The following is a 55,580-nucleotide window of genomic DNA, read 5'->3' as shown; positions in this document are numbered from 1 at the left end:
TAGTGCCGGCGGCACGGCAGCCGGCGTGAAGGCGGCAAGGTCCACCCCCCTGCCCCAGGGCCGCACCTGTGCGACCCCATGCGCACGCAACTGCTGCCGCACCGATCCGGTCGACACCAGCACGGCTTGGGCCGGCCCGTGAAACCAGCGTATATAGCTCCAGAACCAGGCGGCGGGCAGGCCGGTGCGCTGCGCCACATAATCCGGAAAATGCGTGTGGTACGCGGTGGTGAACGGCACCCCCATCCGCAGACACCAGCGCCGTGCGGCAAGGCACAGCGGGCCTTCCGTTGCAAGATGCACGGCGTCGGGGCGGAAGGCAGAGATCGCCTGACCCACAACGCTCGATCGAACCAGCGCCAGCCGGATCTCCGGATAGGTCGGGCATGGAATGGAGCCATAGAGATCGGGAGAGATCACCCGCACCTCATGACCCATGCGCTCCAGCTCGGCCCGGATGGTTTGCAGCGTACGGACCACGCCGTTCACCTGGGGCGACCAGGCGTCGGTGACGATGGCGACCCGCATCGGTTCCACGCTCCCGTCAGGCGGCCAGGCGACCAGCCTCGGCCCGCTCCCGCGCGGCGATCTCGTCGGCCCAGTGCAATATTTCCATGCGGCCGTCGAAATGCTCGACCAGCGCGGTGCAGCCTTCGACCCAATCGCCGTCATTATAATATTGCACCCCGGCGATCTCGCGGATTTCCGCATTGTGGATATGGCCGCATACCACGCCGTCGACGCCCCGAGTCCCGGCTTCGTGCGCGACGACATGCTCGAACTTGGAGATGAACTCGACCGCGTTCTTGACCTTGTGCTTGGCCATCTTGCTGAGCGACCAGTACGGTAGCCCCATGCGCTGCCGCACCGCATTCACCAGCACATTGAGGCGCATCATCATGGTGTAGGCGGCGTCCCCCACGAAGGCGAGCCAGCGATGCGCCAGCATGATCGTGTCGAACTCGTCGCCGTGCAGCACCAGCAGCTTGCGGCCGTCGGCGGTCGCGTGGATCGCCTTGCGCCGGATTTCCACCCCGCCGAAGCTCATGCCGGTGAACTGACGGAAAATCTCGTCATGGTTGCCCGGGATATAGACGACCCGTGCGCCGCGCTTGGCGCGCTTCATGATGCGCCACAGGACATCGTTGTGTGCGGCCGGCCAGTAAAAGCGCTTCTTCAGCCGCCAGCCGTCAATGATGTCGCCGACCAGGTACATGGTGTCGCTGTCGACGCTGTCGAGGAAATCGATCAGCATCGTAGCATTGCAGCCGCGCGTGCCCAAGTGGATGTCAGAGATCCAGATCGTGCGGAAACGGCGGCGCTTCCTTTCCTGCTCGGGAATATGGAAGCTTGCTTCCGCGCCATCATCCAGGTCACCCAGGAAGGGCAGGCGCGTCACGCTATTCATGATACGATCCCCAAGGTCCGTTGTCCTTGAGGGAGAATCTATAAAGGCGCTATGTTACAACTCCGCACCGAATATGACGGATATGCTACGGTTTCCGCTCTTTCCACTTATTCGACGGTCAGCACGATCTTGCCGAAATGATCGCCCGCATCCATCCGTTCATGGGCCTTCGCGGCATCGGCCAGAGGAAAGCGCATGTCCATCGCCGGGCGCAGCCGCCCCTGCTCCACGAAAGGCCAGACGACGCGCACCAGCTCGTCAGCGACCAAGCTCTTGAAAGCAGGAGAGCGTGGCCGCAGCGTCGATCCGGTCAAGGTCAGCCGCCGGCTCATCAGCGCGGGCAGGAAGATTTCCGCCTTCGCTCCGCCCTGCACCGCGATCGAGACATGACGACCGTCCTCCGCCAGACAGTCGAGGTTGCGCGGTACATAAGCGCCACCGACCATGTCGAGCACGGCCTGCACCCCCTGCCCGCCCGTGACCCGCCTGACTTCGTCGACGAAATCCTGTGTGCGGTAGTTGATAGCATGGTCCGCGCCCCAGTTCCGCGCCTGGTCGCACTTTCCATCACTGCCGCAAGTGACGATGATCCGGATGTCGAACAACTTGCACAGGCTGATCGCCATGGTACCGATACCACTGGTGCCGCCGTGCACCAGAACGGTGTCGCCTCCCACCGCGTAGGCGCGTTCGAACAGGTTGGTCCACACGGTAAACAGCGTCTCCGGCAGCGCCGCCGCCTCGACAATGTCATAGCTGTCGGGCACCGGCAGACACTGGCCCGCGGGCACTACGGCATATTCGGCATAGCCGCCTCCCGCCAGCAGGGCACAGACCCGCTGGCCCACCAGCATATCCGACCCGTCGCCCGCAGCCACGATAGTTCCAGCGACCTCCAGCCCCGGGATGTCGGACGCGCCGGGCGGCGGCGGATATTTGCCCTGGCGCTGGAGCACGTCGGGCCGGTTGACGCCTGCCGCCGCGATACGGATCAGCACCTCGCCCGGACCGGGAACCGGGACCGGCCGTTTTTCGGGCACCAGCGCATCAGGCCCGCCGGGCACCGGAATGGCGACCGCCGTCATCTCATTGGGTATCGTTGAAGTGTCCGCCATCGTCGCTGCCCCCCGGCCGCAGGAAAGTCTCGCGGCCTGAAATCGGCCGGCTGCGCGCGCCCTTATTGACAGACTGCCCCGCCCGGTCAACATTAGGCTTCATGGACATGGATGACGATCTGCCGCGCAAGGCCGACGATCCCCTGGCCCGGCTTCTGCGCCAGGATCTCGGTCCCTTGTCCGTGGCCGAACTCGAAGCGCGCATCGTCGCGCTGGAGGGGGAAATCGCCCGCATCCGATCGACAATTGAAAGCGCCGTTAACCACAAGGCAAGCGCCGAGGCGTTATTCAAGCGATGAACCGGCGCCTTGCTCCCTGCGGCCCTTCACAAGGGTTCACCGGGTGCGGGCAGTCAGGCAATTCCGGCGACCGGGGGCTGCCCCTTGTGCCGCTGTCGAGCAATGCCGACATAGGGTTCAAGACAGCCCCTATCTGGGGGCCAGGAGTAGTATAGACATGCCATCTTTCGCATCCGCCCTGGAAACCACCCTGCACAATGCGCTGACCCATGCGTCCGAGCGCCGCCACGAATATGCGACACTGGAGCACCTGCTGCTTGCCCTGGTCGATGACGAGCATGCGTCGAAGGTGATGCAGGCCTGTGGCGTGGAACTGGGCGAGTTGGCCGACGCGGTCACCACCTATCTCGATAACGAGCTCGACAGCCTGAAGGTGGAAGGCCAGCCGGACCCCTCCCCGACGAGCGGCTTCCAGCGCGTGGTCCAGCGCGCCATCCTGCACGTCCAGTCCTCGGGTAAGGACGAGGTGACGGGCGCCAACGTCCTCGTCGCCCTGTTCTCCGAACGGGAAAGCTATGCCGTCTATTTCCTGCAGCAGCAGGACATGAGCCGCCTGGATGCCGTGAGCTACATCAGCCACGGCGTCGGCAAGGGCACCCCCGCGCCCGAGCCGCGCGAGACCAAGGGCGCCCAGGAAGAGGAAAAGAAGGCTCAGGACAGCAAGGGCAAGAAGGACAGTGCCTTGGAGCAGTTCACGGTCAACCTCAATGAGAAGGCGATGCGGGGCAAGGTTGACCCGCTGATCGGCCGCGCGGCCGAAGTCGACCGGACGATCCAGATCCTCTGCCGGCGGTCCAAGAACAACCCGCTTTATGTCGGCGATCCGGGCGTGGGCAAGACGGCCATCGCTGAAGGGCTCGCGCGCAAGATCGTGGAAGGCGAGGTGCCCGACGTCCTCAAGGAGGCCGTGATCTACTCGCTCGACATGGGCGCTCTGCTCGCCGGTACCCGCTATCGCGGCGATTTCGAGGAGCGGCTGAAGGCGGTTGTCACCGAACTGGAGAAGATGCCGCACGCGGTGCTCTTCATCGACGAGATCCACACCGTCATCGGCGCCGGCGCGACGAGCGGCGGTGCGATGGACGCGTCGAACCTCCTGAAGCCCGCCCTGTCGGGTGGCACGATCCGCTGCATCGGTTCCACCACCTACAAGGAGTTCCGCAACCATTTCGAGAAGGACCGGGCGCTGCTCCGGCGCTTCCAGAAGATCGATGTGAATGAACCCTCCGTCGAGGACACGATCAAGATCCTGGCTGGCCTGCGCTCGGCCTTCGAGGATCATCACCACGTCAAGTACACGCCGGACGCGATCAAGGCGGCGGTGGAGCTTTCCGCCCGCTACATCAACGACCGCAAGCTCCCCGACAAGGCGATCGACGTGATCGACGAGGTCGGCGCGATGCAGATGCTGGTGGTGCCCTCGAAGCGAAAGAAGACGATCACGCCCAAGGAGATCGAGGCGGTCATCGCCACCATGGCGCGCATCCCGCCCAAGACCGTGTCCGCCGACGACAAGTCGGTGCTGGGATCGCTCGACACCGATCTGAAGCGCGTCGTGTTCGGCCAGGACAAGGCAATCGAGGTGCTCTCCAGCGCGATCAAGCTGTCGCGCGCGGGGCTGCGCGATCCGGACAAGCCGATCGGCAACTATCTCTTCTCCGGCCCCACCGGCGTCGGCAAGACGGAGGTCGCGCGTCAGCTCGCCAACCTGCTCGGTATCCCGCTTCAGCGCTTCGACATGTCGGAATATATGGAACGGCACTCGGTCAGCCGCCTGATCGGCGCGCCTCCGGGCTATGTCGGCTATGACCAGGGCGGGCTGCTGACCGATGCGGTCGACCAGAACCCGCATAGCGTGCTGCTGCTGGACGAAATCGAGAAGGCCCATCCGGACCTGTTCAACATCCTGCTGCAGGTGATGGACAATGGCCGCCTGACCGACCACCACGGCAAGACGGTCGATTTCCGCAACACCATCCTCATCATGACCACCAATGCCGGTGCGTCGGACATGGCAAAGGAAAGCATCGGCTTTGGCGAACTGACCCGCGAGGACGTGCAGGAGGACGCGGTGAAGAAGCTCTTCACCCCCGAGTTCCGCAACCGCCTCGATGCGGTGGTGCCCTTCGGCTATCTGCCGCCGGAGATCGTCGCGCGCGTCATCGACAAGTTCGTGCTGCAGCTGGAGCTGCAGCTCGCCGACCGCGACGTCCATATCACGCTGGACGACGAGGCGAAGGCCTGGCTCACCAAGCGCGGTTACGACAAGCTGTATGGCGCGCGCCCGATGGGACGCCTGATGCAGGAGAAGATCAAGCAGCCGCTGGCCGAAGAACTGCTGTTCGGCAAGCTGGTCCACGGCGGCGAGGTCCATGTCCACCTGAAGGACGATGCCCTTGCCTTCGAGATCACGCCCGCCGCGCCCAAGAAGGGCAAGAAGGGCGGCAAGGCCAAGACCGCCGAAAGCACGAAATAAGCGCCTTTATCAGGACAAAGAAAGGGCGGCCTGCGAAGGTCGCCCTTTCTGCATGAAAACCCTTCTCCCAGGGAGAAGGACATGAAGCCTTAGACCGCAGGGCTCAGGCGAAGTCCGATGAGGGGCTACGAGGGACGCTATTGCCTCAGTCGCAACCGCCGCTAATGTCACTTGTCATGCGTCTCACGGGTCGCCTCCATAATCTCCGCCGCCGCTTCATCGGCTCATGGTCAATCGACGATCCGCGCCCAATTCAAGCCAAAGCACCCTACACTTTTTTCCTGCCGTCCGAGGGTCGGATTGAAGCGCTACGGCCCGGTGACCTCGTAAAGCTGGTGATCCGCAGTCACCCGCCGGGCCTCGAATGGGACGCCGAACGCATGTGGGTGGAGGTGAAGAGCATCGCGCCGGAAGGATGGACCGGCACATTGGCGAATACGCCTTCAGACATGCCCCAGTTGCATAAAGGCGCTCTGCTCGAATTCCAGCCTTTTCACATTATTGACCTTATCTATGAAGGCCACAGAGACGTATCGCCCGATCCTCCCAACCGCGAATATTGGGATCGGTGCATGGCCGACAGCTGCGTACTCAATGACGGCGTACCGGTCTATTTCGTCTATCGCGAACAGCCGGACATGGCTGACGAACACGACGAGCATCCCGACAGCGGATGGCGGATCCGGGGCGATTATCGTGATCTGAGCGACGATGAGATCAAAGGCCGTACCGCGGAATATATAGCCATCGGTAAAGTGTTGAACGCCGATGACAGCTGGTTGCATTTGATCGACAGGCCGATCGGATCGGCGTGGCTTCGCAACTTCGACACAGGGGAATATGAGCCGCTGGACGACGATGGCGGCAATGCCCGGTCCTGAATCCGTCATCCTTCTTCACGGCTTCGGCGGCCACCCGCTTCAAACCGCCCTACTCGCCCGCCGCCTGCGCGAGTCCGGCTATGATGTCGCCAACATCGGCTATCCCAGCTGGCGCTGGCCGATCACCCGCGTCCTCGATCATCTCCATCACCGCATCGCAGTCAGCGCGGTGCAGGAAGCATCCGCCGTTCATTTCGTCGGCCACTCGATGGGCGGCCTGCTGTTGCGCGCCTATCTCACCCGCCACAGCCCCGGCCATCTCGGCCGCGTCGTCATGCTCGGTACGCCCCATGGCGGCAGCGAACTGGCAGACCTTTGCTATCGGCTGCGCCTCGACCGCCCGATCCTGAACCAGGCCAGCGCCCTACTTCGCACGCATCGCGACCCCGCCACGCAGGCGTTGTTCGGCACAGTCGACTATCCACTCGGCATCATCGCCGGTGACCGTCCGATGGTCGGGGCGATCCCTGCCTTTCTCTTCCGCGCACCCAATGACGGCAAGGTCAGTGTCGCCGCGACCCACTGCCCCGGTGAAAGCGATCATCTGGTGATGCCCGTCGCGCACACGGCAATGATCTACAGTCGCACCGTCGCGGACCAGATCGCGCATTTCCTATGCTACGGTTCCTTTCGCCGCGCCTGAGCTTTCCCCTCCCCCGCCACGGCAATCTCTGCTACATGCCGTCTTCCAGAAAAAAGGTCGCATCTCTTCCGCAACGATCAAGGAACAGATGTCGTGCGTCATTTTCTTTCTCCGCGCTTCGCTCGCGGCGTTCTTTGCCTTTCTCCTCTCGCTTTCCTCGCCACACCGGGTTCGAGCCAGCAAAATGGTGGTCCCATCGCCCGCTATTCCATGGATGTCGGCACCATGTCCGGCATGGCGGCGATGGCCGGCGGCGGTGGCGGCATGGGCGGCGCGATGGGCATGATGTTCGGCGGCCGCGGCAACCAGGCCATGCATGAGCTGGTGCTGCGCCTCGGTTCAACCCAGGCGCCTGCCGGAGGCGCCCCCAAGGCCGACCATTTCATGCCCGCCATCGCCGGGCTGGGCGCTTCCGTCCCGCTCGTCACCCCGCGCGTCACGCCCAGCGAGGGCGAGACCATCCCCGGTGAGCGTCCGAAGGGCCGTCTGCTTATCTACTGGGGCTGCGGCGCGAAGGCGGCTGCCGGCCAGCCAGTGGTCGTCGACTTCGCCAAGGTCGCGAAGGGGCAGATTCCGCCCGGCCTTTACATGAACGCGGGCAGCGTGCCGCAGGAATGGCAGGTGCGTTTCAACAACAGCAAGACCTATGGCGAATGGCCCAATGGACAGACCCGCAAGGTTGTGGGCCCGGATGCTTCGCTGATCGGCGACCACCGCATCGCCGGCAACTACGCGCCGGAGATCAAGTTCGCACTCAATCAGGACTTCATGCCGCCGATCACCGGCCGTTCGCGCGCTGCGGCGGGCGGTGCAACCGAATTGACCTGGAACGCAGTGCCGAAGGCGACAGGCTATTATGCCTGGGTGTTCAGCGCCAAAGAGGGCGGCGACATGGTCTGGTGGGCGTCGTCGGCCAGCCAGGCCTTCGGCGGCCCCGTCTGGGACTGGCTGTCGCCCGCCGCGGTCCAGTCGCTGATCGGCAAGAAGATCGTGATGCCGCCGACGCAGACCAGCTGCACCGTCCCGGCCGAGGTCCAGCAATCGGGCGGCGAGTTCATGATGGGGACGCTTTATGCCTATGGGCCCGAGGCGAACTTCGTCTACCCGCCTCGCCCAGCCGATCCCAAGATCATCTGGAAACCCGAATGGATCGCCCGCGTCCGCTATCGCGCCAACACCATGTGGATGCTGAACGGCCCCGACATGGGCGCGATGATGAGCCAGCGCGGCGGCGACGAGGATGAGCCAGAGGGGGCTCAGCAGCAGCGCCCTGCCCCGAAGAAGAAGAAATGCGGCAGCGGCCTGGGCGGAATGCTGGCGGGCGCCATGGGCTCGGGCTGCTGACCTCCTGTCCTCAGGGAGAGAACTGTCGAAGGCCCCTTCCTTTAAGAAAGGAAGGGGCCTTCGACTGTTTCGGCGCGAGCAGGGCGGGATGGGACAAACCGTTCCGCTTGAAAACGGGGCAGAAACAGGCAAGTCTGGCCGCATTGAAACCGCTTGAGGTCCATCCATGCTGCACAAGACTCTGCCCGCGCTGCTTCTCGGCGCGGCGCTGCTGCCCATGTCCGTCTCTGCCCAGACCGCCCCGGCCTCCCGTTTCGAGGGCCGCGATATCTTCGCGCTTCAGGTTGCGGCAGACCCTCAGATCAGCCCGGACGGCAAGACGGTCGCCTATGTGCGCCGCCAGGGCGACATCATGACGGATCGGCAGAAGGGCGCGATCTGGCTGGTCGATACCGCGACGGGGGCGCAGCGCCCACTCGTCCCCGACGCGAGCCAGCCCCGCTGGTCGCCCGACGGCAAGCGGCTCGCTTATATTGCCCAGGATCCGAAAGGGAATGCTCAGCTCTTCGTGCGCTGGATGGACAGCGACGCTGTGGTTCGCATCACCACCCTGCCCGACAGCCCGCAATCGGTTACTTGGTCGCCCGACGGCCGCAGCATCGCCTATATCATGCGTGTCCCAGGCGAGCCGATGAAGCTCGGCAAAGCGCCCGACAAGCCCGAGGGCGCCGAGTGGGCCAAGCCGCTCGAAGTCATCGACCGCGTCGATTATCGCAATGATGGTGGCGGCTATGTCCAGCCGGGCTACGACCATATCTTCCTGGTTTCGGCGGACGGCGGACCGCCCCGTCAACTGAGCTTCGGCGATTATCAGGACGGCGGGCCGCTGAGCTGGACGCCCGACGGCCGTACCCTGCTTTTCAGCGCAGTGCGCAAGCCCGATTGGCAGCATAATGTCTTCGACCCGGAAATCTATGCGCTGGACGTGGCTTCGGGCGCGATCGCACCGCTTACCAGCCGCGAAGGCCCCGATGGCGCGCCGGTGGTCTCTCCCGACGGATCGAAGATCGCCTATCTCGGCTTCGACGACAAGCGCCTGTCCTATCAGAACACGCTGCTCTACGTCATGAACCGCGACGGCAGTGCGCCTCGCGCGATCACCGCCGGTTTCGATGGCAGCATCGATCGCGCCGTCTGGGCGGCCGACAGCCGCTCGCTCTATGCCCAATATGACGAACGCGGGGTCAACCGGGTTGCGCGCATCACCCTCGATGGCAAGGTCACGGAGCTTGCGAGCGGCCTTACCGGCACCGCATTCGATCGTCCCTATAGCGGTGGCGAATTCACCGTGTCGAAGGGCGGCGCAATTGCTTTTACCAGCGGCTCCGCTCTTCAGCCGGCCGAACTGTCCGTGCTGACCGGCAGCAAGGCCCGCCAGCTCACCCATCTCAACGAAGGCTTCCTGGCGTCCAAGACGCTGGGTCAGGTTCGCGAGCTGGCGGTCAAGGCGCCGGACGGGCGCGAGGTGCCTGCGTGGCTCATCACCCCGCCAGGATACCAGCCGGGCACGCGCGTTCCACTGGTGCTGGAGATCCATGGCGGCCCGCACACTGCCTATGGCCCCCATTTCTCGACCGATGACCAGCTCTATGCGGCCGCCGGCTATGCCGTGCTCTACACCAACCCACGGGGCTCGACGTCCTATGGCGAGGCATTCGCCCAACTCATCCATCATAAATATCCCGGCGACGATTATGGCGACCTGATGGCAGCGGTCGATGCAGCGATCGCGTCGGGCGTCGCCGATCCGGGCAATCTGTTCGTGACAGGCGGATCGGGCGGTGGCGTGCTGACGAGCTGGATCGTCGGAAAGACCGATCGCTTCAAAGGCGCAGCCACGCAGAAGCCGGTCATCAACTGGATCAGCGAGGCGCTGACCATGGACAATACCCTTTTCACCTCGCGCTACTGGTTCCCCAAGAAACCTTGGGAAGATCCGATGGGTTACTGGAGCCGATCGCCGCTCAGCCTGGTCGGGAACGTCAAGACACCCACGCTTGTCGTAGTCGGCAGCGAGGACTATCGGACCCCGGTCAGCGAGGCGGAGCAATATTATGCAGCGCTGCAGATCCAGGGGGTGCCGACTGCGCTGGTGAAGGTGCCCGGCGCCAGCCATGGCGGCATCGCCGCCCGCCCGTCGCAGTCCGCCGCCAAGGCGGCGGCCATCATAGCCTGGTTCGATCGCTATCGCGGGAAAGCCGCCCCTCAATAGCGGCTCGCCGCCTGGCCGTCATTTCGCGAACCGCTTGAAGAAGCTGTCGTCGTTCCAGGCCGGACGCCGGGGGCTGTTCGCGACCCGCAGGGCGACGGCGGTGACATAGGCATTCAGCTTGGCTGTCTCTGCAGGCATGACCGACTGCTTCGGATCGTCGGATGGCGAATGGTAGATGTTGGCCCGCCAGGCCTTCTCCACTTCCGCCTCCGGCGTGCCGGCCTTGAACCCATATTTGAAAAATAGCGCGGGGATGCCTTCGCGAATGAAGGCATATTGATCAGAACGGATGAAGACGTTGCGATCCGGGAACGGGTCCGGCCAGATCGGCAGGCCCATCTGCGCGCTCACCGCCTCTGCATCCTTGCCCAGCGAGCTCTGGTCATAGCCGATGGGTGTGACCGCCTTCAGAGGGAAGATCGGCAGTGCCATGTCGAAATTGAGGTCGGCGACGATTGCCTGCTGCGGCACCGTTGGCCGCTTCGCGAAATAGCGCGCACCGAGCAGGCCCTTTTCTTCCGCCGTGACGATGGCGAAGAGGATGGAGCGCTTCGGCTTCTCCTTGCCCGCCTTCAGTGCCTTGGCGATCTCGATCAGGCTGGCGACGCCCGATGCGTTGTCGAGCGCCCCGTTGTAGATGCCGTCGCCGTTCACGGACGTGCCGATGCCGTAGCCGTCGAGGTGGGCGGACAGGACGACATACTCGCTTTTCAGCCTGGGATCGCTGCCCGGCAGGACGGCGACGATGTTGGACGAGGCGACATCGCGCCGCTGGGCCGCGACCTGCGCCTTGAACCGCTGGGTCAGGGCAAAGCCCTTGATGGGCGCCGACGCATCGGCCGCGTCGGCGATCTTCGCGAAGTCCTGGCCCGATCCGGCGAAGAGCAGCGCCGACTTGGCGGGATCCAGCTGGGCGCCGAGGAAGGGCTCCTGAGTTTCGCGCAACACCGCATCGGCGAAATAAAGCGCGGGCGCCCCGGCCAGGTTCACACGGCGGTTCCAGGGAATTTCCACCTGCTTGGGCGTCACCAGGCTGATCAGCCCTAGCGCCCCCTGCGAGGCGAGCCAGGTCGCCCGTTCCGACCGGGCGTGGGACTTCAGCGCGCCCGACAGGGCTGAAGGACCGCCCGATATCACGACGACGATCTTGCCGCGCACGTCCAGCCCCGCGAAATCGTCATAGCCCGCGTCCGGCAGATGGAGGCCGTAGCCCGCAAAGACCATGGGGGCATCGATGCTTTCCGGCACCGGGCCGCCGCCGCCCGAAAAGATGAGGTCACCCGGCACCGCTAGCGGCGTTTCTCCCTGCGCGCCGATCAACGACGCGCTGCTCCGGTCCGACTGGACGATCTGCTCCACGAAAGCGACTGGTTGCTTGAAGCCGTCGATCCCGCCAGGCTTCAGGCCGATCCGCCGAAACTGGGCGATCACATAGTCGGCCGCGCGGTCGTAGCCCGGCGTGCCGGTTCCCCGGCCCTCCATGTCGTCAGCTGCCAGGATCTCCACATGGCGCCTCCAGGCGGCGCCTGCATCGCCCTGGGCAGACGCCGCGCCTCCCTGCGCGGTCGCCGTAGTAGCCAGCAGGACGGGAAGCAGGGAAAGACCAAGAGAAGCACGGAGCATATCGGTGAGATCCTGTTGTGGAAGGCTGCCATATTTGCCTGCTCTCGTCCGACGAACAAGGGGGTTGGAACCGCCATCGAGATGGCGTATTACATGAACAACACAGTATGGAGATGCAGATGCCTCGCCTCACTTTCCTGCCCGCCTTGATGCTTGTCGGCCTCGCGCTGGTTCCGGCCGGATGTTCGCAAGGTGCAGAACGACATGGCACCGAATCGGACAGCACCGCGCCGCAGGACTGGGGCAGCCTGAAAAACTTCACCGGCATCGATGCCACCGGCCCGGACGACGTCATCATCACCATCGGTAGCGGTTTCTCGGTGAAGGCCGAGGGTGATCCCAAGGTACTGCAGCGGCTCGACATCCGTGTGGATGGCGACACGCTGGAAATCGGTCGGAAGAAGCGGTTCGGCCTCGGCTGGAGCGAGGGCAATGGTGCGACCATCCGCGTCACCCTGCCGCGTCTGGACGACATCTCTCTCACAGGATCAGGCGACGTGGAGGTCGACAAGGCGGAAGGCGCGTCGCTGGAGGCGGAGCTGACCGGCTCAGGAAATCTTAAGGTCGGCGCGGCAAAGGTCGGGACGCTGGACGCGGAGATCACCGGATCGGGCGATCTGTCGATGGGCGGCACTGCCGAAACGGCCGAGGTCTCCGTCACCGGATCGGGCAATTTTGCCGGCAAGGGATTGCACGTCCGTCGGGCCAAGGTATCCATCCTTGGATCGGGCAACAGCGATTTCGCGTCGGATGGGCCGGTCGACATCAGCATCATGGGCTCGGGCAACGTCACGGTGAAAGGCAGGGCACAGTGCAAGAGCAGCGTCATGGGATCCGGCGAGGCGCGTTGCGCGCCCTGACGCTCTGCGCGACCTTGGGGCTTGTCGCGCCGGCGCAGGCGGCGACACGCGGTTATACGATCACGAGCTTTGACGCGGTTCGGGTAGATGCGCCGGTGACGGTGGTCATCACGACAGGCGGCGGTGTGTCCGCCCGGGCGGAAGGAGATCAAGCGGCGCTCGACCGGCTGCGGGTCGATGTGTCGGGACGGTTGCTGACCATATCGATGGAACGAGGACAAGCCGGGGCGAAGGCCCCGGGCGGAGCGACGCTGCGCATGTCGACGGGAGAGATCGGCCGGATCATCCTGTCTGGGGGCGGATCGGTGTCGGTTGATCGGATGAAGGGGCAGCGGGGCCAGATCGCGATCGGCGGCAACGGCGATCTGACGGTCGGTGCCGTGCAGCTCGACCAGTTGTTCCTGAACCTGGCGGGGGGCGGCAAGGCCGTGCTCAATGGACAGGCTGGCGTGGCGGAAATCCATGTATCCGGACCGGGTGCCGTGCTGGCGGAGGGGCTGCGCACGCGGCAGGCGATTGTGGGCAATGAAGGCGCCGGCAGCATCGCGCTGACAGCCGACGTCGCAGCCAAGGTGATCGCCGCTGGCTCCGGCGATGTGATGGTGGCAGGAAAGGCGGCGTGCACGGTCGACAATCGGGGGACCGGACGCGTCTCGTGCGGGGGTGAGGATTACTAGGCCCGCCTGCCAACGGTCGGCATAGGTCGTCCAGGGCATTGTTCGTAACGCCGCGAAAGCCGCCACCGCGAAGACATCTCTGCGCTCCCTGCGGCTTATCGAAGTCTTTACCCACGCCGGTTTAGAAAAGGCGCCGATAACCTTAGCGGACCTCACCATGCGCCCTGCTGCCGCCCTGCCCATTTTTGTCGCCTCGGTTCTGCCCTCCCCTGCCTTGGCCCAGGTCGCAGCTGCCGACAGTGGCGACACCGGCTGGATGATCCTGTGCGCTATGCTGGTGCTGCTGGCGGCACTTCCTGGCCTGCTGCTGCGCCATGCGGGCATAGTGAACGTACGCAACGCGCTGTCCGTCGCGGCACAGGGCCTGGTAGCCATAGCCGGCATTTCGCTCGCCTGGGGAATTGCGGGATATAGTCTGGCTTACGCGCCGGGAAGCGCTTGGCTGGGAGGCGGCGGCAACCTCCTGCTTACCGGGCTGGGAGTGCTGCGCGACGGGCTGACGGTGCCTGAATCCGCCTTCGTGCTGTTCCAGATGACGCTTGCGCTCTTCAGCGGAACGCTCCTCATCGGCGCAGTGGCGGAACGTGCGCGCTTCGGCTGGATAATCGGCTTCGCCCCCTTGTGGCTGCTGATCGTCTATGCGCCGATCGCACATTGGGCCTGGGGCGGCGGCTGGCTCGCGGACGCAGGAGTGATGGATTTCGCGGGCGGACTTGTGGTGCAGGGCACGGCCGGCTTCTCCGCCCTTGCCCTGGCGCTGATTGCGGGGCGACGGCGCGAGCCATCCGATCCCGGCCATGCGCCGGTGCTGAGCCTGGCGGGCGGCGCGCTGCTGTGGGTCGGCTGGGCCGGCATCATCGGCGGCTGGGCGCTGGGCGCGACCGACGATGCGGCGGCGGCGATCCTGAACATGCATTTCGCCGCCTGCACGGCGGCGCTGGCCTGGGCATTTCTTGACCGGTTGCTGGCGGGTCGGACGAGCGCAACCGGTGTGACGGCGGGTGCGATGGCAGGGCTAGCCGGGATTTCCGCTTCAGCTGCACTGGTGGGCACTGGTGGGGCGATGTTGATTGGTGCGGTCACAGCCTGCGTCTGCCGCATCGGCTGGGGTGCGCTACGCCACCGGGTCGATGATCCCGCAGGCGTGTTCGTCCTGCACGGGCTGGGCGGTATTACCGGGATGCTGCTGCTGCCGATCTTCGTGCTGCCGCTGCTGGGCGGCGTGGGTTTCGATACGGGGATCACCTTGACGGGCTCCCTAATCAGCCAGCTGGTCGGCATCGCGATCGTCGGGCTGTGGGCCATGGTCGGCTCAGCCATCGCCGCGCTGATCGTCTCCATGGTCATTCCCATGCGCGTGGATGCGCAGCAGGAAACCGACGGGCTCGACATTGCGCAGCATGGCGAGCAGGGCTGGGATTTCCGCTGAGCCGCCATGAAAGTCGCGGTCGCCATCTTCGCACATCAGGAGGAACGGCGGATCGGCGCGTGCCTCTCTTCCTTACCGCTCGACCGGGCGGAGACGATCTTTCACATCCTGGTGAACGGATCGACCGATGCCACCGCCGACCGCGCGCGGACACGTGCGGGCGGGCGGTCGAACGTCATCGTTCATGACATCGCCGCGGGCGGCAAGTCGCGCACCTGGAATCATTTCATCCACGCCCTGTTGACGGGGGACGAGGACGCCGTCGTCCTACTGGATGGCGATGCGGAGATCGTTGCGGGATCGATCGATGCGCTGGTGGAGACGCTGAAGACCTGTCCACAAGCCAATGCTGTTGCCGGCATGCCGGTCAACGGCCGACAGGTCGAACTGTACCGGCGCAATCTGAAGATCGAAGGCGGGCTGTTTGGCGATCTCTATGCGCTGTCGGGGCGGTTCGTCGGTATGATCCGTGCGCGCGGACTGCGCCTGCCCGATGATCTGATCGGCGACGACGGGCTGGTGGCGGCCTGGGCGCATACCGACCTGCAGACCGACCATGGCTGGGTGATGGAGCGGGTCGCCGCCTGCGAGGCTGCCGGTTTCGCCTGCGAGCCTGTCCGACTGACCCAGCCGTCCACATGGCGGATGCAGTATAAGCGGATGATCAACTATTCGGTGCGCTTCTACCAGAACCGCATCATATCCGACATCATGGCGCGGGAGGGGCCGGACGGGCTGCCGCCGAGGCTGGGCGCCCTATACGGCGAATGGCTGCCGCGCTTTCGCCCCCGCCCGCTGCCGACGGGCTGGTTCGACCGCAAGGCGCTGGCACGGATGCGCGCGGCCGCCTGATCAGCGGTCCTTGCCCGCCAGCTCTTTGTTGATGAAGAGCGCCACGGCAGTCACGATCGCGCCCGAAAGCAGATAGACGCCGGAGGCCGCCAGTCCGAAGGTGACGGACAGCGCGAGCGCGACAAGCGGCGCGAAGCCGGCGCCCACCAGCCAGGCAAGATCGGACGTCAGCGCCGATCCGGTATAGCGGGTCGAGGTCGAGAAGTTCGATGCCACCACGCCAGACGACTGGCCGAAGCTGAGGCCCAGCAGCATGAAGCCCAGCACCATGAAGGCGACTTCGGACAGGTCGCCACCGTTCAGCAGCAGGGGCGCAGCGACCGAGAAGATCGCGATGCCGGCGGCCGACCAGCCGAGCAAGGTACGGCGGCCGACCTGGTCCGCGACGAATCCAGAGACGATGACGGCGAGGATACCGACGCAGGCGCCGATCATCTCGATACCGAGAAAGCGTTCGAGCGGCTGGCGGGTGTAAAGCGCAATCCAGGAAAGCGGGAATACCGTCACCATATGGAACAGCGCGAAGCTGGCGAGCGGAGCGAAGGCGCCGATCACGATGTTCCGGCCGTCGCTGCGGATGGTCTCCATGACCGGAGAGGGCTGGAGCTCGCGGGCATGAAACAGTCGCTCGAACTCGTGCGTCACCACGATGCGCAGGCGGGCGAACAGTGCCACCACGTTGATCGCGAAGGCGACGAAGAAGGGATAGCGCCAACCCCAGTCGAGGAAATCCGCGCGCGACAGAGTGGAGAGGAAGAAGGAGAAGAGGCCGCTCGCCACCAGCAGCGCGATCGGCGCACCCAGCTGCGGCATCATCGCATACCAGCCGCGCTTGTTACGCGGCGCGTTCAATGAAAGCAGGGAGGCGAGGCCGTCCCACGTCCCGCCCAGCGCCACGCCCTGTCCCCCGCGGAACAGCGCCAGCAGCACGGCCGACCAGTGTCCGATAGTGTCATAGCCCGGCAGAAATGCGATCGCCGCGGTCGATCCGCCCAGCAGGAACAGCGCAATGGTGAGCTTTACACCGCGGCCATAGGCGCGGTCGATCGCCATGAAGAGGAAGGAGCCGATGGGGCGTGTCATGAAGGCCAGCGCGAAGATCGCAAACGACCAGAGCGTGCCGGCAAGCGGGGTCAGATAGGGAAAGACGTGCGCCGGAAAGACGATGCAGGATGCGATCGCATAGACAAAGAAGTCGAAGAATTCGGAGGTGCGGCCGATGATGACGCCGATCGCGATCTCGCCCGGCGCGATCTTCTTTTCGCGGGCATTGATCACGCGAGCGTCGCGTTCCATCGCTGTGGAATGGGGCGTGGTGGTCGCGGACGTCATCGGCTATTCCTGGCGTTGATTGAGTGGGAACGACTCATCGCTGCACATGTTGCAGCATAGCGAATCGTTCCAGTGGTCGAAACGGCAATGCCCCATTTTGCAGTTGCGAGGGGATAGGACAAAAGGTCCAATGTCGATGCGCTACCCATCTCCCTATGCGGGCGACATGACCGCTCCGTTTACCCGGCCCAAATCCGCCATTCTGCGGCGATTCGCTCCCGTCCTGCTACTCCCTCTCGGGGGGTGCAACTGGGTGTTGATGAACCCTGCCGGCGATGTCGCACTGCAACAGCGCGATCTGATCCTTATATCCACCGTGCTGATGCTGCTCATCATCCTTCCGGTGATGGCGATGACGGTGTGGTTCGCCTGGCGTTACCGGGAAAAGGCGCAGGCTTCGGATTATGATCCCGACTGGGACCATTCGACCAGCCTTGAACTGCTGATCTGGTCTGCCCCGCTGCTGATCATCATCGCGCTGGGCGCCATCACCTGGACCAGCACGCACCTGCTCGATCCCTATCGGCCGATCGAGCGCCTCGACGCTACGCGTAAGGTCGATCCGGCGGCAAAGCGGCTGCAGGTCCAGGTGGTCGCCATGGACTGGAAATGGCTGTTCATTTACCCCGAGCTCGGCATTGCGACGGTCAATGAGCTTGCGGCTCCCGTCGATCAGCCGATCGAGTTCAAGATCACCTCCAGCTCGATCATGAACAGCTTCTTCGTGCCGGCGCTGGCAGGACAAATCTACGCCATGCCCGGGATGCAGACGGTCCTGCACGCCGTCGCCAACAAGCCTGGCGATTTCGAGGGCTTTTCCGCCAACTATTCCGGCGCGGGCTTCTCCCACATGCGCTTCCGCTTCCATGCGACGGACCGCGCCGGGTTCGACCGCTGGGTCGCGCAGGTTCGCGCTAGCAAGGCGCCGCTGGACCGCGCGACCTATGTGAAACTGGAACAGCCGAGCGAGAAGGTGCCGCCGATGTATTTCGGCGCTGTCGAGCCCCACCTGTTCCACGCCGCGCTCAACATGTGCGCGCAGCCCGGCAAACGCTGCATGGACGAGGTGATGATGACCGACATGAAAGGCGGCGCGGGCAAGGAATCGGCGCATGACGTCGAAGGGCTGCGCCATGACGGCACCATCGATGTCGGCGGATATCATCCCCTTCCGCCCGGCAAGCGCGGCGAGATCGCGCAGCCGGCCGGAATGACCCCGGCGGCAGAGCGCACGCCCGCCGAACAGGGGCACCAAGCCCCAGGGCAGAAGGATGCCGACGGCCATGCTGGCCATATGAGCCTCAAGGGCATGTGATGCGCCAGTCCGCCCTCCCCCGCCCCACCCCTTTCCCTTTCGCCTGAAGGCCCGCCCATGTCCCCCCATCCCGCATCCGAGAACAGCGGTATCTGGAAACTGATATTCGGCCGTCTCGACTGGAGCGCGATCCCGATCCACGAGCCGATTCTGATCGGCACCTTTGCCGTCGTGGTGCTCGGCGGCATCGCGTTGGTCGCGGCCGTCACGAAATACCGGCTCTGGGGCTGGCTGTGGCGCGACTGGTTCACCACCGTCGATCACAAGCGCATCGGCATCATGTACATGATCCTGGGCCTCATCATGTTCGTGCGCGGCTTTTCCGACGCGGTCATGATGCGCCTGCAGCAGGCCTGGGCGTTCAACGGGTCGGAAGGCTATCTGACCGCCCATCACTACGACCAGGTGTTCACGGCGCACGGCGTCATCATGATCTTCTTCGTGGCGATGCCGATGATCACCGGGATCATGAACTATATCGTCCCGATCCAGATCGGCGCGCGCGACGTCAGCTTTCCCTTCCTCAACAATTTCAGTTTCTGGATGACGACGGGCGGCGCCGTCATCGTCATGATGTCGCTGTTCGTGGGCGAATTCGCGCGCACCGGCTGGCTGGCCTACCCCCCCTTATCCGGAATAGCCTATAGTCCTGGCGTAGGCGTCGATTACTATATCTGGGGGCTGCAGGTGGCCGGTGTCGGCACGCTGCTGTCCGGCGTCAACCTGATCGCGACTATCGTGAAGATGCGCGCGCCAGGCATGACGATGATGAAGCTGCCGATCTTCGTGTGGACGTCTCTGCTGGCCAACGTGTTGATCGTCGCCGCCTTCCCGGTGCTGACGGCGGTGCTCGCCCTGCTCAGCCTCGACCGCTATGTCGGCACCGCCTTCTTCACGAACGACATGGGCGGCAATCCGATGATGTACGTCAACCTCATCTGGATCTGGGGCCATCCGGAGGTCTACATCCTCATCCTCCCCCTGTTCGGCGTCTTCTCGGAGGTTACATCGACCTTCTCGAACAAGCGGCTCTTCGGCTACTCCTCGATGGTCTATGCGACGGTCGTGATCGCGATCCTCAGCTACCTCGTCTGGCTGCACCACTTCTTCACCATGGGGTCCGGCGCCAGCGTCAACAGCTTCTTTGGCATCACGACTATGGTCATCTCGATCCCGACCGGCGCCAAGCTGTTCAACTGGCTGTTCACCATGTATCGCGGCCGCATCCGCTTCGAGCTGCCGATGATGTGGACGGTCGCCTTCATGCTGACCTTCGTCGTGGGCGGAATGACCGGTGTGCTGCTTGCAGTGCCGCCCGCCGACTTCGTGCTGCACAACTCGCTGTTCCTGATCGCGCATTTCCACAATGTCATCATCGGCGGCGTACTGTTCGGCCTGTTCGCGGCGATCAACTACTGGTGGCCCAAGGCCTTCGGCTTCAAGCTCGACAAGACCTGGGGTCTCCGCAGCTTCTGGCTGTGGGTGGTCGGCTTCTGGGTCGCCTTCATGCCGCTCTACATCCTCGGCCTGATGGGTGTGACCCGGCGCATGCGGGTGTTCGACGACCCCGGGCTGCAGATCTGGTTCGTGATCGCGGGCATCGGCGTGCTGCTGATCGCGCTCGGCATCGCCTGCATGTTCATCCAGTTTGGCGTCAGCATCATGAAGCGCGACCAGTTGCGTGACACGACCGGCGACCCCTGGAACGGGCGCACGCTCGAATGGTCGACCAGCTCGCCGCCGCCCGACTATAATTTCGCCTTCACGCCCGTCATCCATGACGGCGACGCCTGGGCGGACATGAAGAAGCGCGGCTATCAGCGTCCGCTGACCGGCTATGAGGCGATCCACATGCCCAGCAACACGGGCACCGGCATCATCCTCGCTGGCCTGTCGGTCGCCTTTTCGGTCGGCATGATCTGGTACATGTGGTGGCTCGCGGGACTGAGCTTCATCGGTATCCTGGCGGTCGCGATCGGCCACACCTTCAACTACAAGCGCGATTTCTACATCCCCAAGGATGTTGTCGAGCGCACCGAGGGCGAGCGCACACGGCTGCTCGCGGCACAGGGCTGATCCATCATGGCAAGCGCATCCACCGTCGATCCCGCCTTCCTGGACCAGGACGGCAATCCGCTCTTCCATCTAGCGCACGAGCCGCATCATCCGGAAGGCTCCAGCACGGGGCTGGGCTTCTGGCTCTACCTGATGAGCGACTGCCTGATCTTCGCCTGTCTGTTCGCCACCTATGCGGTGCTGGGCGGCAGCTATGCAGCAGGACCGGGGCCGAAGGACCTGTTCGAGCTGCCGCTGGTTGCGCTGAACACCGCCATGCTGCTCTTCTCCTCCATCACCTACGGCTTCGCCATGCTGGCGATGGAGAAGAACCGGCCGGGCGCCACCCAGGCCTGGCTGGCGGTCGCCGGCCTGTTCGGCCTCGCCTTCCTGTCGATCGAGCTCTACGAGTTCTCCAACCTGATCCATGAAGGCGCGACCCCGATGCGGTCGGGCTTCCTGTCCGCCTTTTTCACCCTGGTGGGTACGCACGGTCTGCACGTCACCTTTGGCATCGTCTGGCTGGTCACGCTGATGGTGCAGGTGGGCATGAAGGGCCTGATCCCCGCCAATCGGCGGCGGCTGATGTGCCTCAGCATATTCTGGCACTTCCTCGACGTCGTCTGGATCGGCGTCTTCACCTTCGTTTACCTGATGGGGATGCTGCGATGAGCGCCCACGAACAGCACGACGCCCATGGCCATCATGACGATGGCCACGCCCATGGCAGCTTCGGCAGCTACATGATCGGTTTCGGCCTGTCGGTAATCCTGACGGCCATCCCCTTCTGGCTGGTCATGACGGGTTATTTCACCAATCCACAGACCACCGCGATCGTGATCCTCGGCTTTGCAGTCGTGCAGATCGTCGTGCACATGATCTACTTCCTGCACATGAACACGCGTTCCGAAGGCGGGTGGACGATGATGGCGCTGATCTTCACGCTGGTGCTGGTGGTGATCACCCTGTCCGGCTCGATGTGGGTCATGTACCATCTGAACCACAATATGATGCCGATGAGCGCCCAAGACATGAGCCAGATGCCGTGACAGCCGACATGCCCCGCCGACGGTCGGCGGGGTTCCTGGCTGGCCTGTCGCTGGTCGCGATGCTGCTGGTCACCGGCTTCGCCGCGCTGGGCGTGTGGCAGGTGCACCGTCTTGCCTGGAAACGCGACCTGATCGCGCGGGTCGCGCAGCGGGTACACGCGGCGCCGATCGATGCGCCGCGGGTCGCCACACAGGCGGACGAATATCGCCGCGTGGTCGCCACCGGCCGGTTCCTGCACGACAAGGCGACGCTGGTGCAAGCATCGACGGTGCGCGGCCCGGGATATTGGGTAATGACGCCGATGGAGACCGATCGGGGCTTCATTCTGCTGGTGAACCGCGGCTTCGTGCCCGCGCAGGATCGCCAGTATTATCTGCGTCCAGCGGGGGCCGTCCGCGTGACCGGACTGGTACGGCTCAGCGAACCCAAAGGCGGCTTCCTGCGCAGCAACGATCCCACCGCCGGGCGCTGGTATTCCCGCGACGTCGCGGCCATCGCCGGAACCCGGCGGCTATCGCCCATCGCCGGCTATTTCGTCGACGCGGAGGGCGACCCGGCCACCCATAGCTATCCTGTGCCCGGCCTTACCGTGCTTCGCTTTCCGAACAATCACTTCGCTTATGCGATTACCTGGTTCACGCTGGCGGCGATGACGATGTGCGCCTACATCTTCGTGATGCATCAGGAGTGGAAGGGCGCACGGAAATGAAGCGCCGCTGGTTGCCGAGCCAGTGGCCGGCGGACGCCGCCGGGCGCAAGAACATGGCGCTGCTCGTCCAGCTTCGCTGGATCGCAATCGCCGGCCAGGTCGCGACCATCCTGTTCGCGCATTTCGTCATGGACATCCGCCTGCCCATTGCGCCGATGCTGGTGGTGGCGGGCGTGGCAGCGGCCGTGAACATCGCGAGCTTCGCCGTCCTGCGCCGCCGCACCGACGTCGCCCACCAGGAAACATTCCTGTCGCTGCTTTTCGACGTGCTGACGCTGACCGCGCTGCTGTACCTCAGCGGCGGAGCTACCAATCCGTTCCTCTCGCTCTACCTGCTGCAGGTAGGGCTCGGTGCGCTCCTGCTAGGCCAATGGGCTGTTTGGGGCATCGTCTTGCTGTCGGGGACCTGTGCCGGGCTGCTCTCCTTCTTCTACCGACCTCTTGACCTCAGCGAGGCACTGGAAGGGCATCTGTTCGACCTGCACATCATCGGCACCTGGATCTGCCTCACCATGATCGCGGTGCTGCTGGTGCTGTTCATGGGCCGGGTGACGCGCAATCTCCAGGCGCGCGAAGCCTATCTGGCCGAACTGCGCCAGCGTGCGGCAGAGGAGGAGCATATCGTCCGCATGGGGCTGCTGGCGTCAGGCGCGGCGCACGAACTGGGGACGCCCCTGTCGCAGATCGCCGTCGTGCTCGGCGACTGGCGACACATGCCCGAGATCACCGGCCATCCGGCGCTGGTCGAAGAGGTCGGCGAGATGCAGGCAGCCGTCCAGCGCTGTAAGGCGATCGTCACCGGCATCCTGCTTTCCTCGGGCGAGGCGCGCGGCGAGGCGCCGACGGTGACCGGGGTGCGTGATTTCGTCGAGGGGATCGCGCGCGACTGGCGGGCCGCCAATCCCGGCAATCCGCTGCGCTGCGATTTCGGCCCGCACGACTATCCCCGCATCGTAGCAGACCCGGTCATCCGGCAGGCGATCTTCAACCTGCTCGACAATGCACGCGAGGCGGGCGCCACCTATATCGACATGCTGGTGGGTCGTGACAGCGCGTCGCTGAATATCGCGGTGCGTGACAATGGCGGCGGCTTCAGCCAGGAAATGCTGGCCGATTTCGGCAAGCCCTACCGGTCAAGCAAGGGCAAGCAGGGCGGCGGCCTCGGCCTGTTCCTGGTTGTGAACGTCGTGCGCAAGCTGGGCGGCAGCGTCAGCGCCAGCAACGGCGCGCATGGCGGGGCGATGGTGGTGCTGCGCCTGCCCTTTGCCGCGGTGGGGATGGAGGAGACGAGCAATGGAGAATGACCGCCTGCTCGTGATCGTCGAGGATGATCAGGATTTCGCGCGGACGCTGAAGCGCTCCTTCGAACGGCGCGGCTATGCCGTGCTGCAGGCGGACAGCCATGCCGCGCTGGTCGATCTGCTATCGGTGCGGAAGCCGTCTTATGCAGTAGTCGATCTGAAGCTGGGCACCGAATCCGGACTGCTCTGCGTCCAGACCCTGCATGCGCATGATCCGGCAATGACGATCGTCGTGCTGACCGGCTTCGCCAGCATCGCAACCGCGGTGGAGGCGATCAAGCTGGGCGCGTCCCACTATCTCGCCAAGCCGTCCAATACCGACGACATCGAGGCCGCGTTCGCCCGAACGGCGGGCGATCCCTCGACCCCGCTGGCGCCGCGCGCCACATCGATCAAGACGCTGGAATGGGAACATATACACGAAGTGCTGAAGGACAGTGACTTCAACATTTCGGAAGCCGCGCGGCGGCTGGGGATGCACCGCCGCACGCTGGCCCGTAAGCTGGCCAAGCGCCAGGTCAGTTGACCTGCCTCGCGCACCATGCCATGGCGAATGGCACGCGGGTGTAGCTCAATGGTAGAGCAGAAGCTTCCCAAGCTTACGACGAGGGTTCGATTCCCTTCACCCACTCCAGGCGCTCAGCGAGACACGGCGATGTTGTCGAAATAGACCGTCTGCGTACCGGTCTTGTCTGCCGAGCGATAGGCCCCCAGTTCCAGTCCAAGATCGCGCCAGGCGCCATAGGCGGTGGGAGAAAAGCCCCATGCTCCGCGATAGTCGACTATCTGGCGGCCGTTCATGAAGGCACGGATGCGTCCCCCCGTCTCAGATCCTTTTTCGACGGACAGAAGCTCGAAATTGAAGCGAGTCCATACGCCCTTGCGCATGGTGCCTCGATAGAGAACTCCAGGGTCGCGCGTTCCGTAATAATAGAGCTTCGTCGCAGCGGGATTTCGCACGACAATAATGAATTCCTGCACCTGATCGGATTCGGTGCTTCGGCGAGATTGCGGCACGATGCGCAGCGAAAGGATCGGGCCTCCTGGCTCGATGCCGGGGACTTTTCGTCCTTTGCCGGTGCTGGCGGCTTGAAACACCTGAAAGTGGATCATCTGATGCGGCGGAGTATCGTAGTTCGGGTCAAGTTTCATGGCGAACTGGAACTGCAAAGGTTTGTCATCGCCAATTCTAAAACGGTTCGCTGCCCCACCCGGTAGCGCTCTATAGTGCGACCAGAAGGAATACATGATCTTGTTCTTGGCTGCGCCCGGCTGCGTCGGCGCCATTGAGACGCGCAGGCAGTTGGGCGGCGAAAGACAGCCGGATGACACGATGCCGCTGGACAGCGCGGGCCGCGTGCCTTTGTCGATGGTCGGGCGAATGTTCGCGCCATCCGGGCCGGGAATGGTTGCAATAGGTGCAATAGGTGCAATAGGTGCCTTTGCAGACGGCGCCTGCCCGCCCTTGTCGAAATTCATCGTCAGCAAGGGGCGCGGCGCAGCCATGGCGGCACTGGCGAGCCCAGCGGCGGGGATGAGCAACCAGGGGGTCGGTTTCACCATCTGCTCCTTCGGTCCAGCAATGGAGACGAAGCGGAAGCTGCTCCCCGCAAGATGAACGCGGGTGGAACGGCTGTGGTCCGCCCCGATCGGGTCAGTAAGGCGCCTCTTCGTCACGCGCAGGAATCGCACCACGGCGTCCGATGTTCCAGCCCGCGAGCCGATGACCTGCCAAGGCAGCCTCTACCGGGGGAACGCCCCTCAGTCGGGCGTCGAGAAAGCCGCCGTTGAAGGCATCCCCCGCCCCGCTTGAGTCGATCACGTCGATACGCCGAGGCGGTGGAACCGCCCGGCCGCCGATCAGGCAGCCTTCGCCACCGAGCTTCACCACGATCTGCCTCCCCTGCTCCGCCCCCCAGCGCCCGGCGGCATCTGCGGGATCATTCGCTTCCCCCATCTCCACCTCGTCCGCCAGCGTGGGCAGGCCGATGTCGCAACGCGCGATCGCGCGATCGCGCCACAAGCGGGCCGTTTCGGCGTCGGGCCACAGGCGGGGACGGTAGTTGCCGTCGAACGCCACCATGCCGCCGCGCGCATGCACTGCATCGCACAGCGACAGGAGCCGCTCACGCCCCTCATCGGGCAGGATGGCGAGCGTGATAAGCGAGAAATAGAGGAGGTCGGTTTCCACCGCCTGCGCTGCCATGGCGTCACTGCCCGGCAGAGCGAACATCTGTCGCGCGGCGCTTTCGCTACGCCAGTAATGAAAGCTGCGCTCCCCCATCGCATCGGTCTCGATCGCGTACAGGCCGGGGAGCCGGTGGGCGGCGCTCTGGACCAGGCTGGTGTCGATCCCTTCGACCTCCCAGGCGCGACGCAGGTCTTCGCTCATCGGGTCGGTGCCGATCGCGCTGGCGAACCGGACCCTGTGACCGAACCGTGCCAGATGAACGGCCGTATTGATCACATCGCCGCCATAGCGGAGATTCCAGCTCTCACCGTCGCTTCGGCTGAGTTCCAGCATTGCCTCGCCAATGACCGTGATCGTCGCACCCGCGCTCATTCCGTTCAATTCCCCTAGCAAGCGAAGGGCGCTCTGGTGCTGTCGCCCCGCTACGAAGTCAACCATAGGAGATCATCGGGCGGGAACGTTTTTCCCCCCGCGCCGTTTTTTCCATTCAGCAAAAGTATAACCTGATTGCGAGGCGGGGTTTCATGACAGTGTCGGCGGCGCCGAACTTTGTAGGCAACCGCTTTGAACTGCTGGTCCAGAGCGTGACCGACTATGCGATCTTCATGCTCGACCCAGATGGAACGGTCATGAGCTGGAACCCTGGCGCCAGGCGGTTTAAGGGGTATGAGGCCGAAGAAATCGTGGGCCTGCATTTCTCTCGCTTCTACACCGAAGAGGATCAGGCAGCCGGCATTCCCCAGCGCGCACTGAAGACCGCAGAACAGGAAGGGCGGTTCGAAGCGGAAGGCTGGCGGGTGCGCAAGGATGGCAGCCGATTCTGGGCCAATGTCGTGATCGACCCGATCCGCGCGCCCGATGGCACATTGATGGGTTTCGCCAAGGTGACGCGGGATCTGACAGAGCGCCGCGCGATCCAGGAAGAGCTGCGCCGAAGCGAGGAACGCTTCAGCCTACTGATACAGAGCGTCACCGACTACGCGATCTACATGCTCGACCCGGTCGGCACCGTCACCAGCTGGAACAGCGGCGCGGAACGTATCAAGGGGTATCGTGCCGACGAGATTCTAGGCCAGAACTTTTCCCGATTCTATTCGGAAGAGGACCGCATGGCGGGAATGCCGTCCCGCGCCCTCCACACGGCCAGCATGGAAGGGCGGTTCGAGGCGGAAGGCTGGCGTATCCGCAAGGACGGGACGCCTCTCTGGGCCCACGTTGTGATCGATGCCATCCGAGATTCGCAGGGGACACTGATCGGGTTCGCCAAGATTACCCGCGACCTGACGGAGCGCCGCGAGGCACAGCGGGCGCTCGACGAAGCGCGCGAGGCGATCTTCCAGACGCAGAAGATGGACGCGATCGGCAAGCTCACGGGCGGGGTTGCCCATGACTTCAACAATCTGCTGGCGGTGATCGTCGGCAGCCTGGACCTGGCACGCCAGCGCCTGGCGGTGGGCGCAGACATATCCCGCTATATCGACAATGCCATCACTGCCGCGGAACGGGGCGCGACGCTGACCCAGCGCATGCTGGCCTTTGCCCGCAAGCAAGAACTGCGGTTGCAGAAGGTCGATGCGCTGGCGCTTGTGCGGGATATGGCGGAACTGCTGAAGACCACGCTCGGCGCTGGCGTAACGATCGAAACCCGCTTTCCCCTGACATTGCCCGATGCGCATGCCGATCCCGCGCAGCTGGAGCTGGCACTGCTCAACCTGGCGGTCAATGCGCGCGACGCCATGGGCGGAAACGGGCATCTGGTCATGGAAGGTGGCGAAGTCTTCATCACCGAAGGAGAACGCCCGGACCTCGCCGCGGGCCGATATGTGCGCCTGTCGGTCCGTGACGAAGGCGAAGGGATGGACGAGGAGACCCTTGCTCGTGCCCGGGAGCCCTTCTTCACGACGAAGGGCGTAGGCAAGGGTACGGGCCTAGGCCTGTCGATGGTGCACGGCTTCGCGCAGCAATGTGGCGGATCGCTGACCATCAAGAGCGCTCCGGGCGCGGGAACGACCGTGACGCTGTGGCTGCCCGTCGCACCTGAAGACGCCGCGCGCGAAGCGGTGACGGCGCTGACCGCGTTCGAACTCGCCAACAGCGACCCGCTCGTCATCCTGGCGGTGGACGACGATGATCTGGTGCTGACGAACACGGCAGGCATGCTGGAGGAGCTGGGCCATACCGTATTCCAGGCAACATCGGCGGCCGAGGCGCTGCACATGCTGGAAAATGGCAGGGTCGACCTGGTCATCACCGATCATGCCATGCCGACCATGACCGGAGCGCAGCTGGCCGACGAGATAGAGGCCAGGATGCCGGACCTGCCCGTGATCATCGTCACGGGCTTCGCCGAACTGCCGCCCCATGCAAGCCTTCGGCCGCGGCTCGACAAGCCGTTCCGCCAAGCGGAACTCGCCCGCATTGTCGCGGCCGTGCGACCTGGAGGCACGGCTGGCCCTACGCCAAATTGGGAGGCGCCTGACACGCGCAGCTGATTCCTCTCCACACTATTCCGCAAGAACAGCGCGCAGGACGCGCGGTGGGAGGGAAATATCGGAGAAGGGCCAGCTTCGCTCTTGCATGCGCGGTGCAGTTCGCCAATGGGGAAGCGTATCCCCTTCCCCATCGCCGACAGGACTGCATGGACACGCCCACCGCGCCCACCCCGACGTCGCATTATTTCACCTCGCTGGGAACGCGGCTGCATTATCTGGACTGGGGCAACAGCGCCGCGCCGGTGCTGGTCCTGGTGCATGGCGGATTCGACCATGCGCGCAGCTGGGACTGGACCGCGCGCGCGCTCGCCCGCGACTACCACGTCATCGTGCCCGACCTGCGCGGCCACGGCGACAGCGCCTGGTCGTCGGAAGGCAGCTATGCCATGCACAATTATGTCTATGATCTGGCGCAGCTGGTGGAGCTGGCCGGGCGGGACAGGGTTTCGATCGTCGGCCATTCGCTGGGGGGATCGATCACCTTGCGCTATGCCGGGCTGTTTCCCGAGAAAGTGGGGAAGATCGTCGCGGTCGAGGGACTCGGCCTTGCGCCGCGGCGACTCGCCGACCGGCTGGAGAAGCCGCAGCCGGACATCTGGCGAGACTGGATACTGACCCGTCGCGCCGCCGCGTCGCGCATTCCCCGTCGCTACCCGACCATCGAGGCGGCGGTCGCGCGCATGCGCGAACGGAACGACCATCTGTCGGTCGAGCAGGCGCTGCATTTGACCATCCACGGCGTCAACCGCAACGAGGACGGCAGCTACAGCTGGAAGTTTGACAACGCGCTGCACGCCCAGATCATCGAGGGGATGGCCGAACAGGCTCTCCCCGCCTTCTGGCAGAGGATCGCCTGCCCCGTTCTGCTGTGCCTCGGCCTCGACAGCTGGGCTTCCAACCCGGCGCAGGATGGGCGAATGGCGCATTTCCGCGACGCGCGTCTGGCCGAGTTCGCCGATGCCGGGCACTGGCTGCACCACGACCAGTTCGACCGCTTCGTCGAAACGCTACGCGCCTTCCTGTGACGGGAAAGCGGCGATCGCGGCCTGGTAGCCCGCCTTCAGCCCAGCGATGAAATCGGCGGCCGGCTGAACCGCGCTGACCGCGCCGATCCCCTGCCCCGCACCCCATATGTCGCGCCACGCCTTCTTGTCGCCGCCGGTCATGGACGCGAAGTCCATCGCCGAGGCTTCGGGCAGATGGTCGGGATCAAGCCCCGCCGCCACGATGCTGGGCCGCAGATAGTTGCCGTGAACGCCGGTGAACACGTCCGAATAGACGATGTCGCCCGCGCCGCTGTCCACGATCATCTGCTTGTAGGCGGCGTCCGCATTCGCCTCCGTCGTGGCGATGAAGGGCGAGCCCATATAGGCGAGGTCCGCCCCCATCATCTGCGCCGCCGCGATCGATCGGCCGGTGGCGATCGCGCCGGACAGCGCCAGCGGGCCGTCGAACCACGCCCTGATTTCCTCCACCAGCGCGAAGGGGGAGAGCGTGCCGGCATGGCCGCCCGCCCCCGCCGCGACGGCGATCAGGCCATCGGCCCCCTTCTCCACCGCCTTGCGGGCGAAGGCGTTGTTGATGACGTCGTGCAGGACGAGGCCGCCATAGCTATGGATCGCCTGATTCACGTCCTCGCGCGCACCGAGCGAGGTAATGACGATCGGCACCCGATATTTGACGCAGAGGGCAAGATCCTCCTCCAGGCGGGCGTTGGTGCGATGAACGATGAGATTGACGGCGAAGGGCGCGTCCTTTTCCGTCAGTTCGGCACCGAGCTGCTGCAACCATGCCTCAAAGGTACCGCTGGGCCGCGCGTTGAGCGACGGGAAGGCGCCGACGATGCCGGCCCGGCACTGTGCCAGGACCAGCGCGGGCTGCGATATGATGAACATCGGCGAACCGATGAGCGGCAGCGACAGGCGGCCTTGCAGCTGGGCCGGCAGGGTCATGGCAGGGCTCTCCTTGTTTATCAGCGTCGGCGCTAGCATCGCAAACCGCCGCCCACAAAGGCGAATTTTATGTGTGTTGATGCAGTAATACAGTAGTGCTACAAGATCGTGTGGAGGGGATGGAAGGACAGGATCATGTACAGCGAGAGCGATCTACAGGATGCCGTAGCGGCGGGGGCCATCACCCCGCAGGCGGCGGAGGCCCTGCGTGCGCATGTCGCGGCGCTGCGGGCCAGCCCGGTGGTGGACGAAGAACATTTCCGGTTGCTGAGCGGGTTCAACGATATTTTCGTGGCCATCGCCTGCGCCATCCTGCTGGTGGCGGTCGGCTGGCTGGGCGACGGCTTGCGATTCGGGGCGGCGGAGCACCACCCGACCCCCGCATCCGGCCTGCTGATCACCGCGGCGAGCTGGGGACTGGCCGAATATTTCACCCGGAAGCGGCGGATGGCGCTGCCGTCGATCCTGCTGCTGGTCGGCTTTGCGGGCGGCCTCGCCTTCGCGCTGGTTGCCCTGATGATGCAGATCGTCCCCGATGCCGATGAAAGCACCGGCGCGCTGATCCTGTCCGCCATCGCGGCCGTGGTCGCAGTGGGCGCCTGGGCGCACTGGCGGCGCTTCATGGTGCCGATCACGGTCGCGGCAGGCGCTGCCGCCGGCGCGGCGGTGCTGGGCGGGCTGATCCTGTCGATCGCCCCGGAGAGCGAGACGCTGCGCTTCGGCCTGCTGCTGGCGGCGGGCATCGCGATCTTTGCACTGGCGATGCGCTGGGACATGAGCGACCGCGCGCGCACCACGCGCCGGTCCGACGTCGCCTTCTGGCTGCACCTGACGGCCGCGCCGATGATCGCCCATTCGCTGTTCCACCTGCTCGGCATCTTCAGCGCGCAGACGATGGATGCGGGCACGGCGCTGATGGTGGTCGCGCTCTACATCGCGTTCGGGCTGGTGGCGCTGGCCATCGACCGCCGGGCACTGCTGGTTTCCAGCCTCGCCTATGTGCTCTTCGCCCTCTACGCCCTGTTCCAGAAGGCCGGGGCGGTCGAGATGTCGGCCGGGTTCACGGCGCTGGTGATCGGATCGGCGCTGCTGCTGCTCTCCGCCTTCTGGCACCAGGCCCGCGCGCTGATCGTCGGCGGACTGCCGGATGGATTGAGCGAGCGCCTGCCCTATCTCGACCGGGTGGCGGCATAGGAGGGCGCGCTTCCCCGCCCGGACGCGACAGCAGCGAAGTTCACACCGTTGTCGGCCTCCGGGCGGTGGAAAAGGGCCAATAGTCACGCCAAAGCTACAGCGAAGCCACACCGACGCGCCACAAAAGTCACAGCGACGCGACACCGACGCGACAGTGATGCGCCACATAGGCCTCACCCACGCGCCTGTTGCGCGGCGGGCCTGGCGGGGTCGGCGGCGAAGGGATCGGCGAGAGTCTGGGCATGAAGCGCCAGCGCGCGATCCCATGTCCGGTCGAACGGCGTGCCCGCCAGACGCCGGCGGAGGCGATGCGCGCTGGACCGCGACATGCCCGCGGCATGGGCCGAGTGCGAGACATTGCCGGTGGCGAGCAGGGCCGCGAGGAAGAGGCGCTGCTTGTCGGCGGTCCAGTGGGCGCGGCTGGTTGGGACTTGCGCCGAGGGCGCAGGCGAGGTGGGGATGGGCTGCTGTTCCATCCACAAGGATAGATCAGAGGAAATCCTATTTTGGAAGGGGAATTCAGGCGGAGGCCTTGGTTCGTCCGGAGGATCACCACCGGCGAAGATCAATCGGGGCGATACCAGTAGATCCCTTCACCCGCGGGTTCATACCGGCCCCTTGGCTCCGGCGATGAGCTATCATCAAAGGGGATGAAATATCCCCAACCACCGTCAAAATAAGGCGACATCAGGATATCGACGCCATCCGCGGAAATGCTGACGCTTTCCGGCCTCAGGCTTGCAATACCCGGAGGCCAACGGGTCTTGGGCAATGAGGTCCAGGACTGCAGGCGCGGCCCTTCCAAAGCCAGGGCTTCTGCATGGATATCCCGAAGCATCTGCCGGTCTCGGGTCGGGCCGGCGCACCCTGCGATCAGCATCAGCATCATGAAAGCGAGTTTACCGGACTTGGGCATGGCGGCCTCTCCATTGGCGGAGAATGCCGATGTTGATCCATGTGCGCAATCGAGCGCCGGCTTTCCTTCCCTCGCGCGCTCCATAATCCCCTAACCTTTTCGCGCTAGGATCGCGCGGTTGCTTTCGGCAAGGATGGATCATGGCAAAATTTCTGGCATCGCTGGCGCGGCTGGCCGGCCCCAAGCTGGCGGTTGGGGGTGCGCTGGGTGGTGCTGCACTGCTGGTCAGCGCTTATCTGGACGGGGGGCGGGACCTGGAGGCGCAGGGGCAGGAGGTGCCGGCGAAGGAGACCGTCGCGCCGGCCGCATCCCCTTCCCCCAAGCCGGCCGAGCGCCGTCGCGACCAGCCGGTCGCCGTCGATCCGGACGCGCTGGTGGTGCGGCGGGTGCTGCCGATCAACGGGCCTTTCCGCCATGGCGACTATGTCTGGAACGAGCAGGGCGCGCCGGCGACAGGTCGGATCATCGTGACCGTGGACCTGAAGGCGCAGACGCTGTCGGTGTTCCGCGCGGGCTATGAGATCGGGTCGGCGGTCATCCTCTACGGCGCCGACGACAAGCCGAGTCCGCTGGGCGCCTTCCCGATCACGGAGAAGGACGCCGACCATGTTTCCAACCTCTACGACGCGCCGATGCCCTATATGCTGCGGCTGACCAGCGACGGGGTCGCGATCCATGGCAGCAACGTGCAATGGGGCTATGCCACCCATGGCTGCATCGGCGTGCCGACGCCCTTTGCAAAAAAGCTGTTCGGGGTGGCGAAGCTGGGCGACCTGGTGGTGATCACCAACGGCCGGATGCTGGATACCACCCATGCCGAGGCGGAGAGCTGAGCGGGACCGGTTTGGAACCTTCCAGCAAAGCCGCGGTCCTGAAGGTAGAGCCCAGCACTGATGGGCGCGGCCTGCACCCTGGTCTCCTGCTTTCGCAGGAGCACGGCTTCCCATGGAAGGTAGAAACGAAAAGGGCCGGCGCGCGATGGCGCGCCGGCCCTTTTCGGTTTTCAGGAGAACGGGTCAGGCGACCGGGCCGAGCCCCTTGATCGCCTGATCGACGAGCGCCTTGTCGGCATTGGCGTCATGGCCCTGCGCGATCAGCGTGGCCGCAGCGCTGGTGGCAGCACTCACCGCCTTCGCGCGGATTTCCGCGATGGCGGCACGCTCGGCAGCGCCGATCTTGTCCTCCGCCATCTTGCGGCGGCGGACGACCAGGGCCTCCGCATTGACCTTGGCGTCGGCGATCAGCGTTTCCGCCTCATGCTCGGCGGACTGGCGCATCGCCTCCGCCTCGCCGGCCGCGGCGGCCAGCTTCGCTTCATATTCGGCCTTCAGCGCCTCGGCCTCGGCACGCAGCTTCGTGGCTTCCTCAAGCTGCGCCTTGATCTGGGCGATGCGGCCGTCGAGCGCCTTGCCGATGAGCCCCGGCACGCCCTTGACCAGCAGGATGATGATGAACACACCCATGGCCAGGCTGACCCAGGCGGTCGCGTCCATGCCGACGGCCTTGGGATCGGTATGCGGCGTCACGCCTTCATGCGCGACGGTGCCCACCGGTTCCAGCCCTTCGGAATGGATCGCTTCGTTCAGATTGGGCGCTTCCGCCTGATGTACCGCTGCCTCAGCCATGGGCCAGTGCTGCCTTTACTGCATTGCGGGCCGCTTCGTCCGACGCTTCCACGCCGGCGATGCGGGCCACCATGTCGCGCGCCGCATCGACGGCGACGGTTTCGATCTGCGCCATCGCGGCATTGCTCGCCGCCGCGATGCGGGCTTCCGCCGCACCGATGACTTGAGCGATGTCCGCATCGGCGGCAGCGAGCCGCGTCTCGGAGGCCTTGGCGGCATCCGCCTTGGCCCTGGCGATCAGCGCCTGCGCGGCGGAACGGTTCTGGGCATCGCGGGTGCGATAGTCCGCCTCGGCTTCGTCGGCGCGGGCGAAAGCCGCCTTGGCCGCGTCCAGATCGCCGCTGATCTTCGCGTCGCGCGCGTCCGCCGTGCCCTGCACCTTGGGCACCATGCCAAGGCCGATGACGAAGAAGACGAAGCCGAACGTCAGCAGCAGCCAGAAAATCTGGCTGGAATAGGTATCGGCGATTTGCGCGATTTGAGGCATTTCAGGTCCGTCCGATCAGGGGGCCGGTCATTTCACGGGACCGGGCGAAGCGGCCGCAGCCGCCCGCCCGCGTCCAAGCGGCGTCAGGCCACGAACACCAGGATCATGGCGATGACGAACGCCAGCAGACCCAGAAGCTCGGCCGCGGCGAAACCGATGAACAGGCGGCCCTGCTGGCCGTCGGCGGCACCCGGGTTGCGCAGCGCGCCTTCCAGGAACGCGCTGAAGACATTGCCCACACCGAGGGCGGCGATGCCCGCACCGATCGCGGCCAGGCCAGCACCGAGCAGCTTTGCGGCTTCTGCGTCCATGTCGTAAACTCCTTTTCTAAACTCTTTTAAGCGTTGAACAAATTTCGGAAAATCAGTGCAGGTTCTCGGCATCGTTGATGTACACCGAAGTCAGCAGCGCGAACACATAGGCCTGGATGACCGCGACCAGCACTTCCAGCGCGCTGATGCCGATCATCAGGACGAAGCTGGCGAAGCCGACGGTCAGGCCGAGCGCCGGGCTGGCATTCGCGCTGTTGATGACGAAGCCCGCCAGCACCTTCAGCAGCACGTGGCCGGCGGTCATCGCGACGAACAGTCGCAGGCCGAGGCTGAACGGGCGCACCATGAAGGAGACGAGTTCGATGAAGAAGAGCGGCACCACCATCAGCGCGGGCGTGCCGTGCGGCACGAACAGCGAGAAGAAGTGCAGGCCATGCTTCCAGAAGCCGACGATCAGCACGATCGAGAAGCTCATGATCGCGAGCACGCCGGTCGCCGTGAAATGGCTGGTGAAGGTGAAGGGGTGCATGCCGATCAGGCCCAGCGGCAACAGGCCGAGCAGGTTCGCCAGCAGGATGAACATGAACAGCGAGAAGACGTAGGGAATATATTTCCGGCCGCCCTCGCCCACATTGGAGATCAGCAGGTTCTTGATGAAGCCGGTCATATATTCGACCGCCATCTGCCAGCGGCCGGGGACCAGTTCCCGCTTCATGCCGCCGACAACGAAGATCCACAGCACCAGCGCAGCGGCGACCATGTAAAGCGCGCTGTTGGTGAAGGCGATGTTGAAGCCGCCGATCGACAGATGATCCGTACCGAACAGCGGTTCGATCGCAAACTGGTGCATCGGATCGATTTTGCCGGATTCTGCCACTGTAACCCCTGCCGTCCCGTTAGCCTTCGGACTAGGACGATGCGATCCCTATCGGTCGGAGCGCTTCGTCGTCGTCAATCTGATGATGTTCCTGAACGCCGCCACGATCCCGAGACCGAGGAACACGAGCAGGAGCCATGGGGATGTGCCGAACAGCCGGTCCAGGACCCAGCCGATCAACGCACCGCCGACAAGACCGCCGATCAGTTCCGCAAGAACCCTGTTGCCGAGGCGCGACCCATCGTCCGCCTGCTGCTCCCTGGCCCCCTGCCTGACCTTTTCGGCATGTTCGGCCCGTGCGATGCGCTCCTCAAGGGAAGCGATCCGCGCGTCCTCATCTGCCGGGTCCTGTCCGGGTTCCTCCGCCGCCATCTGTCATCCTCCTCCGGGTAATAACCCGATGGAAGGCGGCATGGCGCTTGCGGCTGCACCCGTCAAGGCGCGGCCCGTTTAGGTAGGCATTTCGGGATAGTCAACCACAGAGAACACAGGAAAATCGGGCATGTGCGCGGGCGGTGGCCCAAGCCTTGCAAAACCGTATTTTCCTATTTAGCTAAATATCTATGCAAAAACTCTTCAAGGCGCTGGCGTCGGAGCCACGACGGCGCATCCTGAGCTACCTCGCCGCGGAGCCGCTGACCGTGGGGGAGATCGCCGACAATTTCGAGATGACCCTGCCCTCCATCTCGCGCCATCTGGCGCTGCTGAAGGAGGCGGGGCTGGTGCGCGAACAGAAGCGCGGGCAGTATGTGCTCTATTCGCTGGCGAAGGAGAGGCTTGCCGACCAGCTCTATGAATTTCTGGCGCCCTTCTGCCCGGACGCGCAGAGGATCACCGACGAACGCGGCCGAAAGGGCGGGCGTTCGAAGGCAAGGGCGCTGAACTAGCAATGCGCATCGGGCAGGCGACGGGGCCGAGGCCCCGCAGCCCTGCGTTCAACCCGCGGTCGAGCAATAGGATGGCAGCGCGATCGGGCCGTCGCCCTTGGTCTGCCATGGACCGGAGCCGATGCGATAGACCTGGCCCGTCTTCACCCGGCTGGCCAGCGTCTGGCAGCCGATCGAGGCGGCGACATCCTGCACGGTGACGCCGCGCTTGCCCGCCAGGTCGGTATAGGCGGCGCGCCGCTTGATGTTGATCGATTCCACCTCGGAACGCACGTCGGGCCCCACCGTGCCGGCGATGCCGAGATAGCCGTCGGCCTGCTCACCCACGGTGCCGGCAGCCATTGCCGCCGTCACCGCGCCCGACTGCGCGCGAGCGGGCATGGTCACCAGCCCGCCTGCCGCCAGAGCGACCGCGCCCCCCAGGGCGATCATCAGGAACTTGCGTGTCATTGCGGGAACAACTCCGGGTTATTCTGGATGAGGTCCTGCGCGTCGCGTTGCAGCTTCACGACGACCTCCTGCTGCACCTTCACATTCAGGTTGATCTCGATCGGCTTGTCGGGGGCCTTCACCTGGATGCATCCCCCCAGTGCCAAACCGGCGAAACCCGCCGTCATGATCGCTCTTGTGTTCATCTTGGCTCCCTGTCTCGCATAGTCTCGCTTTCCGCAGGCTGAACTGCAACCCCCTGACGCATTCTATCCTGCGCCTGCTTGCCGATTTCCGTCTGAACGAGGTCGCTCGGATTGATGAAGGACTGCGCGGTGCCGAGCAGCCCGCGGAAGGGCGCGGAGATGCGGACGTTGAAGATGAAGGGCAGGCCGACGAAATTGCGCGCGATCCCGCCGGGCGCATCGCCCAGCTTGCCGCGATTGACGCCGTTGAAGACGACGTTCGTCACCATTTCCCCGTCCAGCGCGCCGTCCATCAGGATGGTGAGGCATTTATACTGGAGATCCTTGAGCGCGTCGAAGGCCATCTTGCCCATCATGCCGATCTGTTCGTTGGAGACCGGGCCGACATAGGACAGCGTGCCCGACTGGAGTGCGGGATCGCAGGGGATGGTGGGCAGCACGCCTTCCGGCATGATCAGCGGCGGCATCCCCTGCTGCCGGGCGACCAGCACGCCGCCGGAGACGCGCCCGCCCTGCGCGTTGAAGATCAGCGGCATGATACCGTCAAAGGTGCCGGTGGCGGAGACATTGTCCAGTTCCATCGCCTGGACGAAGGCTCCCGCATCGACCCCGATCACGCGGAAGGTGAGGTAGCGGTCGACATCGGCGCCAAAGTCCATGGTGGTGGGCAGCAGCACCAACTGCCCGCCGGAGAAGGGCCAGCCGCCGCCTTCCACACGCACCTTCTGATTGGCTTCCAGGCGGTAGCGGACCAGCCCGTCATGAACCTCGACACCGGGATTCACCGAGCGGATGCGGATTTCCTGCCCCGGCGCGCTGACCATGCCGAGCAGGTCGGTGAAGCGGATCTCCCCCGACAGTCCGTCGGCCGGACCGAAGGCGGCGGCGAGGCTGGTGTTGTCGGTGCGGAAGACGCCGTCGCTGGTGACGTCGGAGCCGGTCCAACGGATATGTCCCTCGCCGGTGACGGTTCCCCTGACATTCTCGATCACGCCGCGGGTAAGGAGGGTCAGCGCGTCGGGCTGGAGGCCCGGGCCGAACGTCAGCCCAGGAACGGCGAGATCGGCGCGGCCGCGCGCGCTGCCAAGGTCGTGGGCGATATCCGCGCGCGCGACCAGCGCATCCTTGCCAGGCACGCGGAGCGTTCCCGTCGCGGCGATGCGGCCGTCCTTCATGGTCAGTGCGAAATCGGGCACGCGGAGCGGATTGAAGCGGCTCGGCGCCTGCGCGTCCCGCACCGTCATCGCCGCCTTGAAGCCGAGCGCGCCATCAGCGAATCGCCAGTCGCCGGTGGCATCCCCCACGACCAGCGGCACCGTGCCGATCACGCCGCCCGCCCCCGCTACGGTCCCGCCCAGGCCCCGCGGGGACATCCTGCCGTCCAGCGTGGCGGCGGTCAGGCGAACCGGCGCGTCCTCCGGGCCGATGGCCAGAACCATGTTGGACAGGGTGAAGCCCCCCTGCCCCAGCGATGCCCGTGCCGTGTCGGCACTGAGGCGCATCGGGCTGTCGCCATTGCGGCCCGCGAGAGCCAGCCCGCGAATTTCCGCCCCGCCGCGCACGCCGCCGGGGCCGGTCGCGAACAGCGCCTCGCCCGGCAGCGGGCAGAGCGTCTGGCGTGTCTGGCCCAACGCGAAGGTGCCATAGCGCGCTTCGGCGAGCGTGACGGGCACGCAGCGCCGGTTGACCGCGATCGCGCCATTGGCGGCGATCTGTCCTTCGACCGGTACGCTGAGGCCGCGCAGCACGCCGTCGGGCAGCGGGCCATCCAGCCGAAGCGCGGTCGAGAAGCGGGTGGCGCCGTTCTGCTCGGCGGAGAAGCGCACGGGCTCCAGCGCAAGGCGGGCGTCGCCCGCGGCATAGGGATCGACGAACAGCTGCCCGCCAAGACCGCCGCCGGCCCGGCGAGCGAGGCGCAGCGCCGCCCTCGGCAGCCCGCCGCCTTCGGTCGTGATCGCGCCGTCGAGCGCCCAGTCCACCGCACCGGCCTTGCCGGGCCAGGAGAGGCTCAGCTGGCCATCCGGCGCGACACGAACGCGAGCCCCGCTTTGCGCGGCAAGCTGCGTGCCGGAGAGGACGAGGCTGCCGCCCGCCCCCTTCTGCGCGAAGGCGACATCGGACTGGAGCGCATTGCCGTCGCCCGCGCGGCGCAGCGCGATGGAGAGACGTTCGGCCAAAGGCGCGATGGGCGTGCCCACCGTCGATTGCCGCATCGCCGCCAGCGGATCGCGACCGGTGAGCCGGACATTCTGCGCCGAAAGACGGCCCTGAAGCGAGGCGTCGCTGCCGGCGAAGCGCCATGCACCGCTGAAATCGGCCCGCTCCGCAAGGCCGCCGAAGCCCGCCAGCGCCTGCGCGCCGACCTTGATCCGTCCGCTGGTACCCTGCGCCGTCCCGTCGAAGGTGACCCTGCCGTCGGGCCGGGCCATGACCAGGCCGTTGGACCGCAGCGCGTCGCCGGTCAGCCGCACCGTACCGGTCCAGCGATCCAGCGCCTTGCCCAGGCGAAGGTCGACCTGCGCCACCGGCCGGGCGATCGCGGTGGCGGCGCTCCGGCAGCCGAAGGCGCCGCCGCGCACCGGGCCGGTGAAACGTGGCGCGCCGCCGCTCATGGCGATGTCGAGCCAGGCCGTGGCGTCCGTCATGCCGCAGCCCGCCAGCCGCGCGCGCGGCATCACTGCGGCGAGCTTGCCGCGAAAACCCGAATTCAGATTGCCGCTGCCGTCGATGCGCATGCCGACGGGGCCGGCGTCGGTGTCCAGCCGCAGCCGGGCATCGCGCAGCGACAGGAGAATGTCAGGCAGGCTGAAAGGTGCAGTGGATTCAGGATCGCGGAACTTGTCGATCTCGCCGAGGCGCAGGACACCCTCGCGCATCGAGGCGCGCATCCGCACACCGCCGGCGCGTACCGCCGCGACCTGCGGCGTCAGGCCGGCAAAGGCGATGTCCACCTCCACCCATTGCGCCGTCAGGTCGGGATCGGCCGGGTCGCCGAGCACGATATTCTCGATCCGCTGGGTGCGCAGGCCGATTTCGCTGAGTTCGTAATTCGCCTGAACGCCGCGCCGGTTGAGCTCCCGGCCGATAAAATTCTCCGCGATCGGCGCGCGCTGGGTCCAGAGCGCCACGAGGACGAGCGCTAGCGAGCCCGTGCCGACGCCGAGCCAGCGGACCCATCCACGGCGAATCGCCTTTTCGCCGTCTTCTTCTTCCATCCCTTGCGCCAACCCCGGCTCTTCCCGCGTCACTTTCCGTAACGCCTGCACAACGTCCGTCCCGCCCTAAATATCCTTGCCCCGCGATTCCGCAACGCATAGCGTCAAAACGAACCGGGGGAGCGGCAGGCTTGGCAGAAGGCGTTGGAAAGGCGAGCCACGACGGCGCGGGCCATCGCGCGCGCCTGCGCCAGAAGCTCGCGATCAGCGGCGGGGAGGCTTTGCACGACCATGAGCTGATCGAATATCTGCTGGCGCTCGCCATCCCGCGTCGCGACACCAAGCCGCTCGCCAAGGCGCTGCTGCGCGAGTTCGGCGGCATTGGCGGGCTGGTTACTGCGGAGTGGGACGCGATCGGCCGGGTACCCGGCATGGGCGACACCAGCATCGCGGCGATCAAGATCGTACAGGCGACGATGCTGCGGATGCTGCGGAACACCGTGGCGGAACGGCCGGTGCTGGGAAGCTGGCAGGCGCTGCTCGACTATCTGCGCGTCGACATGGCGTGGCTCGGCATCGAGCGCGTGCGGGTGCTCCATCTCAACAGCCGCAACATGCTGATCCGCGACGAGACGATGAGCGAGGGATCGGTCGACGAAGCGGCGATCTACACGCGGGAGGTCATCCGCCGGGCGATGGACCTGGGATCGGCGGCGTTGATCCTGGTCCATAACCATCCCAGCGGATCGGTCGATCCCAGCCGGCAGGACATCGACATCACCCGCCAGATCGCCGAGGCCGGCAAGCGGCTGGGCATCACCGTACACGACCATGTCATCATCGGCGCGCAGGGGCACAGCAGCATGCGGGCGCTGGGGCTGCTGTAGGATCGCCGACGGTTCGCCTTTGGCCCAGCCCGCGCGAGCGAAAGTGGGATCCCGGCTTTCGCCGGGATGACGGAGGCAGGCTTCGACCGTCCGGCTCCTCGACAAGGTAGCAGCCGGCCCGCCCGAGCGCCCTGCTCAGGAAAAGCCGACCGAGAGGAATTCCGGCACCGGGCCGTTCCAGCCATCGTCGGGGCCATCGTCCTGGGGTTCATGGCGACGCGGGCGCGGCGCGGGCGCGGCGGAACGCGGCGGGGTAGCGCGCGGCTCCGGACGGTCCTCGCGGCGCTTTTCCTCGCGACGATCCTTCTTCGGCTTCTCGGGCCGGGGGCGCTCTTCGCGCGGCTCCTCCGGCGCGGCGGCGGGTGCCCCGATCACCTCGATGGTCTGGCCGATCAGCTTCTGGATATTGTCGATCGCCTCCGCATCCTCGGCGGTGACGAAGGTATAGGCGACACCCTTCGCCCCCGCGCGACCGGTGCGGCCGATGCGGTGGACATAGTCGTCCGGATGCCAGGGCGCGTCGAAATTGAAGACGTGGCTGACGCCCTTGATGTCCAGTCCGCGCGCGGCGACGTCGGATGCGACCAGGATGTTGACCGTGCCCTCGCGGAAACGCTCCAGTTCCGCGATGCGCGAGGACTGGTCGATATCGCCATGGATCTCGCCCGAACGATAGCCGTAGCGTTGCAGGCTCTTGTTCAGTTCGCGGACGGTGGTCTTGCGGTTGCAGAAGATGACAGCGCTGGTGACATCCTCCGCATCCAGCATCGCGCGCAGCGCATCGCGCTTCTTGCGCGAATCGACGCGCACCAGCCGCTGGGTGATGTTGGTGGAGGCGGTGGCGGGCCGCGCGACCTCGATCGACTTGGGATTGGAGAGGAAGCGGTCGGCCAGCTTCTTGATCGGCGCCGGCATCGTCGCGGAGAAGAGCAGCGTCTGCCGCTGCGACGGCAGCTTGGTGCAGATTTCCTCGATGTCGGGGATGAAGCCCATGTCGAGCATCCGGTCCGCCTCGTCGATCACCAGCATGCTGCAGCCGTTGAGCAGGATCTTGCCGCGCTGGAACAGATCCATCAGGCGGCCGGGGGTGGCGATCAGCACATCGACGCCCCTTTCCAGCGCCTTCACCTGATCGCCCATCTGCACGCCGCCGATCAGCAGCGCCATGGAGAGCTTGTGATATTTGCCGTATTTCTCGAAATTCTCGGCGACCTGGGCGGCAAGCTCGCGCGTCGGCTCCAGGATCAGGCTGCGCGGCATCAGCGCTCGGGCGCGGCCGTGGGCGAGGATGTCGATCATCGGCAGCACGAAGCTCGCCGTCTTGCCGGTGCCCGTCTGGGCGATGCCGATGATGTCCTTCATCATCAGCACGGGCGGGATCGCCTGCGCCTGAATGGGCGTGGGCGTGTCATATCCGGCCTCCGATACGGCCTTCAATAATTCGTCGGATAGGCCGAGATCGGCGAAATGCATTCAATTGTCCGGAACAGATGGGCTCTCGCACCATGCGGAAGCACAGCGGAAATCGGCCGCGACTTGCGGAAATATCGCCATCTTGTCAAGAAAATCGCGCACAAGCGCCCGATTTGGCACGGATCAATCGTCCGGCTCGGCCTCGACCAGGCGGCGGAAGCTGTCGATCTCGCAGCTGAAGCCGCTTCGTGCCTGCAACTCGTCCCTGCCCGAACAGAGCGACCCGTCCTCGTCCGGCTCGACATAGAAGCCCGAATAGAAGCCGGCCGAGTTGCATCCCCGTTCCAGCCGGGCGCGATAGCGATGGTTGTCGGCCAGGATCAGGTCGACGCCATTGTCCACGACGATGCTGGCGCCGCGAATCGAGCGTAGCGCCACGCAGCGCGGCCCCTTCTTCTCCTTCCACGCCTCCTGCGCCTCGGGCGCGATCCGGGTGGGCGCGCGCCCCTTGCGCGCCATCGGCACGCGGATGATGACCCGGCGCTGGATCGTCAGCTGCGCCCATTGCACCGGCTCGACGGCCGGCGTGGACAGCAGCAGCAGAATGGCATGAACCAAGCGGAACCCCTTTTGGGAATGGCACGCTATCGGCCGGTGGTTGAACCGTCGATGAATTCCGGGGCATAGCAGGTCCCATGATAGGACAGGATGTGATCGCCCGCTTCGTCGCGCTTCTGGGTCCCAAGGGCGTCGTCACCGATGCGGGCGACGTAGAGCCATGGACCCATGACTGGCGCGGACGCTATCATGGCGCAGCCGCAGCGATACTGGCACCCGCCTCCACGCAGGAGGTCGCCGATACGGTGCGGCTCGCCGCGGAACTGGGCATCCCGCTGGTTCCGCAGGGCGGCAACACCTCCATGGTGGGCGGTGCGACCCCGCCCGCGGACGGATCGGCGCTGATCCTCTCCCTGCGCCGCATGAACCGCATCCGTTCGCTCTCGCCGCAGGACAATCTGGCGGTATGCGAGGCCGGCGTGATCCTTTCCACGCTGCACGAGGCAGCGGAGAGCGCCGGGCGGCGCTTCCCGCTGAGCCTCGGCGCCAAGGGATCGGCGACGATCGGCGGGCTGGTGTCCACCAACGCCGGCGGGACGCAGGTGCTGCGCCACGGGACCATGAGGGCGCTGGTGGAAGGGATCGAAGCGGTGCTGCCCGACGGCAGCATCTTCGACGGCCTCGACGCGCTGAAGAAGGATAATCGCGGCTACGACATCCGCCAGCTGCTGATCGGGGCGGAAGGGACGCTGGGCGTCGTGACCGCCGCCGCGCTGCGCCTGGTCCCCGCGATCGCGGCGCGGGCGGTCGGCTGGGTCGGCGTCGCCACGCCCGCCGAAGCGCTGGCGCTGCTGCGCCTGGCCGAATCGCGACTGGGAGACAGCGTGGAAGGCTTCGAGGTGATCGCGGACGACAGCCTGGGCCATGTCCTCTCCCACATTCCCGGCACGCGCTGTCCGATCGGGACGCGCACGCCTTGGCATGTGCTGATCGAGGTCGATGATGCCGATTCCGGAGAGCCCGGTCCCGCCGAACGGCTGGAAGGCGCGCTGGCCGACGCACTGGAGCAGGGCATCGCGATCGATGCCGCCATCGCCGCCAGCGAGGCGCAGGCCGACGCCTTCTGGAGGCTGCGTGAATCGCTGTCGGAGGCCGAGCGGGCGCAGGGACCTGCGCTGCAATATGACATCAGCGTGCCGGTGGCGCGCATGCCGGCCTTCATGCTGGAGGCGGCGGCCGCAGCGGAACGGGCCTTTCCCGGCACCACGGCATCCTCCTTCGGCCATCTGGGCGATGGCAATGTCCATTTCCATGTCCGGGCACCAAGGGGCACGACCGACGGTCCTGCCTGGATCACCGCGCAGGGACCGGCGATCAACGCCTTCGTCCATGACGCCGTGGTCGCGGCGGGCGGCTCCATTTCGGCGGAGCACGGCATCGGCCAGATGAAGCGCGCCGAGCTCGGCCGGCTTGCCAGTCCGGCACGGCTTCATGCGCTGCGCGCGATCAAGGCGGCGATCGACCCGCAGGGCCTGTTCAACCCCGGCAAGTTGATCCCCGAGCCCGGCGAGGGCTGATCGCGCCCGGGACGCGTCGGGCGACAAAGCGATTGCCTACGGCTCCCGGGGGCTTTATCGCCCTGCGCCAATCGACACGCGGCGCTGCGCGACAGGCAGCGCCCTCAAACAGGACGGACTTCCACCATGGCCAGCGCGCCCGCCAACGCCCTTCCCGTGTTCTACAACGACCTGCTGCCGCTCAGCAGCCTGGACCATGCCGATTTCAAGGTGCGTCCCGCCGATACCGCGCCGTTCCTGACCAGCCAGCATGCCGTGCCGCTGACGGTGGACGAGTTCGCCGCGGCGCAGCGCTTCCTGCCGATCATCTTCTCGGCCGGCGACGATTCCGTGCCGCTGGCGCTGATGGGCCTGAACGAGGGTGTCAATGTCGTGCTCGACGAGCAGGGCAAGCTGCGCGGCCCCGCCTATGTGCCGGCCTATGTCCGCCGCTATCCCTGGCTGCTGGCGCGGCTGCGCCCCGACAGCGAAGAGCTGTCGCTGTGCTTCGACCCGACCAACGAGACCGTCGGCGCCTTCGAGGAAGGGCAGCCGCTGTTCGAGGACGGCAAGCCCACCGAGCTGGTCCAGGGCGTGCTGAAGTTCTGCGAGGATTTCGAGCAGGCCGCCGCCCGCACCGGCCAGTTCATGAAGGACCTGGCCGAGCTCGACCTGCTGATGGACGGAGAGGTCTCCATCCAGGTGCCCGGCAGCGAGCAGCCCTTCCTCTATCGCGGTTTCCGCATGGTGAACGAAGAGAAGCTGCGCGACCTGCGCGGTGACCAGCTGCGCAAGATCAACCAGAACGGCATGCTGCCCCTGATTTACGCCCATCTCTTTTCCCTGCAGCTGATGCGCGACATTTTCGACGCGCAGGTTGCGCAGGGCAAGGGCCCCGTCGCTCCCCCGCCGGCGGTTGCCGCCCTGCAGGGCTGAGCCGCGGCCGAAGTCGGTCTGCCGCAAATAATCGATAGGGTGCGCGCATCCCCTTGAAAGAAGGGAGCACCTCCCTTATCTTCCGAACATACGGCGCACCTGCCCCCCTTTCGGGTGTGTCGTATGGGCGCCTCCCCCCTTTGGAGGCGTCTCCTCCCTGAACCTTGGCCACCCCGTGCGAATCGCATGGGGTGGTTTTTTATTTGGCGAACAAGCGAATGGTTTCGCTTGACGGCCGCTCGAGCGCTTCGTAAAGGCCGCGCCTGCCCGCCGCTCATGCGGCAGCAAGGCCCCTTCGTCTAGCGGTCAGGACGCGGCCCTCTCACGGCTGAAACACGGGTTCGATTCCCGTAGGGGTCACCAGTCAAGCGGTTTATCGCGTTGGTTTTGCGTGATAAGTTCAAGAGTATGCAAATCCGCTACCACAGAGGTTCCCCCATTTTTCGCGGGTTCTCATGGTATGCTTCGGAACATAGGGACGAACTCCGTCCCTCTCTCCGGTAAGCCTTACTCCAAACTCCTGAGAGGCACCTATTTGTTGTCCATCAGTGGGGTATGACAAGGTCTGAGACTTGGACGAACCTGCGCGGGGGTGGCGTTTGGGCGAGATTGCGCCGTAATGGCGCGGTGTTGGGGGACGTGGAGTCGCGTTGAGATTGCGAGATCCCTTGAACGCAAAGGAACTCACCATGATACTACAATTCCCACTGCGCCAAACAGTGCGCCGCTCGAGCGGGTGTTGCAGGATATGAAGCTTCGGAGCTTAGGGGCGCATACTCAGCAGGACGACATTCGCCACGTCCGATCCTTCGTCGCTTTTCTTGGCCGTCTTCCCGATAAAACCGGCGCAGAAGACCTCCGGCAATATCAATTCGACCAGCATCGACGCGCCGTTGGGCCTGCAACAATCAACGCCACATTATCGGCTCTACGCTTCCTCTTCACTATGACGCTCAAGCGACTGGAGATTGCGCCGGGTCTTTCCGGTATACGGTGAACCCGGGCTTCGAGATGTCCTGAGCGTCCAAGAGGCCGCGCGCGCCAGGCATCAAGTACAAGGCCGCCTTCAACGTGCTTACGGCGCGGGCCTGCGCGTTTCAGAGGTCACCCACCCTAAGGTTGGAGACATTGACAGCGAGTGCATGTTCATCCGTGTCGGCATGGAGCAGCGTGTTGCGCATGAAGTGGCCGTGACGTGACCCCCTGATTTTCCTCCAAGTGTGATTAGAGTCCGGCCTGATAGAAGGACGGACGATGAAGCGTACAAGGTTCACGGAAGAGCAGATCATTGCGGTGCTGAAGGAGGCCGAGGCTGGCGCCAAGACCGGCGATCTGGCGAGGCGGCACGGTGTGTCTGAAGCGACGATCTATAACTGGAAGGCCAGGTATGGCGGCCTGGAGGTTTCCGAGGCGAAGCGGCTGCGGGCGCTCGAGGACGAGAACGCCAAGCTCAAGCGGCTCCTGGCCGAGGCGATGCTCGACAATGCTGGCCTGAAGGACCTTCTCGCAAAAAATTGGTGACGCCCGCTGCCAAGCGAGAGGCGGTCGCTCGTCTCCAGGCGGTCCTGGGGATGAGCGAGCGGCGGGCGTGCCGTGTCATCGGCGCTGACCGGAAGAGCATGCGTTACCGGTCGCAGCGGGATGATGATTCCGACCTTCGGTCGAAGCTGCGCGAGCTGGCGCAGCAGCGCCGCCGTTTCGGCTATCGCCGGCTGCACATCCTGCTGCGGCGGGAGGGCGTGGTGATCAACCGCAAGAAGACCCAGCGGCTCTACCGCGAGGAGAACCTGGCGGTCCGACGAAGACGCAACCGCCGCCGTGCCATCGGCGCGCGGGCGCCAGCGCCCGTGCTGGCGTTGCCCAACCAGCGCTGGAGCCTTGACTTCGTGCACGATCAGATGGCGTCGGGACGCCGGTTCCGGGTGCTCAACATCGTCGATGACGTGACCCGCGAGTGCCTGCGCGCGGTACCGGACACCTCGATCTCGGGGCGCAGGGTCGTGCGCGAGCTAACCGATCTTATCGCCGAGCGCGGCAAGCCAGGCATGATCGTCAGCGATAACGGCACCGAGCTGACGTCGAACGCGGTCCTGGCCTGGTGCGCGGAGATCGGCGTGGAGTGGCATTACATCGCCCCCGGCAAGCCGATGCAGAATGGCTACGTCGAGAGCTTCAACGGCCGCATGAGGGACGAACTGCTAAACGAGACGCTGTTCCTCAGCCTAGACCATGCCCGTGTGGTGATCGCCGCATGGGCGGAGGACTACAACCAGGAGCGCCCGCACTCAGCCCTTGGATACGAGACCCCAGCGGCCTTCGCCGCTGAACTGCATAAGCAATGGCCTGCTTCGCTACGCCCTACGGGCTCCGCTGCGCAGGCCATTGCTCAACCCGCGCTCATGCGCAACAAAGCCGCCGGGCTCTAATTGCTGCTGGTGGAAACCAAGGGGTCACGTCAGCCGCGGCAGCAGTGCCAAGTGGCCCCAACAGCTTGGACAACGCCGCCCTGACGCCTTCTTGAGCGTCGGAGATGACCAGCTTCACCCCGCACAGGCTCCGTCGAGTCAGCTTGCGCAGAAATGCCATGGGTGGCTCACAAGTCGGACAAACCGGTGGGCAGCCCGAACGAGCTGGGGCAAAAATAGGAAAACTGCTGAATTCAGCAGCAATTCATCCTAGAAGAAGAACGATGCCTGACACGGGCCTGTGGAGGACAGCATGCGTGCTCTCATCGCAATATTATTACTTCTTAGCCCGTGTGCTGCCGCATACGCTCAAATCGCTCCTCGGTCACCGTCGGAACCCGAAAGAATACCCGGCGCCATTGTCGATGTAGATGTTCGATCTGGGCAGCAAGATGCTGGGCGCGAACTCCGTGAAACCCGCGACCGCATTAAAAGCGGCAGGAAAAGTGGTGATCTCTCGAACGAGGAGGCCCGCGCCTTGCGCAGGGAAGTGGATCAAATAGGCACGTTGGCAGAACGCTATGGCCGAGACGGACTTTCCGAGTCCGAGCGTCGCGAGCTGGATATGCGCTCTAGGGCGTTGGGTAGCTTGACTGATGCGCGGCGTGCGCAGGGGCGCACAAGGAGACCTTAATCCAGCAAGCGCTTCGCACCTAGGGTCAGGACCCATTGATGTGAGAGGCGCGATCTGATTCAGGCTCCGCAAGGAGACTGAATGTGAGCGACCTGTACTGGCTGACCGATGAGCAGATGGCGCGGCTCGAGCCGTATTTCCCGAAGAGTCATGGCAGGCCGCGTGTTGACGCAGGAAGTGACGCGCGCATGGCGGGTTAGGCGGCGCTTCGGTAACAGCTTCTTCCATTGAACATAGGTGGCGATTCCGCTGCCTTTGGTGCTGCGTCGCAGGAGCCCGGCAATGAAGTCGGTCGTGGCGTGAGCAAACACGCGAAGGCTTATGACGTGCTCCCCGAGTGTGACCGATTTTGAATAGAGTCCGACTCCTTCATGACCTGCCCCCCGATCCTGGACCAACTGACCGGAACCGGTCCAGCGCCCCGAGTTTCTCCAGCGGATCGCCCGCCCCCGACAGCGCCGCATACCGCTCGTCCAGATCGATAAAGCCACGCTGCACAGACACATACGCCTCGATCGCTCAAAACAATGGAATCACATTCACGCCATCACCACCAGCGGTAAATCAGAGTGTCCAGGTGGGGATGGCGCCAGAGTAGTCCTAGACTCGCAGCATCATGGCGACAGATGGCAACTTACACGCTCAAATCCCAGGCTCAAATACGGGCGTGGCAGCCGCAACCGGATGCTCAACTGTTGTAAAATCCAGCTTCCTGTCGAAGAATTTCTGCCAATGCATGCGGACGCGTATGCATGACTTGGTGCCCAGCATCGATGCGTATCAACCGAGACGCGTGAAATCGCTTGGCGCTCAGTTCCTGCCAAGCCGGTGAGACAGCTTGGTCGGCTAGGCAGAGAACGTACGTGCCCGTGCATTCCGTCAGATGATCATATCGCCAATCGCTTACCGTCAATGCATCCGGCGGCCAGTGATCTTGGCCCAGCTTGGCGACAAAAGCGTCGGCTTGCGCCGGGGCCATATCGTTGCAGAACATGAGCCGGCTGGCAGCCTCGAACGACATGCTGTCCTCCAGGAAAGCCTTGACGCCGGCCGGCACGCATCCCAACCGAACAGAAAGCCGATCGAGCGGCGGAGGGTGAAACCTGCGAGCCGAGGGCGTACTACCCATCCTGAGCATAGGATTGGGGCATCACCGTCAGCCCCAGCCCTGCAGCAACCATCTGCAACACCCGTTCGTCGTTGGTGGCGCGTAGCGCGAATGGCGGACCTCGGCCGCCACCACCGGAAGCAGCCCGGCAGAGTTCGTCTCAAGCAAAAAGGCCCGGCGGAACGCTCCGCCGGGCCTTCGCCATTCTCGCACCGACGACCTGATCAGTCGCGGTTGCCGCCCATGAAGCGCAGCAGGAACAGGAACATGTTGATGAAATCGAGATAGAGGTTCAGCGCCCCCATTACCACCGACTTGCCCATCATGTCCGTTCCGGCGACATAGGCGTAGATGCTCTTGATCTTCTGCGTGTCATAGGCGGTCAGGCCCGCGAACAGCAGCACGCCGACGAAGCTGATGACCAGGTTCATCGTGCTCGACTGGAAGAACAGGTTGATCAGGCTGGCGACCAGCAGGCCGACCACGCCCATGATCAGGAAGGTGCCGAAGCCCGACAGGTCCTTCTTCGTCGTATAGCCCCAGAGGCTGAGGCCAGCGAAAGCCGCCGCCGTCGCGAAGAAGGTCTGCGCGATCGACGTCTGGGTATAGACCAGGAAGATCGACGAGAGCGACAGGCCCATCACCGCCGCATAGGCCCAGTAAAGCGCCTGCGCCGCGACGGTCGACAGCCGCTGGATGCCGAAGCTCAGCACCATGACGAACACCAGCGGCGCGAACATGATGACATATTTCAGGATGCCGGGGCCGGCGAGCACCTGATAGGCGAACCCGCTCGACGCGAACAGCATGGCGACCACGCCGGTCAGCAGCACGCCGCTCGCCATATAGTTATAGACCGACAGCATGTAGGAACGCAGGCCGGCATCGAACGCCTCCCCGCGCGAGGCGGCGACGCCGCCGAAGCCCGCAATGCCGGGACGAGGATCGGACCAGTTGGCCATGTTCAAATCTCCTTCACCGGCACGATGACGCCGGTACTTCCTATTATCGGCTCTTCGGTCCGCCGTTTCAAGCGAAACGCGCCACGCCGGCAATCGGTCCTCAGGCCGTGGCCGGCTTCAACGGCCAATAGGTCGCATAGCGTTCGTGCGCGATGCGGTAATAGGGGATCAGTCGCACGGGCTGCTGCTCCGCCGACGCGATCGTGAACTCCAGCGGCTTGCCCGTCGGCCGGATCGACCGGGCCAGCGTCTCGCCGTCGCCCGCCAGCGTGGGCGCGGCGAAGGGCGCATCGTTGTAGCTGCCATATTTGCGCTCGTTCACGACGATGTCGGCGCCGGGCGACAACCCCTCGCGCCCCAGCGCCCCGGCCAGCACCAGCGGACCATAGGTGAAGGCGACGATCCCGGGCGCGGCGGGCGCATACTCGGCGGCGGGCTCCATGGCCAGGCGCAGTTCCACCGTGTCCCCATTCTGCCAGAGGCGGGCGATCTCGATATAGCTTCCCGCGTCGACCGACTGCGTGACTTCGGTGCCATTCACCAGCACGCTCGCCGTCCGGCTCCAGCCCGGATGGCGCAGCTTCAGCACCATCTCGGTCGGCCGCTTCAGCGTCCAGCGCAGGCTGGTGGACGGCGCCTCCGGGAAGCTGGTGGCCTGCGTCAGCACCGCGTCCTTCGCCGCCCAGCGCACCGTGGACGGGATGAACAGGTTGACGACGATGGCGCGGTCGTCGTGGAAATAGATGGAATCGCGATATTTGACGTGATTTTCCATGCCGGTGCCGGTGCAGCACCAGAAGCTATCCTCGGGCGTGTGGTACAGCTTCATATAGCCGGGCCGCGCCCCCTGGAAATAGGTCGCCATGCCGCTGTCGGGGTCCTGCGAGGCGAGGATGCCGTTATAGAGCGTGCGCTCATAATAATCGGCATAATGCGCCTGCGGGTTCTGCAGGAACAGCGCGCGGGTCAGCCGCAGCATATTGTGCTGGCAGCAGGTCTCCGATCCCTTGGCCGAAAGGACATGCTTGTCGAACTCGGCCATCGGGAAGAAATGCTCATTGTCGCCATGGCCCCCGGTCGCGAACGACCGGGTCAGCGCGACGGTCTTCCAGAAGAAGGCGGCGGCGCTGCCATAGGCGGCGTCGCCGGTCGCCTCATAAACCCGCTCGAACCCGACGATCTTGGGGATCTGCGTGTTCGCGTGCAGCCCGTCGAGATGATCGCGCTCCTTGGCGAGCGGGGTCAGGATCGCCTTGTGCGAAAAGCGCTTGGCCAGCGCCAGATAGTCGGGGTTGCCGGTCATGAAATACAGGTCGGCCATGACCTCGTTCATGCCGCCATGCTCGGTGTCGAGCATCGTTTCGAACTGCGCGTCGGACAGCGGCCCCGTCGCGACCACGGCCCAGTCGGCCAGGCGCACCAGCACCTCGCGCGACAGTTCGCTGTCGGCCAGCAGCGCACCGTCGCGCAGGCCGGCATAGACCTTGTGCAGCGTGTACCAGGGGACGCCCGTGATCTTCTCGCCGCGCAGATGCGCCGCCACCAGCGCCGGTCCCTTGGGGAAGGCGCAGACCAGGCCCGTGCCCGACGCCTTCTGGCACTCGGCCAGCTCGGCGGCGATATAGTCGACCCGTTGCTTGAAGCGGCGATCGCGCGTCGATCGCCAGGCGAGCGCGCAGGCGGTCAGATAATGGCCCAGCGTGTGGCCGTGGCAGTTGATGTCCTCCCAGGTCGGCTCGGATTCCCAGCCGCCATAGACCGGTGCCTTGGGCTTCAGGCCGGCATTCACCCGGAAATTGTGCAGCATCCGGTCGGGCTGCAGCTTCAGCAGATAGGCCTCGGTCATCCGCTGCGCATGAAGGAACGGGCTCTCGCCCAGGTCGACGTCCGCCAGATCGAACGGCCGGAGCGCCGCCGATGTCGCCGGCTTGGGCGCCTCGGCCGCCATTGCCGGGTTCAGGACCACCGGTGCGGCGCCCGCGGCAAGCGCCGCCGTTCCCGCCGAAGCCAGGAAATTCCGTCGGGACTGGCCGGCACAGCAAGCGTCGGTTTTCATGCTCTCTCCATCATCCTGCGCCCGGCACGCGATGCCCTGGCCGGAGCAGGCAATCCTGACGTGCGGCATCGCTTCGTTCAAATGTCGGAGTAATAGGAGGAGGAAGGAACCGCAAGCGAACATTCGCCCCCGCCGGCGAAAGGGCCGATCCCACCGCCTGCCCTTCACCCTTCCCCCGGCGCGCCCTTTGCGCCTATGCAGGGCCCATGCACCGCCTGTTCGCTGCCATTCGTCCGCCCGCCGACATCCGCGCCCGCCTGCTCTTGCTGATGGGCGGCGTGCCCGGCGCGCGCTGGCAGGAGGACGACCAGCTTCACCTGACGCTGCGCTTCATCGGAGAGGTCGACCGTCACCGCGCGAACGACATCGCGGACGGGCTTGCCGCCGTCCGCTTCGCGCCCTTCACCATCGCGCTGCGGGGCGTCGGCACCTTCGATCGCCGGGGAATGGTGGATACGATCTGGGCCGGGGTGGAGCCGCACGATCCCCTCGCCCATCTCCATCGGAAGATCGACCGGGCCTGCGTGCAGGCCGGCCTTCCCGCCGAAAGCCGCGCCTTCCTGCCGCACATCACCCTCGCCCGGCTCAGCCGTCCGGCGCCGGGAATCGACGTGTTCCTCGCGCTACAAGCGGGCCTCTTCAGCCCGCCCTTCGTCGTGGAGGGCTTCACGCTGTTCGAAAGCACGCTCGGCCGGTCCGGGGCGCGCTACGCCCCGGTGGCCGACTACCCCGCCTCAGGCGGTTAGGGCCTGTTCCGCTCGGATGGAATCGTTCCCCGGCGAAGACCGGGGTCCAGTTCAGGGCGCGGGACCGGGCCCCGGCCTTCGCCGGGGAACTGCAGGATCAAGCCGCCTGAAACATGCTCCAGGCGCGCCAGGCGCTCTCAGCCCGCCGACAGCACGCCGCAGGCCACGCGCCCGCCGGCATTGCCCGCCGGGTCCGTCATATTGTCGTCGGCCTGGGCATGGATCACCACCGCCGCGCCGTCCGCGTCCAGCAGCGGGGTCGCGCCACTGCTGATCGTCCCGCCGGGGATCACATATTCCATCTCGCCCACGCCGTCCGATCCGGCCAGCATGTTGGGCATGTCGCCCATGTGCATGCCCTGCGGATTGTCCTTGCCATGCTTGTGATTGGTCGGGTTCCAGTGGCCGCCGGCGCTGGTGAAGTCGGGCGGCGTACAGGTTCCGGTGGTGTGGACGTGCACGGCGTGGATGCCGGGCGTCAGCCCCTGCGCCTTGACCAGCACGTGCAGCCCGTCGGCGGCCTCGGTGACGGTCGCCTCGCCCCGCGTCGATCCGTCGCCCGCCTTCAGCTGTGCACGGGCCACAGGCGCGGCTTCCTTCGACGCTGCGCCGCCCGCCGATGCGGTCGCGCAGGCGCTCGCGCCAAGGATGATGGGCAGGACGAGGGGGACGAAGGCGATTTTCATGATGCACTCCCGGATCGAGGAACCGCTGGGCGAACGCCGCAGGCCGCCTTTTGTTGCCTCTCCGGTCCGATTTGTCACCGCTCCCTTTTCGTCAGCGCGGAAAATCCAGCGGCGGCGAATAGTCGGTCATGCTCATGAAGATGCTGTCGATCTTCTCGGCCAGCCTGCCGTTCGCCTCCGACGCCTTCACCACCGCCTGCCATTCGGGATCGGCGCGGAAGGCATCCCACGCGGCGTCACGCGCCGCGCGGCTGGGATAGGCCAGGACATAGATCACCCGGCCCTCGGGGGCCTGCTCGCTCGGCGCCTCGTTCCAATAGGCGACATTGGTCATGCCGTGCTTCGCGAACAGCGCCAGCGTATGCTCGCGGAAGCGGGCGTTCAGCGCGTCCAGCTTGCCCGGCGCGGGATGATAGATGCGCAGTTCGTACAGCGCAGACCGGGCGTCGGGCACGGCCAGCGCCGCCGATCCGGGGACCGCGGCCAGCGCCGCGCCCGCCAGCATCGTCGGCGCCGCCTTCACTTCGCCAGCTCCGCCTCGATGGCCGCGACCAGCGCCGGGTCGTCGGGCGTGGTGGACGGCGCAAAGCGGGCGACGACCGCCCCGTCCCGCGCGATCAGGAACTTCTCGAAATTCCACAGCAGCTCGGGCGCCGGGTTGGGCGTCATGCCATAGCTGCTCAGCCGCTCGCGGAAGGACTCCACGTCCCCCTGCGCCTCGGGCACCGCACTGGTCAGCGCGGCATAGAGCGGATGCTTGTCCGGCCCGGTCACAACGATCTTCTCGAACATCGGGAAGTCGACCCCGAAATTGGTGGTGCAGAAGTCGGCGATATCCTCGTTGCTCCCCGGCTCCTGCGCGCCGAAGTCGTTCGCCGGAAACCCCGCGACGACCAGCCCCTTGTCGCGATATTCGCCGTAGAGATCCTCCAGCCCCTCATATTGGGGGGTGAGGCCGCATTTGGACGCCACATTGACCGCCAGCACGACCTTGCCGGCATAGTCGCCCAGGCTGGCATCCTTGCCGCCGATGGTCTTGAGGGGGATGGCCTGAATATCAGTCATCGCAGTCTCCTTGTTCTTATGTGCAGGACGCTTTGCCACTATATGGCGGCGCCGAACAGTCCCCCCGCGCCCGCCGTCACCGCCATCGCCAGCAGCCCCCAGAAGAAGGTGCGCAGCACCGACCGGGCCGGCTTCGCCCCGCCCAGGCGCGCGCCGACATAGCCCAGCAGCACGAGGCACAACAGCGACACGATCACCAGAGCGCCCCCCGCCCAGCCGGCCGGGCTCAGCGCGGCGGCCAGCA

55 protein-coding genes, 2 tRNA genes and 3 pseudogenes (1 of these 60 running past the window's edge) are annotated in these 55,580 nt (G+C 65.2%); 31 read left to right on the top strand and 29 right to left on the bottom strand.

The annotated features are described in order from the left end of the window. From M529_RS33985 to M529_RS33975, 3 genes are all read right to left on the bottom strand, one after another. Window positions 1-528, bottom strand: partial view of a glycosyltransferase family 4 protein gene (locus M529_RS33985; protein WP_021317697.1) — the 5' portion only. The gene continues 501 nt to the left of window position 1, outside the view; the window shows 528 of its 1,029 coding nt (coding positions 1-528); it begins with the start codon at window positions 526-528; its stop codon lies beyond the left edge, outside the window. Window positions 529-544: 16 nt separating this feature from the next. Further along, the gene (locus M529_RS33980; protein ID WP_021317696.1) at window positions 545-1,408 is read right to left on the bottom strand and encodes a UDP-2,3-diacylglucosamine diphosphatase; all 864 of its coding nucleotides are present in this window, start codon (window positions 1,406-1,408) and stop codon (window positions 545-547) included. Window positions 1,409-1,515: 107 nt separating this feature from the next. Next, the gene (locus M529_RS33975) at window positions 1,516-2,523 is read right to left on the bottom strand and encodes an NAD(P)H-quinone oxidoreductase (RefSeq protein WP_031294900.1); all 1,008 of its coding nucleotides are present in this window, start codon (window positions 2,521-2,523) and stop codon (window positions 1,516-1,518) included. A gap of 101 nt (window positions 2,524-2,624) precedes the next feature. Between M529_RS33975 and M529_RS33970 the strand changes: the two genes are divergently transcribed. The 6 genes from M529_RS33970 to M529_RS33950 all read left to right on the top strand — a co-directional run bounded on the left by M529_RS33970 (window position 2,625) and on the right by M529_RS33950 (window position 10,378). Then, complete coding sequence (locus tag M529_RS33970) at window positions 2,625-2,822, top strand: DUF1192 domain-containing protein (protein ID WP_021317694.1); 198 nt, start codon at window positions 2,625-2,627, stop codon at window positions 2,820-2,822. 157 nt (window positions 2,823-2,979) lie between these two features. Continuing rightward, the gene (gene clpA / locus M529_RS33965) at window positions 2,980-5,298 is read left to right on the top strand and encodes an ATP-dependent Clp protease ATP-binding subunit ClpA (protein WP_021317693.1); all 2,319 of its coding nucleotides are present in this window, start codon (window positions 2,980-2,982) and stop codon (window positions 5,296-5,298) included. A gap of 176 nt (window positions 5,299-5,474) precedes the next feature. Next, entirely contained in the window at window positions 5,475-6,179 is a 705-nt protein-coding gene (locus M529_RS0124545; RefSeq protein WP_031294898.1) for an immunity protein Imm33 domain-containing protein, read from the top strand. Beyond that, window positions 6,139-6,822 (top strand): esterase/lipase family protein, encoded by a 684-nt coding sequence (locus tag M529_RS33960; protein ID WP_236617674.1) that lies wholly within the window; start codon window positions 6,139-6,141, stop codon window positions 6,820-6,822. The genes M529_RS0124545 and M529_RS33960 overlap by 41 nt, the downstream gene beginning before the upstream one ends. Window positions 6,823-6,915: 93 nt before the next feature. Next, window positions 6,916-8,166 carry a hypothetical protein gene (locus M529_RS33955; RefSeq protein WP_051184040.1) on the top strand — a complete coding sequence of 417 codons (1,251 nt, stop codon included), beginning with the start codon at window positions 6,916-6,918 and terminating at the stop codon, window positions 8,164-8,166. 166 nt (window positions 8,167-8,332) lie between these two features. Beyond that, complete coding sequence (locus M529_RS33950; protein ID WP_021317689.1) at window positions 8,333-10,378, top strand: S9 family peptidase; 2,046 nt, start codon at window positions 8,333-8,335, stop codon at window positions 10,376-10,378. 18 nt (window positions 10,379-10,396) lie between these two features. Here the strand turns inward: M529_RS33950 and M529_RS33945 are convergent, their stop codons facing one another. Then, window positions 10,397-12,001, bottom strand: coding sequence for a M28 family metallopeptidase (locus M529_RS33945; RefSeq protein WP_021317688.1), 1,605 nt, complete (start codon window positions 11,999-12,001; stop codon window positions 10,397-10,399). 119 nt (window positions 12,002-12,120) lie between these two features. On the opposite strand from M529_RS33945, the gene M529_RS33940 reads away from it, so the two are divergent. The 4 genes from M529_RS33940 (at window position 12,121) to M529_RS33925 (ending at window position 15,819) form a co-directional block, all read left to right on the top strand. Continuing rightward, window positions 12,121-12,861, top strand: a complete 741-nt coding sequence (locus M529_RS33940) for a head GIN domain-containing protein (protein WP_236617673.1) — start codon at window positions 12,121-12,123, stop codon at window positions 12,859-12,861. Then, a complete protein-coding gene (locus tag M529_RS33935; RefSeq protein WP_021317686.1) occupies window positions 12,849-13,538 on the top strand; it encodes a GIN domain-containing protein in 690 nt (229 codons plus the stop codon). Before M529_RS33940 ends, M529_RS33935 begins: the two co-directional genes overlap by 13 nt. Before the next feature lie 157 nt (window positions 13,539-13,695). Further along, window positions 13,696-14,967, top strand: a complete 1,272-nt coding sequence (locus M529_RS33930) for an ammonium transporter (protein ID WP_021317685.1) — start codon at window positions 13,696-13,698, stop codon at window positions 14,965-14,967. Between the two features lie 6 nt (window positions 14,968-14,973). Then, entirely contained in the window at window positions 14,974-15,819 is an 846-nt protein-coding gene (locus M529_RS33925) for a glycosyltransferase family 2 protein (RefSeq protein ID WP_021317684.1), read from the top strand. Here the strand turns inward: M529_RS33925 and M529_RS33920 are convergent, their stop codons facing one another. Further along, complete coding sequence (locus M529_RS33920) at window positions 15,820-17,151, bottom strand: MFS transporter (RefSeq protein ID WP_021317683.1); 1,332 nt, start codon at window positions 17,149-17,151, stop codon at window positions 15,820-15,822. Window positions 17,152-17,317: 166 nt separating this feature from the next. On the opposite strand from M529_RS33920, the gene cyoA reads away from it, so the two are divergent. The 8 genes from cyoA to M529_RS33880 all read left to right on the top strand — a co-directional run bounded on the left by cyoA (window position 17,318) and on the right by M529_RS33880 (window position 24,215). Then, window positions 17,318-18,466, top strand: coding sequence for a ubiquinol oxidase subunit II (gene cyoA / locus M529_RS33915; RefSeq protein ID WP_031294895.1), 1,149 nt, complete (start codon window positions 17,318-17,320; stop codon window positions 18,464-18,466). A 57-nt stretch (window positions 18,467-18,523) separates the two neighbouring features. Further along, window positions 18,524-20,542, top strand: a complete 2,019-nt coding sequence (gene cyoB, locus M529_RS33910) for a cytochrome o ubiquinol oxidase subunit I (protein ID WP_021317681.1) — start codon at window positions 18,524-18,526, stop codon at window positions 20,540-20,542. Between the two features lie 6 nt (window positions 20,543-20,548). After that, complete coding sequence (gene cyoC / locus M529_RS33905) at window positions 20,549-21,193, top strand: cytochrome o ubiquinol oxidase subunit III (protein WP_021317680.1); 645 nt, start codon at window positions 20,549-20,551, stop codon at window positions 21,191-21,193. Beyond that, window positions 21,190-21,570: a cytochrome o ubiquinol oxidase subunit IV gene (gene cyoD / locus M529_RS33900; protein ID WP_021317679.1), complete on the top strand. Its 381-nt coding sequence runs from the start codon at window positions 21,190-21,192 to the stop codon at window positions 21,568-21,570. Before cyoC ends, cyoD begins: the two co-directional genes overlap by 4 nt. Before the next feature lie 8 nt (window positions 21,571-21,578). Continuing rightward, complete coding sequence (locus M529_RS33895; protein ID WP_031294893.1) at window positions 21,579-22,280, top strand: SURF1 family protein; 702 nt, start codon at window positions 21,579-21,581, stop codon at window positions 22,278-22,280. Continuing rightward, window positions 22,277-23,584, top strand: coding sequence for an ATP-binding protein (locus M529_RS33890; protein ID WP_021317677.1), 1,308 nt, complete (start codon window positions 22,277-22,279; stop codon window positions 23,582-23,584). The genes M529_RS33895 and M529_RS33890 overlap by 4 nt, the downstream gene beginning before the upstream one ends. Continuing rightward, on the top strand, window positions 23,574-24,107 hold the full coding sequence (locus tag M529_RS33885) for a response regulator transcription factor (RefSeq protein WP_021317676.1): 534 nt from the start codon (window positions 23,574-23,576) through the stop codon (window positions 24,105-24,107). Before M529_RS33890 ends, M529_RS33885 begins: the two co-directional genes overlap by 11 nt. A gap of 34 nt (window positions 24,108-24,141) precedes the next feature. Further along, window positions 24,142-24,215: transfer RNA gene (locus M529_RS33880), tRNA-Gly, on the top strand. Between the two features lie 5 nt (window positions 24,216-24,220). On the opposite strand, the gene M529_RS48340 is transcribed toward M529_RS33880, so the two are convergent. Then, a complete protein-coding gene (locus M529_RS48340; RefSeq protein ID WP_161626338.1) occupies window positions 24,221-25,087 on the bottom strand; it encodes a heparin lyase I family protein in 867 nt (288 codons plus the stop codon). Between the two features lie 148 nt (window positions 25,088-25,235). Continuing rightward, window positions 25,236-26,144: a sugar kinase gene (locus M529_RS33865; RefSeq protein WP_021317673.1), complete on the bottom strand. Its 909-nt coding sequence runs from the start codon at window positions 26,142-26,144 to the stop codon at window positions 25,236-25,238. Between the two features lie 152 nt (window positions 26,145-26,296). Here M529_RS33865 and M529_RS33860 point away from each other — a divergent pair, with 152 nt between their 5' ends. Together M529_RS33860 and M529_RS33855 are read left to right on the top strand one after the other, a co-directional pair. Next, window positions 26,297-28,264 (top strand): hybrid sensor histidine kinase/response regulator, encoded by a 1,968-nt coding sequence (locus M529_RS33860; protein WP_021317672.1) that lies wholly within the window; start codon window positions 26,297-26,299, stop codon window positions 28,262-28,264. 146 nt (window positions 28,265-28,410) lie between these two features. Then, window positions 28,411-29,289, top strand: coding sequence for an alpha/beta hydrolase (locus M529_RS33855; protein WP_021317671.1), 879 nt, complete (start codon window positions 28,411-28,413; stop codon window positions 29,287-29,289). On the opposite strand, the gene M529_RS33850 is transcribed toward M529_RS33855, so the two are convergent. Continuing rightward, a complete protein-coding gene (locus tag M529_RS33850) occupies window positions 29,272-30,216 on the bottom strand; it encodes an NAD(P)H-dependent flavin oxidoreductase (protein WP_021317670.1) in 945 nt (314 codons plus the stop codon). The genes M529_RS33855 and M529_RS33850 overlap by 18 nt on opposite strands. A gap of 135 nt (window positions 30,217-30,351) precedes the next feature. Between M529_RS33850 and M529_RS33845 the strand changes: the two genes are divergently transcribed. Next, complete coding sequence (locus M529_RS33845; RefSeq protein ID WP_021317669.1) at window positions 30,352-31,410, top strand: hypothetical protein; 1,059 nt, start codon at window positions 30,352-30,354, stop codon at window positions 31,408-31,410. Between the two features lie 173 nt (window positions 31,411-31,583). On the opposite strand, the gene M529_RS33840 is transcribed toward M529_RS33845, so the two are convergent. Further along, window positions 31,584-31,886 carry a terminase small subunit gene (locus M529_RS33840; RefSeq protein WP_021317668.1) on the bottom strand — a complete coding sequence of 101 codons (303 nt, stop codon included), beginning with the start codon at window positions 31,884-31,886 and terminating at the stop codon, window positions 31,584-31,586. A gap of 89 nt (window positions 31,887-31,975) precedes the next feature. Continuing rightward, on the bottom strand, window positions 31,976-32,326 hold the full coding sequence (locus M529_RS33835; RefSeq protein WP_021317667.1) for a hypothetical protein: 351 nt from the start codon (window positions 32,324-32,326) through the stop codon (window positions 31,976-31,978). A 140-nt stretch (window positions 32,327-32,466) separates the two neighbouring features. Here M529_RS33835 and M529_RS33830 point away from each other — a divergent pair, with 140 nt between their 5' ends. Beyond that, window positions 32,467-33,159 carry a L,D-transpeptidase family protein gene (locus tag M529_RS33830; protein ID WP_021317666.1) on the top strand — a complete coding sequence of 231 codons (693 nt, stop codon included), beginning with the start codon at window positions 32,467-32,469 and terminating at the stop codon, window positions 33,157-33,159. A gap of 183 nt (window positions 33,160-33,342) precedes the next feature. On the opposite strand, the gene M529_RS33825 is transcribed toward M529_RS33830, so the two are convergent. The 5 genes from M529_RS33825 to M529_RS33805 all read right to left on the bottom strand — a co-directional run bounded on the left by M529_RS33825 (window position 33,343) and on the right by M529_RS33805 (window position 35,959). Beyond that, window positions 33,343-33,951 carry a F0F1 ATP synthase subunit B family protein gene (locus M529_RS33825; RefSeq protein WP_021317665.1) on the bottom strand — a complete coding sequence of 203 codons (609 nt, stop codon included), beginning with the start codon at window positions 33,949-33,951 and terminating at the stop codon, window positions 33,343-33,345. Then, window positions 33,944-34,438, bottom strand: coding sequence for a F0F1 ATP synthase subunit B family protein (locus M529_RS33820; RefSeq protein WP_021317664.1), 495 nt, complete (start codon window positions 34,436-34,438; stop codon window positions 33,944-33,946). The genes M529_RS33825 and M529_RS33820 overlap by 8 nt, the downstream gene beginning before the upstream one ends. Before the next feature lie 83 nt (window positions 34,439-34,521). Next, a complete protein-coding gene (locus tag M529_RS33815; protein WP_006961951.1) occupies window positions 34,522-34,749 on the bottom strand; it encodes a F0F1 ATP synthase subunit C in 228 nt (75 codons plus the stop codon). Between the two features lie 52 nt (window positions 34,750-34,801). After that, window positions 34,802-35,587 carry a F0F1 ATP synthase subunit A gene (locus tag M529_RS33810; RefSeq protein ID WP_021317663.1) on the bottom strand — a complete coding sequence of 262 codons (786 nt, stop codon included), beginning with the start codon at window positions 35,585-35,587 and terminating at the stop codon, window positions 34,802-34,804. A gap of 48 nt (window positions 35,588-35,635) precedes the next feature. Continuing rightward, window positions 35,636-35,959 (bottom strand): AtpZ/AtpI family protein, encoded by a 324-nt coding sequence (locus tag M529_RS33805; RefSeq protein ID WP_021317662.1) that lies wholly within the window; start codon window positions 35,957-35,959, stop codon window positions 35,636-35,638. 191 nt (window positions 35,960-36,150) lie between these two features. On the opposite strand from M529_RS33805, the gene M529_RS33800 reads away from it, so the two are divergent. Next, window positions 36,151-36,474, top strand: a complete 324-nt coding sequence (locus tag M529_RS33800) for a metalloregulator ArsR/SmtB family transcription factor (protein ID WP_021317661.1) — start codon at window positions 36,151-36,153, stop codon at window positions 36,472-36,474. A gap of 48 nt (window positions 36,475-36,522) precedes the next feature. Here the strand turns inward: M529_RS33800 and M529_RS33795 are convergent, their stop codons facing one another. Genes M529_RS33795 through M529_RS33785 form a run of 3 tightly spaced genes read right to left on the bottom strand, consistent with a single transcriptional unit; the run spans window position 36,523 to window position 40,324 of the window. Next, entirely contained in the window at window positions 36,523-36,924 is a 402-nt protein-coding gene (locus tag M529_RS33795; RefSeq protein ID WP_021317660.1) for a YdbL family protein, read from the bottom strand. Next, window positions 36,921-37,109, bottom strand: a complete 189-nt coding sequence (locus M529_RS33790) for a YnbE family lipoprotein (protein ID WP_031294891.1) — start codon at window positions 37,107-37,109, stop codon at window positions 36,921-36,923. Before M529_RS33790 ends, M529_RS33795 begins: the two co-directional genes overlap by 4 nt. After that, a complete protein-coding gene (locus M529_RS33785) occupies window positions 37,106-40,324 on the bottom strand; it encodes an intermembrane phospholipid transport protein YdbH family protein (RefSeq protein ID WP_021317658.1) in 3,219 nt (1,072 codons plus the stop codon). Before M529_RS33785 ends, M529_RS33790 begins: the two co-directional genes overlap by 4 nt. A 131-nt stretch (window positions 40,325-40,455) precedes the next feature. On the opposite strand from M529_RS33785, the gene radC reads away from it, so the two are divergent. After that, complete coding sequence (gene radC, locus M529_RS33780; protein ID WP_021317657.1) at window positions 40,456-41,151, top strand: RadC family protein; 696 nt, start codon at window positions 40,456-40,458, stop codon at window positions 41,149-41,151. Between the two features lie 135 nt (window positions 41,152-41,286). Here the strand turns inward: radC and M529_RS33775 are convergent, their stop codons facing one another. Next, the gene (locus M529_RS33775) at window positions 41,287-42,624 is read right to left on the bottom strand and encodes a DEAD/DEAH box helicase (protein WP_021317656.1); all 1,338 of its coding nucleotides are present in this window, start codon (window positions 42,622-42,624) and stop codon (window positions 41,287-41,289) included. A gap of 123 nt (window positions 42,625-42,747) precedes the next feature. After that, on the bottom strand, window positions 42,748-43,182 hold the full coding sequence (locus M529_RS33770; protein ID WP_021317655.1) for a hypothetical protein: 435 nt from the start codon (window positions 43,180-43,182) through the stop codon (window positions 42,748-42,750). Window positions 43,183-43,259: 77 nt separating this feature from the next. Between M529_RS33770 and M529_RS33765 the strand changes: the two genes are divergently transcribed. The 5 genes from M529_RS33765 (at window position 43,260) to M529_RS33745 (ending at window position 48,040) form a co-directional block, all read left to right on the top strand. Continuing rightward, on the top strand, window positions 43,260-44,699 hold the full coding sequence (locus M529_RS33765; protein ID WP_031294890.1) for an FAD-binding oxidoreductase: 1,440 nt from the start codon (window positions 43,260-43,262) through the stop codon (window positions 44,697-44,699). Window positions 44,700-44,825: 126 nt separating this feature from the next. Beyond that, entirely contained in the window at window positions 44,826-45,614 is a 789-nt protein-coding gene (locus M529_RS33760) for a SapC family protein (RefSeq protein WP_021317653.1), read from the top strand. 288 nt (window positions 45,615-45,902) lie between these two features. Further along, window positions 45,903-45,977: transfer RNA gene (locus M529_RS33755), tRNA-Glu, on the top strand. A gap of 385 nt (window positions 45,978-46,362) precedes the next feature. Further along, entirely contained in the window at window positions 46,363-46,611 is a 249-nt protein-coding gene (locus M529_RS50275; RefSeq protein ID WP_236617672.1) for a phage integrase N-terminal SAM-like domain-containing protein, read from the top strand. A gap of 257 nt (window positions 46,612-46,868) precedes the next feature. Beyond that, a protein-coding gene (locus M529_RS33745; RefSeq protein ID WP_152522521.1) for an IS3 family transposase occupies window positions 46,869-48,040 on the top strand; the annotation gives its coding sequence in 2 pieces (ribosomal slippage) (window positions 46,869-47,121 and window positions 47,121-48,040; 1,173 coding nt in all). Between the two features lie 35 nt (window positions 48,041-48,075). On the opposite strand, the pseudogene M529_RS50270 reads toward M529_RS33745, so the two are convergent. Beyond that, window positions 48,076-48,194 (bottom strand): annotated as a pseudogene (locus M529_RS50270) (transposase); the annotation flags it as partial. A 602-nt stretch (window positions 48,195-48,796) separates the two neighbouring features. Here M529_RS50270 and M529_RS49225 point away from each other — a divergent pair. Beyond that, a pseudogene (locus tag M529_RS49225) lies at window positions 48,797-48,883 on the top strand (IS5/IS1182 family transposase); the annotation flags it as partial. Between the two features lie 518 nt (window positions 48,884-49,401). On the opposite strand, the gene M529_RS0124540 reads toward M529_RS49225, so the two are convergent. From M529_RS0124540 to M529_RS33735, 4 genes and pseudogenes are all read right to left on the bottom strand, one after another. After that, window positions 49,402-49,770 (bottom strand): hypothetical protein, encoded by a 369-nt coding sequence (locus M529_RS0124540; RefSeq protein ID WP_161626337.1) that lies wholly within the window; start codon window positions 49,768-49,770, stop codon window positions 49,402-49,404. An 8-nt stretch (window positions 49,771-49,778) separates the two neighbouring features. Next, window positions 49,779-49,948, bottom strand: a pseudogene (locus M529_RS50265) (LysR family transcriptional regulator); the annotation flags it as partial. A 97-nt stretch (window positions 49,949-50,045) separates the two neighbouring features. After that, entirely contained in the window at window positions 50,046-50,783 is a 738-nt protein-coding gene (locus tag M529_RS33740; protein ID WP_021317649.1) for a Bax inhibitor-1/YccA family protein, read from the bottom strand. 100 nt (window positions 50,784-50,883) lie between these two features. After that, window positions 50,884-52,839 (bottom strand): glycoside hydrolase family 127 protein, encoded by a 1,956-nt coding sequence (locus M529_RS33735; protein WP_021317648.1) that lies wholly within the window; start codon window positions 52,837-52,839, stop codon window positions 50,884-50,886. A gap of 206 nt (window positions 52,840-53,045) precedes the next feature. On the opposite strand from M529_RS33735, the gene thpR reads away from it, so the two are divergent. Next, window positions 53,046-53,585, top strand: a complete 540-nt coding sequence (gene thpR, locus M529_RS33730) for an RNA 2',3'-cyclic phosphodiesterase (protein WP_021317647.1) — start codon at window positions 53,046-53,048, stop codon at window positions 53,583-53,585. Between the two features lie 137 nt (window positions 53,586-53,722). Here thpR and M529_RS33725 read toward each other — a convergent pair whose 3' ends face one another. From M529_RS33725 to M529_RS33710, 4 genes are all read right to left on the bottom strand, one after another. After that, window positions 53,723-54,271: a superoxide dismutase family protein gene (locus M529_RS33725; protein ID WP_021317646.1), complete on the bottom strand. Its 549-nt coding sequence runs from the start codon at window positions 54,269-54,271 to the stop codon at window positions 53,723-53,725. Window positions 54,272-54,362: 91 nt separating this feature from the next. Next, entirely contained in the window at window positions 54,363-54,794 is a 432-nt protein-coding gene (locus tag M529_RS33720) for an NIPSNAP family protein (RefSeq protein WP_021317645.1), read from the bottom strand. Continuing rightward, window positions 54,791-55,336 carry a glutathione peroxidase gene (locus tag M529_RS33715; RefSeq protein WP_021317644.1) on the bottom strand — a complete coding sequence of 182 codons (546 nt, stop codon included), beginning with the start codon at window positions 55,334-55,336 and terminating at the stop codon, window positions 54,791-54,793. The genes M529_RS33720 and M529_RS33715 overlap by 4 nt, the downstream gene beginning before the upstream one ends. 38 nt (window positions 55,337-55,374) lie before the next feature. After that, window positions 55,375-55,580, bottom strand: a 206-nt coding sequence (locus M529_RS33710) for a VIT1/CCC1 transporter family protein (protein ID WP_021317643.1), incomplete at its 5' end; no start/stop codon positions are given.

The organism is Sphingobium ummariense RL-3, assembly GCF_000447205.1.
In the GTDB taxonomy this organism is placed as follows: Bacteria; Pseudomonadota; Alphaproteobacteria; order Sphingomonadales; family Sphingomonadaceae; genus Sphingobium; species Sphingobium ummariense.
The sequence above is the reverse complement of the archived record's forward strand: the minus strand, read 5'-3'. Positions and strand labels throughout refer to the sequence as shown.

What these genes read in the sequence shown, in the direction of transcription:
- M529_RS33895 (WP_031294893.1), top strand. Translation starts at nt 21,579, where the DNA reads ATGCCCCGCCGACGGTCGGCGGGGTTCCTGGCTGGCCTGTCGCTGGTC.
- M529_RS33775 (WP_021317656.1), bottom strand. Translation starts at nt 42,624, where the DNA reads ATGCATTTCGCCGATCTCGGCCTATCCGACGAATTATTGAAGGCCGTA.
- M529_RS33830 (WP_021317666.1), top strand. Translation starts at nt 32,467, where the DNA reads ATGGCAAAATTTCTGGCATCGCTGGCGCGGCTGGCCGGCCCCAAGCTG.
- M529_RS33920 (WP_021317683.1), bottom strand. Translation starts at nt 17,151, where the DNA reads ATGACGTCCGCGACCACCACGCCCCATTCCACAGCGATGGAACGCGAC.
- M529_RS33795 (WP_021317660.1), bottom strand. Translation starts at nt 36,924, where the DNA reads ATGACACGCAAGTTCCTGATGATCGCCCTGGGGGGCGCGGTCGCTCTG.
- M529_RS33925 (WP_021317684.1), top strand. Translation starts at nt 14,974, where the DNA reads ATGAAAGTCGCGGTCGCCATCTTCGCACATCAGGAGGAACGGCGGATC.
- M529_RS33840 (WP_021317668.1), bottom strand. Translation starts at nt 31,886, where the DNA reads ATGGAACAGCAGCCCATCCCCACCTCGCCTGCGCCCTCGGCGCAAGTC.
- M529_RS33975 (WP_031294900.1), bottom strand. Translation starts at nt 2,523, where the DNA reads ATGGCGGACACTTCAACGATACCCAATGAGATGACGGCGGTCGCCATT.
- M529_RS33850 (WP_021317670.1), bottom strand. Translation starts at nt 30,216, where the DNA reads ATGACCCTGCCGGCCCAGCTGCAAGGCCGCCTGTCGCTGCCGCTCATC.
- M529_RS33960 (WP_236617674.1), top strand. Translation starts at nt 6,139, where the DNA reads ATGAGCCGCTGGACGACGATGGCGGCAATGCCCGGTCCTGAATCCGTC.
- M529_RS33855 (WP_021317671.1), top strand. Translation starts at nt 28,411, where the DNA reads ATGGACACGCCCACCGCGCCCACCCCGACGTCGCATTATTTCACCTCG.
- M529_RS33800 (WP_021317661.1), top strand. Translation starts at nt 36,151, where the DNA reads ATGCAAAAACTCTTCAAGGCGCTGGCGTCGGAGCCACGACGGCGCATC.
- M529_RS33885 (WP_021317676.1), top strand. Translation starts at nt 23,574, where the DNA reads ATGGAGAATGACCGCCTGCTCGTGATCGTCGAGGATGATCAGGATTTC.
- M529_RS33760 (WP_021317653.1), top strand. Translation starts at nt 44,826, where the DNA reads ATGGCCAGCGCGCCCGCCAACGCCCTTCCCGTGTTCTACAACGACCTG.
- cyoD (WP_021317679.1), top strand. Translation starts at nt 21,190, where the DNA reads ATGAGCGCCCACGAACAGCACGACGCCCATGGCCATCATGACGATGGC.
- M529_RS33950 (WP_021317689.1), top strand. Translation starts at nt 8,333, where the DNA reads ATGCTGCACAAGACTCTGCCCGCGCTGCTTCTCGGCGCGGCGCTGCTG.
- M529_RS33825 (WP_021317665.1), bottom strand. Translation starts at nt 33,951, where the DNA reads ATGGCTGAGGCAGCGGTACATCAGGCGGAAGCGCCCAATCTGAACGAA.
- M529_RS33725 (WP_021317646.1), bottom strand. Translation starts at nt 54,271, where the DNA reads ATGAAAATCGCCTTCGTCCCCCTCGTCCTGCCCATCATCCTTGGCGCG.
- M529_RS33945 (WP_021317688.1), bottom strand. Translation starts at nt 12,001, where the DNA reads ATGCTCCGTGCTTCTCTTGGTCTTTCCCTGCTTCCCGTCCTGCTGGCT.
- M529_RS33865 (WP_021317673.1), bottom strand. Translation starts at nt 26,144, where the DNA reads ATGAGCGCGGGTGCGACGATCACGGTCATTGGCGAGGCAATGCTGGAA.
- cyoC (WP_021317680.1), top strand. Translation starts at nt 20,549, where the DNA reads ATGGCAAGCGCATCCACCGTCGATCCCGCCTTCCTGGACCAGGACGGC.
- M529_RS33860 (WP_021317672.1), top strand. Translation starts at nt 26,297, where the DNA reads ATGACAGTGTCGGCGGCGCCGAACTTTGTAGGCAACCGCTTTGAACTG.
- cyoB (WP_021317681.1), top strand. Translation starts at nt 18,524, where the DNA reads ATGTCCCCCCATCCCGCATCCGAGAACAGCGGTATCTGGAAACTGATA.
- M529_RS33980 (WP_021317696.1), bottom strand. Translation starts at nt 1,408, where the DNA reads ATGAATAGCGTGACGCGCCTGCCCTTCCTGGGTGACCTGGATGATGGC.
- M529_RS33740 (WP_021317649.1), bottom strand. Translation starts at nt 50,783, where the DNA reads ATGGCCAACTGGTCCGATCCTCGTCCCGGCATTGCGGGCTTCGGCGGC.
- M529_RS33715 (WP_021317644.1), bottom strand. Translation starts at nt 55,336, where the DNA reads ATGACTGATATTCAGGCCATCCCCCTCAAGACCATCGGCGGCAAGGAT.
- M529_RS33805 (WP_021317662.1), bottom strand. Translation starts at nt 35,959, where the DNA reads ATGGCGGCGGAGGAACCCGGACAGGACCCGGCAGATGAGGACGCGCGG.
- M529_RS0124545 (WP_031294898.1), top strand. Translation starts at nt 5,475, where the DNA reads ATGCGTCTCACGGGTCGCCTCCATAATCTCCGCCGCCGCTTCATCGGC.
- M529_RS50275 (WP_236617672.1), top strand. Translation starts at nt 46,363, where the DNA reads ATGAAGCTTCGGAGCTTAGGGGCGCATACTCAGCAGGACGACATTCGC.
- M529_RS33890 (WP_021317677.1), top strand. Translation starts at nt 22,277, where the DNA reads ATGAAGCGCCGCTGGTTGCCGAGCCAGTGGCCGGCGGACGCCGCCGGG.
- M529_RS33820 (WP_021317664.1), bottom strand. Translation starts at nt 34,438, where the DNA reads ATGCCTCAAATCGCGCAAATCGCCGATACCTATTCCAGCCAGATTTTC.
- clpA (WP_021317693.1), top strand. Translation starts at nt 2,980, where the DNA reads ATGCCATCTTTCGCATCCGCCCTGGAAACCACCCTGCACAATGCGCTG.
- M529_RS33790 (WP_031294891.1), bottom strand. Translation starts at nt 37,109, where the DNA reads ATGAACACAAGAGCGATCATGACGGCGGGTTTCGCCGGTTTGGCACTG.
- M529_RS33930 (WP_021317685.1), top strand. Translation starts at nt 13,696, where the DNA reads ATGCGCCCTGCTGCCGCCCTGCCCATTTTTGTCGCCTCGGTTCTGCCC.
- M529_RS33815 (WP_006961951.1), bottom strand. Translation starts at nt 34,749, where the DNA reads ATGGACGCAGAAGCCGCAAAGCTGCTCGGTGCTGGCCTGGCCGCGATC.
- M529_RS48340 (WP_161626338.1), bottom strand. Translation starts at nt 25,087, where the DNA reads ATGGCTGCGCCGCGCCCCTTGCTGACGATGAATTTCGACAAGGGCGGG.
- M529_RS33940 (WP_236617673.1), top strand. Translation starts at nt 12,121, where the DNA reads ATGCCTCGCCTCACTTTCCTGCCCGCCTTGATGCTTGTCGGCCTCGCG.
- M529_RS33765 (WP_031294890.1), top strand. Translation starts at nt 43,260, where the DNA reads ATGATAGGACAGGATGTGATCGCCCGCTTCGTCGCGCTTCTGGGTCCC.
- M529_RS33970 (WP_021317694.1), top strand. Translation starts at nt 2,625, where the DNA reads ATGGACATGGATGACGATCTGCCGCGCAAGGCCGACGATCCCCTGGCC.
- M529_RS33845 (WP_021317669.1), top strand. Translation starts at nt 30,352, where the DNA reads ATGTACAGCGAGAGCGATCTACAGGATGCCGTAGCGGCGGGGGCCATC.
- M529_RS33785 (WP_021317658.1), bottom strand. Translation starts at nt 40,324, where the DNA reads ATGGAAGAAGAAGACGGCGAAAAGGCGATTCGCCGTGGATGGGTCCGC.
- thpR (WP_021317647.1), top strand. Translation starts at nt 53,046, where the DNA reads ATGCACCGCCTGTTCGCTGCCATTCGTCCGCCCGCCGACATCCGCGCC.
- M529_RS33835 (WP_021317667.1), bottom strand. Translation starts at nt 32,326, where the DNA reads ATGCCCAAGTCCGGTAAACTCGCTTTCATGATGCTGATGCTGATCGCA.
- M529_RS33735 (WP_021317648.1), bottom strand. Translation starts at nt 52,839, where the DNA reads ATGAAAACCGACGCTTGCTGTGCCGGCCAGTCCCGACGGAATTTCCTG.
- cyoA (WP_031294895.1), top strand. Translation starts at nt 17,318, where the DNA reads ATGACCGCTCCGTTTACCCGGCCCAAATCCGCCATTCTGCGGCGATTC.